The organism is Halococcus agarilyticus, assembly GCF_000334895.1.
Lineage (GTDB): Archaea > Halobacteriota > Halobacteria > Halobacteriales > Halococcaceae > Halococcus > Halococcus agarilyticus.
In genome coordinates this window covers 54492-100585 of sequence record NZ_BAFM01000015.1, presented here as the reverse complement: position 1 = coordinate 100585, position 46094 = coordinate 54492, and the positions used below count along the sequence as shown (strand labels likewise).

Here is a 46094-nt window from a genome sequence, read left to right as displayed (position 1 = left end):
GAGGTAAGGAAAGTTGATCTCGAGAGATCGAGATCGGAGACACCCCATGTTTGGAGTTTCGATCTTCAGGGCTTTGACTGGGACCTAGTCGAAGACCTCAAAGTCCCACTGGCATTCTTTCGAAAAGGAATGATATTTCTGGACGAATTTGATTATGTAAATGCATACACCAACTTCTATTTCATACTTGAAGGATTCTATTCGGAGGGGGAACATACGAACGTTGAATCAATATATTTGGAAAATGACGAATTAATGCGAGCTGCGGAGACTGGTTTCAATACTTCGATAGAATCGATTGGCGACGGACTTGAACCGTTCTTTGATTTTTATGGCAAGGAGAAAAATCCGGAGGGCTATATTAAGCTATTTGTGGTAATAAGACATCAACTCAATCACTTTTTCCATACGCGTAGCGGCCCACATACCCCTAGTCCTTTTGACCAAGATGACTATGAACCTGTTTGTCTGTCCCTTATGCATCTTACATACTATATATTATTAACCAAAGTCAACGAAATCGAAATTGAATAATTGCTCAGAACCAGACGAAAGGTCGGAAGCCACAAAAGCGTCGGACCCCTCTGTTGAGGCATGTCGAACGAACCAGCGACCACGACGGACGATATCCCCGAAACCGACGAAGAGTGGCGTGAAGTCCTGACCGACGAGGAGTACGAGATCCTGCGCGAGCAGGGCACCGAACCCAAGTTCAGCGGCGACCTACTCGACCAGAGCGAGGACGGGACCTATCTCTGTGCGGGCTGTGGAACCGAACTGTTCAGTTCGGACACCAAGTTCGATTCGGAGACCGGGTGGCCGAGCTTCACCGACGCGATCGACGAGCACATCGAACTCCGCCGCGACACCAGCCACGGGATGGATCGGACGGAAGTGGTCTGTGCGGAGTGTGGCGGACACCTCGGCCACGTCTTCGACGACGGGCCGGAGCCGACCGGCAAGCGCTACTGCATCAACTCCGCGGCGCTCGGGTTCGACGACGAAGAAGCGTAATCGACCTGCGTTCCCCACGACAGCCTGGCAAACGTCGCTACACGGATGTCCCCTCGGCGCTCGCTGCGTGGGGCGAACCAGGGCCGACCGTTGACGGTGTCACGAACGGACCCCGGCGAAGCCACCTCCCGAACGCTGAACCCGACCGGTCGAGGGGGTCTTTTCAGTTTCTGAAGTCACGGAGCGGCCTTACAACCCCGGAACGGGTACGTCCTCGTAGGGAAAGCGTCCGCAGACTGATGTCGAACGGAGGAACACGAATGGCCCTTCAAGCACCACGATCACGCCGCGGCGACCACCCGAACGTCGAGTGACAATGCCCAACTGTGAACACTGCCATGGACACGTTTCCGAACGGTTCGCCCAGGTCTTCGCCGACGAACACGACCGCGTCCTCGCCTGTCCGAACTGTGCCGCGAACGCCGGCATCGCCGAGGTGGCGCGGGAACGAGCGCGGGCGCGCGGTCCATAGGTAGATACTTTGCACCACCGCCGGTGGCATCCGATCGTGAGCGAAGAGCGGGACCCGGACGCGATGTTCGCGGCCCTCTGTAGCGACGACGCCCGCGAGATCCTCGTCGCTGCCCACTCCGAACCCCGCTCGGCCCAAGAGTTCGCCGATCGCTGTGACATCTCGCTCCCGACGGTGTATCGGCGCGTGAACACGCTCGTCGATCAGGGCTTGCTCAAGGAGAACCTGCAGGTCGATCCCGACGGCAACCACTACACGGTGTACGTCTCGAACCTCGACTCCCTGGAGTTCGCCCTCGAAACGGCCGGCTTCGTCGCCAGCGTTCGTCTCAGACGCGACATCGTCGACCGGTTCGGCGAGTTCTGGCGCGATCTCGGGGGACACTCCGCTGAACGGACTGACCACCAATGACGACACAGCACCCGCCAACACGTCGACCCACGACAGCCAAATGAGCCAGCCAATGGAGTTCTGGACGACGCTCTCGACGAACTTTCTGGTCCTCGTGATCGGCAGCGTTCTCGCGACGATCAGCTATCTCGCCTACCGGCGCGAACAGGAACGATCGTTCCGGATCGCAGCGCTGGGGTTCGTCCTCGTCACGCTCGGCAATCTGACGGTCGTCGTGTATCAGACCATGGTCAAGGGATCGTACGTCCTCGACGGGTTGGAGCTGCTCAGGCTACAGACGATCCAGGGTGCCCTCATCCTCCTCGGGTTCTCGACGCTGTTCTACTCGCTCCATCGGTACTGAAACGGTCCCGTCGGGACCGAGAATCCCGTTTCGACCCCGTCCGCGCCAGACGTCGACCCGAGTACGCGACCGGTGTTTTCACGCGCTGAAACCACGCTGGAGTGCCTATTTTGGCGTGGCTCGCACCTCAAGTCGTGACGGAACGAAACCGACGACACGGCTCGAAACCGACCGACCAGGCGGCCGGTCCTGTAAGTACCACCAGCGCCGACGCGATCGCCGGGAGCGTGATCGGCGCGTCATGAGCGGGAAACGACTGACGCGACGGCGGTGTCTCGGCGGGCTCGGCGCGGTACTCGCCGGTGGACTCGCGGGATGTTCGGAGGCAGTGGGTGACACCGGCACGAGCGGTATCGGCGGTTCTCCCGGGTCGGAGAACGGGACCGCGACCGGGAACGCGACGAACGCCACCGACACCGCGGACGAAACCGAGAGCCCCTACACGCAGGTCTATCGGGCGACCATCCAGTCGGTCGTGCTGCTCGACGTGACCACTCCCGAGGGGGCCGGCCAGGGCTCGGGGTTCGTCTACCGGGACGGATATATAGTAACGAACGAGCACGTCGTCGCCGACGCGACGGGGATCGAGGTCCGGTTCTCGCGGGGCGAGTGGCGGTCGGCGTCGGTCGTCGGCACGGACGTCTCCAGCGACCTCGCGGTCGTCGCGGTCGACGACCGGCCTGACTACGCGACGGCCCTCCCGCTGGTCGACACCCAACCACCCATCGGCACCGAGGTCGTCGCGATCGGCAACCCGTTCGGGCGCTTCGACGGGTCGGCCTCCGCGGGGATCGTCAGCGGCGTCAACCGCTCGATCCTCGCCCAGAACGGGTTCACCATCCCGGACGCGATCCAGACCGACGCCGCGGTCAACCCCGGCAACTCGGGGGGACCGCTCGTGAACCTCGACGGACGGGTCGTCGGCGTCATCAACTCCGGCGGTGGCGAGAACATCGCCTTTGCCATCTCGGCGGCTCTGGTCGAACGGGTCGTGCCGGCACTCATCGAGGACGGCGAGTACGATCACGCCTACCTCGGCGTCTCGCTGGCGACGGTCACGCCGACCATCGCCGCGGCGAACGGGCTCGACCGGCCGCGCGGCGTGTACGTCGACGAGGTACTCCCCGACGGTCCCGCAGACGGTGTCCTCCAGGGGAGCGAGCGCCGCCAGCGGGTGGACGGCGAGGTGGTGCCGGCCGGCGGCGACATCGTCGTCGGGATCGGTGGTGAGAACATCGACACCCGACAGCAGCTCTCGTCGTATCTCGCGCTCCAGGCATCGCCAGGCGAGACCGTCGACCTCACCGTGCTCCGCGGCGGCGAGCGGCGCACCGTCAAGGTGACGCTCGGCCAGCGCCCCGAGCGACCCGACGCGGGCATCGGAGCGGGTGAAACGCCGACGATCCGCTGAAAGGGCCGCTGCGGACACCGATCCGGTGTTGCGGTTCGCTTTTCGTGTGCTCGATCGCACCGACGATGGCCCGCCGGATTTCCGTGAGAACGTTTGTCTATATAGCGTTCATAGTAGGGTACTTACCGTCCCTATCGCTACGTAGTTCCAATGCAGGAGAGTCCTGTGAGTCGACGCGCAGTCCTGGCGACCGGAACCGGGCTCTGTGCGGGGTTCGCGGGTTGTATCAGCACGAGTGCGACGCCACCGGGAAGCGTCGGCGGCGACGAGTCCGGCGGGGGCGACGTCGACGCGCCGACCCTCCGCGCGGGCGGTTCCTCGACGGTGTACCCGATCGTCGACACGGCCGCCTCCTACTGGGGGACGAACGCTACACCCCCCGACGAGGAGTACTGGACGCCCGAGGAGTACGGGATCAGTACGGAGAAACGCCTCGCGGATTACTGGGCCGGGCTGTACGGCTTCGAGGCAACCGAGAGCGAAGCCCCGCCGATCGCGGTGCGGGTGAACCTGAGCCACTCGGGAACGGGCCTCGAAAACCTCCGGAAGGGGCGCATCGACATCGGGAACTCGAGCGCGCCGGTGAAGGCGGAGTTCCCCGACCTCGCCGCGGAGGAGCTCTCGAAATACACCGACCACGTCGTCGGCGTCGACGCCCAGCCGATCGTCGTGAGCGAGGCGATCGTCGAGGCGGGCGTCGAGACGATCTCGGCCGAGACGCTGAAGGCGATCTACGCCGGCGAGATCACGGACTGGCGCGACGTGCCTGGCTACGACGGGCCGACAAAGGCGATCCAGGCGGTCGGGCGCTCGGAGGGGTCGGGCACCGACACCGCCTTCCGGAACAACCTCTTCGGCGACCCGAACGCGCCGATCCCCGGCGTCGACGTCAGGAAGGGGCAGAACCAGCAGGTCAAGGGGATCGTCACGAACTCCGACAACGCGATCGCGTACATGGCGCTCGCGTTCGTCGACGACTCCGTCTCCTCGATCGCGCTCTCGTTCGAAGGGACCGAGTACGTGCCGGGCGAGAACCTCGCCGAGGGCGGTTATCCGCTCGCGCGCGACCTCCACTGTTACACCTGGGACGGCACCTCGGAGCGGGAGGCGGCGTTCCTCCGGATGATCCTCCACGACTACGGGCAGACAAACTTCGTGACGGCCGCGAACTACTCGGCGCTGACCGACGACCGCCAGCGAACCCAGCTCGAAAAACTCCCCGCCCCGCAGCGATGAGCACCGAAACCGGACTCCGGGGACGGCTCGGTGGCGTTGGCGGGACGGGCCACGTGGCCTGGCTCGTCGGCCTCGCGCTGATCGTCGCGGCCGGAACCTTCTTCCTCGCGCCCGGCCTCGCGGCCTACCCGCTCGCCGCGGTCGCGATCGTCGTGGCCTACGGGTTGCTCACGGACGAGGCGACGACCGCCCGCACGCTCGCGCTCTGTGCGACCGTCGCCACGGTGGTGGGCCTCGGCCTCATCACGATCTACCTCGTGGCGAAGTCGCTCCCCGCGTTCCGGATCATGGGGCTGGACGCCCTGACGAAGGCGAACGGGACGCTGTGGGCCCCGAGCGAGGAGGTCTTCTCGCTCGTGCCGATGATCTGGGGCACGGTGATCACGACGCTGATCGCGGCCGCGGTCGCGGCCCCGCTCGGGATCGCGGGCGCGGTGTTCATCAGCGAGATGGCCCCCGACTGGGCGCGGAGCCTCCTCAAACCCGCGATCGAGATGCTCGCGGGGATCCCGTCGATCGTCTACGGGTTCATCGGGTTCACCGTTCTCAACCCGTTCATGATGGACGAGTTCGCGCTCCCGACCCTCGGCAGCCTGTTCGTGGTCGGAGTCGTCATCGGTGCGATGGCGCTGCCCACCGTGGTTTCGGTGGCGGAGGACGCGATCACGAGCGTACCGGACCCGATGAAGGACGGCTCGCTCGCGCTCGGCGCGACCGGCTGGCAGACCACGACCGACGTCACGGTGCCCGCCGCGTTCTCGGGCGTCTCCGCCGCGGTCCTCCTCGGCGTGGGGCGCGCGGTCGGCGAGACGATGGCGGCGGTGGTGATCCTCGGGAACATCACCGAGCTTCCCGAACCACTGTACGACGTGTTCGGCAACACCATCACGCTCACCAGCCTGATCGCGAGCCAGTACGGCAACGCCTCCGGCACCCACATGAACGCGCTGTTCGCCGCGGGCGTCGTGCTGTTCGTCACCGTCTTGGGCCTCAGTCTCGGCTCGCAGTACGTCGAGCGCCGGATGCAGCGCAAACTGGGAGGGGGCGAGTAACGTGGCCACGGGAACCACCACCCTCACCCGCGGCACGTCGACCCCGCTCCAGTACGCCGCGAACGCGATCGCCGGACTCGCCCTCTGTGTGCTGGTCGTGAGCGTGCTCGCGTTCGCGGGGGTTCTCCCGATCGGATCGATCGGGGGCGTCGGCCTCCTCGATCTGCTCGCGGGGGTTCTCGGCTGCGCGGCGCTCGGAATGGTCGGTATCGGCATCGCCTCCGCGGCGGGCGCGCTCGACACCGAGCCGGACCACACCGCCGGCGCGCTGGTCGCCGCGGTCTTCGGGAGCGTCGGCTTCGTGACGGGCGGCCTCGTGGCCGCACAGACGCTCGGCCTCGCGACGCTCTGGCCGCTCGGCGGGCTCGTCGGCGCGGCGCTCGGCGTCGGCCTCGCGCTCGTTCCCCGCGAAGACCTCGGGCTTGCCGCGACCGGCGGCGGGTTCGCGCTGTTCGCGAGCCTCGTGGTCCTCACCGGCGTCATCGACTCGGGGTGGTCGTGGCAGCCGGCGGGACTCTCGGTCGTCTTCGCTGCCGAGACGACTGTTCCTGTCATCTTCGGCGTCGCCGGCCTGGTGCTCGCGTGGGTCGCGGCCCAGGCGAGCGCGGGCTTCGGCACCCAGGGCAAGGCGCGCGGCGCGTCGCTGCTCGTGAGCGCGAACGCCGCAGGGATGATCGCGCTGCTCGTCGTTCTCGTTTCCTTCATCGCTATCCGGGGTTGGGGACCGATGACGGAGGGGATCCGGTACGGACTGTTCTGGGGCCCGATCACATGGTTCCAGGTCCCGGTCTGGGATCGGTGGGTGATATTTCACGGACCCATCCTCTGGTTCTACTGGCCGTTCGCGATGGAGGGCTTTGCGATCACGAACGCGATCAACGGGGTCGCGCCCGCGATCGTCGGCACCGTCTGGCTGGTGATCGGTGCAGTGACGTTCGCGGTGCCCCTCGGCGTCGGGACCGCCGTGTTCCTGACCGAATATGCAAAAGGCAGCCGGGCCACCGCGGTGGTCGAGGTAGCGACCAACGGGCTCTGGAGCACGCCGAGCATCGTGTACGGCCTGTTCGGGCTCGCCTTCCTCGTCCCACGGATCGGCAACCGGAACACGCTGCTGTCGGGGATGATCGTGCTCGGGTTCATGCTATTGCCGCTCGTGGTCATCACCAGCCGCGAGGCGCTGCTCAACGTCCCCGACGAGTACCGCGATGCGAGCGCCGCGCTCGGGGTGAGCCGATGGGAGACCATCAAGAGCGTCGTGCTGCCGGCGGCGATGCCCGGCGTCGTCACCGGCTCGATCCTCGGCGTCGGCCGGATCGCGGGCGAGACCGCGCCCATCCTGCTGGTGCTCGCCGGCGAACCGTTCCCCACCGACGGGCCCGACGTGCTCGACCTCTCGGCCGGGTTCACGTCGTCGTTCCCGTTCGTCCAGCTCGGCGTGGTGAACGCCGACGCGCTGGCCCAGCCCGCGACCGCGCTGCCGCTCCAGCTGTTCGCCACCATCACGGCGGGTGCCCAGGACGTCTCCGAGGGCTTCGCGTGGGCGACGGCCCTCGTCCTCCTGTTGGTGGTGATGGCCTTCTACGCCGTCGGCATCGTCTCACGAACGTACTTCCGGAGGAAACTCGACGCATGAGCACGACACAGACCGAACCCGACGACCGCGACGACCGCAACGACCGCACCACCACCGCCGAAACCGACGAACGGATCGACCCCGCGTGGACCGAGTACGGCCACGGGGGCCGGACGAAACTCGCCGTCGAGAACCTGAACGTCCACTACGGCGACGACCACGCGATCGACGACGTCAGCCTCGACATCCCGGAGGAGAGCGTGACCGCGCTGATCGGGCCCTCGGGCTGTGGAAAGTCGACGTTCCTCCGGTGTCTCAACCGGATGAACGACCGGATCAAGGGTGCGAGCGTCGACGGCTCGGTCGAGCTCGACGACGAGGAGATCTACGGCGACGACACCGACCTCGTGGAGCTCAGAAAGCGCGTCGGGATGGTGTTCCAGCAGCCCAACCCGTTCCCGAAGTCGATCCGGGACAACGTCGCCTACGGCCCCCGGAAACACGGTGACGTCGAGACCGGACTCCTCGCACGGCTGTTCGGTCGGAACGACGGCGAGAGCGAGGACGAACTCGTCGAGCGGTCGCTCCGCCAGGCGGCGATCTGGGACGAGGTGAAAGACCGGCTCGACGACAACGCGCTCGGACTCTCGGGTGGCCAACAGCAGCGCCTCTGCATCGCTCGCTGCCTCGCTGTCGGTCCCGAGGTCATCCTGATGGACGAGCCCGCGAGCGCGCTCGACCCGATCGCCACCGCGAAGATCGAGGACCTCATCCAGGACCTCGCCGAGGAGTACACGGTGGTCGTCGTCACCCACAACATGCAGCAGGCCGCCCGCATCTCCGACCAGACCGCCGTGTTCCTCACCGGCGGCGAACTCGTCGAGTACGGCGACACCGACCAGATCTTCGAGAACCCCGCAAGCCAGCGCGTCGAGGACTACATCACCGGGAAGTTCGGGTAGCACCGAACCGGACAGTCGAGCGAATCGGATGAGCGACGCCAGCGCGGCGAAAGGGTCGTGCTGTCGTCAGGACCCGTCTACGGTGTCGAAACAGGGACACGGTGGCGCGCGCTCGCGCTCGTGTGCGAACGACAGAGAGCACCGAGCGCGGATCGGCGTGCGAGGGATGACTGAGTGGAGTGAGTGTATGCGAACGAAGCGAAGGAATCGGCTGGGGAGGCGTGTGGCGCGATGCGGTGGCGGTTTCTCATGTGTACCGACAGTTCCGGTTCGCCGTTCGCTTCGAATTCCATCGAAGAGACGGTTCGAGGTTTCGAGTCGAGTGAAAAGGGTGTGGCGTCGTTCCTATCGAGAGGTGGTTCGTTCGAGCGCTGCTACTCCCGACGACGCCGTGATTTCTCCATCTGGACCAGGGTACGCCCCCCGCCGACGAGCGGATCGACGACGCTCGCGTGGGCGAACACGGTCCCCTCGCGCACGTCGTCGGTGACGTCCGCGACCAGGCGCACCGTCCCGCGCTCGCTCTCGACCGCGACGCGCGCCCCGTCCGCGACGGCGAGCCGCGCGGCGTCCGCCGGGTTGACCTGGATCGTCGCATCGTCGGCCGTCGGCCGGCCCTCGTCGACCCGGCTCTCGGTCAGGAGGACGAGCTTCTCGCCCACGGACTCGTCCTCTCCAGCAGCCGCCCCGCTGGCGATCGCCGTCATCGATCCGAACGATGCGCGCCGCCGCCCGGTTCGGAACCGCTCGCGGTGGAGCACCTGCGTTCCCTCGCTCGCGCCCGCGGGAAGCGGCCACCGCTCGCCGCCGTCGACGACCCCGGCGAACGTCATTCCCGCGTAGAGCGGGTTCACCCTCGTCATCTCGGCGAACACTCCTGACGGTCCGTCGTACTCGAAATCGGCGTCGGTCAGCCGAGCGCCGAGATCACACAGCACGTCGAGATCGTGTCGCGCCGTGCCCGGCGGCGACGCCGCGGGCCGCAGCGCCTGGACCTGGCGATCGAGGTTCGTGACGGTGCCAGACTTTTCGGCCCACGCGCTCGCCGGGAGCACGACGTCGGCGTACGCGGTCGTCTCGTTCGGGGCGACGTCCTGCACTGCGAGGAAGTCGAGATCGGCGAACCGCCGCTCGCTGGTCGTGTCGTCGAGCCGGTTCACCGCGGGGTTCTCCCCGAGCACGAACGCACCTCGGACTTCCTCCCCGAACGATCTGACGAGCGCGGGTTCCGCCGTGCCCGGCTCGGCGGGTGGCTCGACGCCCCACTCGGCGGCGACGCGCATGCGGGCGTCGGCGTCCGAGACGTGAGCTTCGCCTGGCAGGCAGTCGGGGCGTGCACCCATGTCGCTCGCGCCCTGCTCGTTGACGAGCCCGCGGAAGGGGTTCATCCCGGTACCGCGCTTGCCGAGGTTCCCAGTAATCAAGAGAAGGTCGAGCAGCGCGTTCGGGGTCGCGCCCTCGTCGTCCTCGATCCCGGTCCCGGTGACGACGGCGGCGCGCTCGGCCCCGCCGAACGTCTCGGCTGCCGCCCGCACCGCCGCGGGATCGAGTCCCGCCCGCTCGGCATCCGCCGCGACGTCGAAGCGCTCCATCGATCGGGCGAACGCCTCGAACCCCGTCGTGCGCTCGGCGACGAACGCCCCGTCTTCGAGCCCCGCATCGAGGATCGCGCGGACGAGCAGCGCCACCGCGAGCGCGTCGCGGCCCGGATGCGGGGCGAGGTGGTGGGTCGCGAGCCGCGTCGTCCGGTTCGCCCGCGGATCGAGGTGGAGCAGGGCTGCGCCGTCGTTGACTGCCGAGCGCATACTCCTGTCGAACGCGATCGGCTGGCGTTCGGCGGGGTTCGCGCCCGCGACGAGGAACGCATCCGCCTCCCGGAGATCGTCGAGGCTGTTGGTCGTTCCGCCCGATCCGAGTCGCGCTTCCATCGCGTGCGCGGTGGCGTCGTGACAGCTCCGCGCGCGGTTGTCGACGTTGTTGGTGCCGAGCGAGCGCGCTATTCGTTGGAGGAGGTAGTTCTCCTCGTTGGTGCACCGGGGCGCGCCGAGGAAGGCGAGCGCCTCCGGGCCGTGGCGCTCGCGGACGCCTTCGATTCCGTCGACGACCCGATCGAGCGCCACTTCCCACGAGACGGGTTCGAGATCGCCGTCGCGCCGCACGAGGGGAGTGGTCAACCGATCCTCGTCGCGCCCCTCGAACGCCGCGATCCCCTTCGGACAGAGCCGACCGTCGCGGTTGACGCGCGCGCCCTCGATGCCGGTCGCGCGGCCGGTCATCTCGTCGTACCGCAGACTGCACCCGACCGCACACTGCGGGCAGGTGGTCGTCGTGGGATCGTACTCCGGAGCGTCGCTCATTGCGAAATCACGTTCGGACGGGTTCCACGTCCTCGGAAGTCGTTCGTGGAACGATTCACGGGACCAGGGTTCGGGCCCTCGATCACTCCTTCGGGTACTCCCCGGTCAGGACGTTGTAGGCGATCGCGAACCCGGTCACGACGATCACGAACGCGAGGTTGAACTTCGCCCGCAGAGTGGTCGTCCGTTCGCGGAACAGCTGACTGTCACAGTCCGGACAGGTCGTCGCCGCGGTGTCGAACTCCGCCCCACAGAACGTACACTCGTGGACGGTTCGCTGGCGACTGCCGATCCCCGTCGGGGTGGGATCGAGCCCGACGAGCCGCTTGAGCGCGACCGTTCGTTCCATGCCCGACGTTTCCCGCGTGTGCACTTATACTGTCGGGCGAAGCCACCGACGGTTGGGGATCTGCGGCCGACGACCGCGTCGATCCGCCGGCGGACGACGCTCGATGGCCCCTCAGGACTCGTCGGTCTCGACGTTGCTGTCCTCGCGAGGGATCTCCTCGTAGTCGACCGACTCGTGGGCGGCCTCGCTGGCGTAGGACGGCCAGAAGTGGATCTCGTCGTCGGTGACGTCCGCGACCGACGCCCGGACGGCCCCGGCGAGAACGCCGCCGTCGTCGTCGGTGATGCCGGTCGTCTCGGAGATCTTCATGTCGCTCAGGAGCTCGTCGTCGATGTCCTCGGCGAGGCTGATGTGCAGCGTGGGACCGTTCAGCCCCTGAAGCGTGCCGATCCGTCGCTCCTCGGCGGTGAAGACGGGCTTGCCGATGTCGTCCTCGGTGACGTCTCCCATGATGGACCTCCGTTCGCGGCGAAACGACATAACCGTTGTCGCCCGTGTGGCAGTCCGTCTCCCACCCCACACTCAGTCGTCCGACTTCGCGGCCCGGTCCTCGCGCTCCACGCTCGACGCGCTCGCGGCGGACGCCGACGCACCCGCGCCGGCCACCCCGATCCGCACGTCGGTCACCTTGTACTCGGGCGTCCTCGCCGGCCCGTCGAGCGGCTCCTCCTTCGTGAGGTTGTTCGCCCCGCCGTCGAGGTAGTGCATCGGCATGAAGACCTCGCCGGGGCTCGGCCGGTTCGTGATCTGAGCCATCGCCCGGGTCTCACCGTGACGCGAGGTGATCTCGAGGGTGTCCTCGTTCGAGATTCCGTACTCCTCGGCGGTCTCGGGGTGGATCTCCACGAAGCTCTTATCGGAGTACGACATGATCCCCTCGTCCCGGAACGTCATCGTCCCGGTGTGATACTGATAGAGGACGCGGCCCGAGGTCATCACCAGCGGGTACTCCTCGTCGGGCGTCTCCGAGGGATCGACCGTGTCCGCCGGATGCATGTGCGCGAGGCCGTCCGGGGTCTGGAACTGCTCCTCGTAGGTGTACGGCGTCCCGGGATGGTCCATATCCCAGACGGGCCACTGGAGCCCCTCGCCGTCGTCGAGGGTTTCGAGGCGTTCGTGAGTGACACCCCCGTAGATCGGTACGACGCTACTGATCTCGTCCATGATGTCGCTCGGATGGGAGTACCCCCAGTCGTAGCCGAAGCGTGCGGCGAGCTCCTGGGTGATCTTCCAGTCGGGTTTCGCGTTGCCGATCGGATCGACGGCGCGCTTCACCAGCTGCACGTGGCGGGTCGAAGACGTGTACGTGCCGTTCGACTCCAGCGAGGCGGTCGCCGGCAACACCACGTCGGCGTGCTCGGCGGTGTCGGTCAGGAAGATGTCCTGCACGGCCAGGAAGTCGAGTTCCTCGACGGCCTCCTTCGCGTGGGCGATGTTCGGCTCGGAGATCAGACTGTTCTCGCCCTGGATGAACAGTCCCCGAATATCGCCCTTCGTGGCGGCGAGAAACATGTCCGTGATCCGGTACCCTTCCTGATCGGGCAGTTCCTCGGGGTCCATGTCGTAGGCGTCGGCGAACTTCTCCCGGTTGTCGTCGTCGGTCACCGGCTGGTAGCCGGGGAAGTTGTTGGGCAGCGGCCCCATGTCGCCGCCACCCCCTTGAACGTTGTTCTGCCCGCGGAACGGCGATACACCCGACTTGGGGCCGCCGATGTGGCCCGTCACCAGCGCGAGGTTCGCCATCGCGTAGATGTTCTCGGTGCCGTGGGCGTGCTCGGTCAGGCCGAGCGTCCAGCCGAACACGCACGAGTCGGCGCTGGTGATCGTCTCGGCCGCGCTCTTCAGTTCTTCGGGGGGCAGGCCCGCCTTCTCCTCGACGAACTCGGGCGTGAACTTCTCGACGGATTCTCGCACCTCGTCGAACCCGGTCGTGCGCTCCGCGATGAACGCCTCGTCGTGGAGATCGTTTTCGATGATGTACCGCGTGAGGCCGTTGAGCCAGGTGTTGTCGTAGCCGGCGTTGATCCGCGAGTACTGGTCCGCGTGTTCGGCGATCTGGGTCTTGCGCGGGTCGAAGACGAGGAGGTCAGCATCTTGGTCCTTGACGTTCTGTTTGATCCGTGTGGCGAGCACCGGGTGTGCCTCGGTCGTGTTCGAGCCGGTGAGGAGATAGCAGTCGGTCTCTTCGAGCGCCTCCATCCCGACCGAGGCCGCCCCGAATCCAAAGGTGCTGGAGAGGCCCGAAACCGTCGAGGAGTGACACAGGCGATTGCAGTTGTCGATGTTGTTCGTCCCGATCACCTCCCGGGCGAACCGCTGCATTACATAATTGTCTTCGTTGGTGGCCTTCGACGAGGCCACCAGGCCGAGCGCATCTGGACTGTGCTCTTCGACGATCGCGCCCATCTCCTCGGCGACCCGGGAGAGCGCCTCGTCCCACGACGCCTCGCGGAACTCGCCGCCCTCCTTCACGAGCGGCTGGGTGAGTCGGTCGTCGCTGTTGGTGTAGCCGTGGGCGAACTTCCCCTTCACGCAGGTCGAGATCCCGTTGATCGGCGCGTTCTCGGGGTTCGGCTGCGTGCCGAGGAACTCGCCGTCCTTCGTGAGCACGTCGAACCGACAGCCGACCGCACAGTACTCACACGTCGTATCCGTCACGTCGATATCGTTCTTCTGATAGTCGCCGACCGCGTCCGCGATCGTGAACAGCCGGCCCTCCGACATCGCGTTGCCGGCGAAATCCGAGAAGCCGTGCTCGAACGGTCGCACGATGCGTTCGTTCACGGTCTCTCTCGTCCGGTCGCCGGCTTGCTCCTTCGCGCGGGCCATGAATCCCGCGACGCCCTCCTTCTCGGCGTCGGGTGTGTCGCTCATCTCAGTCGTCCCCCTCGACCGTGGACTCCGCGTTCGCCCGCGGCTCGTTCTCGGTGCTGTGTTCGCGTTTCATCGGCGTCATCTGACCCGGCTGGCCCTCGTAGTCCTCGCCGACGATCTCCTCGGCGGAATTCTTGTGGGTGAACCCCGGTACCGGGAGCGTCGTCGCGTCCACGAGCCCCTGCTCGACGAGCGACCCCGTCGGACAGACCGTCGCACAGTGGCCACACGAGACACAGGTCGATTCCATCATCGTGTCCGCACCGTTCTGGAACCCGATGCGGGTGTCCTCGCCCGAGCCCTCCATCCGGAGCACGCCCTCGACCTGAACGTCGTTGCAGGCCTCGACACACCGATTGCACAGGATGCACTTGTTGCGGTCGATCTGGATGAACGGCGAGGAATCGTCGATCGGTTCGAGCTCGCTGCGGTCGTGCATCACGCCGTAGCGCGGCTCCACCACGTCGTTCTGGATCGCGACATCTTGGAGGTCACATCGCCCGTTCGCACCACAGGTGGTACACAGCAGGTTGTGGTTCGAGAGCAGGAGGTCGAGGTTGACGTCGCGCGCCTCGCTCGCCGCCGCGGCACCCGTCTCGACCGTCATACCCTCCTCGGCGGGGAAACTACACGACGGCACGACGCCGTGCTCCTCGGTTTCGACCATGCAGGTCCGACACTCGCTGCGCGGGCCGATCAGCTCCTCGTCGTCGTACGAGCAGAGCGCGAGCACCTCGCCGTCGGTCTCGACGGTCTCGCACGCATCGAGCAGCGTCGCGCCCGCCTCGGTCTCGACCGCCTGGCCGTCGATCGTCACCGTCGCCCCCGCGGTCGACCCCGCGGGCGGATCGTTCGCCGTGCCAGGGGCGATGTCCTCGGTCAGCGGTACGTCGGCGTCGGTCGCGCGGGAGTTCTCCCAGATCGGATCAGTGCTCATCGTGGTCCTCGTTCGCCGTGGTGGTGTCGTTCCCGTTCGGGCCGCGTCGGTCGGATCGCCGTGGGTCAGTGGTCATGTCGAGAGTCCATCGCAGGTGCCGCTGGGACAGCGCCCGTCGGCGTGGGCGCGGAACTCGGGCTCGAACGCCTCCATCGCGGTCGTCACCGGGCGCGAGGCCTCCTCGCCGAACTCGCAGGTGCTGGTCTCGCGCATCGTACGGGCGAGCTCGCGGAGCATTCCCGCCTGATACTCGCCGTCGTACACGTCGCGCAGGAGGTCGACGAGCTGTTTCGACCCCTCGCGGCAGGGGACGCATCGCCCGCAGTTCTCTTCACGCGCGAGCTTCGCGCGCCGGCCGGCGAGCGCCACCGAACAGGTCGACTCGCCGAACAGCTCGATCACGCCGTTGGTCCCGAGGCGCGCGCCCCGAAGCCCCGGCGCGCTCGCCGGCACGTCGAGGTCGCGGGCCAGGCCGCCGAACCGCCCGCCGACGCAGGCGGTCTTGAACCCGCCGTCGAGTGCGACCGCGCCGCGGGCGTCGTCGAGCGTCGCGTCGGTCGGGAGTTCGATCGTCGCGGGCGCGTCGACATCGCCGGCCACGGTGAACAGCCGAGTACCAGGGTCGCGCGGCACGCCGCCGAGGTTCTCGTCGCCGAGAACCTGCTCGATCTGGGCGAAGGTGCGGGGGGTGTGGATCACGGTCGGCCGGCCGTGGAGGCCGTACTGCGCGGGGCCTGGCGGCCGGCGTCGCGCTTCGAGCCGGTCGTTGCCCTCCAGGGCTTCGAGCGCCATCGTCATCTCGCCCGCGGTGTATGCATCCGGCCCGGCGACGACCCCGATCGAAACGTCGAGATCACGGTCGTCGGCGAGCGCGTCCGCCGCCTCCTGGGCCCGTCGCCTCGCGAGCGTCTCGGCGTCGTTGACATAGACCACGACGTCGGTCGCGTCGATCGCGTGGGCGGTCGCGAGCGCCGAATCGAGCACCGCGAGCGGTGCGCTTTCGAGCAGGAGTCGATCGGCGCGCGCGTGGTCGTCGGCCTCGTTTCCGTTCACGACCACGACCGGTTCGCCGTCGGTCTCGCTCGCGGTCGTCCATGCCGCCGAGATCGGAGCGTCCGTACTCCCATCACCCCGGCCCCGACCGCGGAGCGCGGCGTCCCCGATTCGCTCGCGCGTCGCGTCGGGGTCGGGAGCGGCGCTCTCGACGACGAGGTCGCCGTCCCGCGCGGCACGGTAGTCCGCGACGCTCGTCGGCGCTCGCCAGCCGCAGCCAGCGAGCACGCGGCGCGATCCCACCCCGAGCGCCGCCGATCCGTTCGTTTTTGGTGGTGTCGGCAGGTCCGTGGTCCCCGGATCGTGCTCCACGGTCGCCGCCGCGTCCGGGAGCGAGCCGCCTTCGAGCGCTTCGAGCGCTGCTCGCGTTCGCTCGGCGGTACAGTTGAAGAGGAACGCCGTCGCTCCGTCGTGGGTCGCGAGAACGAGCGGCGCGAGCGCGTCCACGCCGGTCGATCCGACCGCGACGACGTCGACCGTTTCGGCCGCGTCCTCGGCCGCCGCCAGGCAGTCAGTGCCGTCGTGCTCGCCACCGACCGGGACCCGTATGATCGAGTCGTCGCCGATCGCACCCTTGCGCGTTGCCATCACCGGACACAATCGGCGGGAGTATTTGTGTGTGGCGCTGCCCCACGTTGAACTCCGGTGCCTGCAGCCGGACCGGCCGTTCGAGGGACCGCGATCCGACTACCGGTCGCTACGGATCGTACACCAGCGGTACACCGATTGCTTCCCGTCTCGCGGCGTTACAGGTCGCGTGCCTGGACGGTCTTGCGATCGTTGTCCGCCGCGCGTCGGGCGGCGTCGTCGAGGAGTTCCGCGACGTCCTCGTCGAGGGCGTCGTAGAAGTCCGCCGCAACGTTTTGATCGTCGAGTCGGTCCTTGACTGCCGATTTCACGATGTATTCCGTCATGCGTGTGCCACTCCTCGCGATTCGCACTTATATCCTCCCGAAGCGGAGTGGAAGTAGAGCCGGGACCGTTCGGTCGCCGCTACGATATCCCGAGACACGTTCATTGGTGTTCGTGTCGAACTGCCGCCGATGAGCACCGGAGTCATCGTCGCGGGCGGGCGCTCGACCAGGTTCGGGAGCGCGGACAAGGTCACAGCCGATCTCGCGGGCGTCCCGATGATCCGTCGGGTCGCCGATCGACTCGCGAGCGTCGTCGATAGACTCGTCGTCAACTGCCGCGCCGATCGAACGAATGCCATCGCAGCGACGCTCGCGGGAATGGACGTCCAGTACGCTCCCGACCCCGAGCCCGATCGCGGCCCGGCAGCCGGCATCCATGCTGGCCTCGATTCCGTCAGGGGCGAACACCCCGAAACCGAGTACGTCGCCGTCGTCGCCGCCGACATGCCGCTCGTCGATCCAGCGTTCGTCTCGCATCTGTTCGATCGAGCCGCCGGCCACGATGCGGCGCTGCCCCGATTCGGCGACGACCGACTCCAGCCGCTCCAGGCGGTCTATCACGTCGACGCGATGGCCGACGCCTGCGCGGCGACGCTGTCGCGCGGCGAGCGATCGGTCACTGCGGCGCTTGCCGACCTCGATCCCGTCGTCATCGAGGGGCGGGAGCTGCGCGAACGCGCCCATCCAGAGACACTCACGAACGTCAACACGCGCGAGGAGTTCGTGGCTGTCGCCGATCGGTTCGGCGATCCCACCGAGTGACACCCGATCGCCCACGAGCTGCTGTCGACGTGCAAAACCCTCCCCGTCGACGTCGCCGCTACGCACCGACGTACTCGTCGTTGACTTCCCAGCCGCCGTCGCCGTCACGGATCATGTACTCGCCGTAGTACGGCACCCGGTTGTGGACGACCTCGCGGAACGCGTCGCGGATTTCATCCCTGGTCATCTCGCCCATCGATCGGAGGTCGTCGTTCCGGTTGAGACAGCCCTTGAGATACCCCTCGTGGGTGACGCGGACCCGGTGGCAGTTCGCGCAGAACGTCTCGTTGCCGACGGGATCGACGATCTCGACCATCCCTCCATCGACCCAGTAGCGCCGACGATCGTGCATCTCGCGGTGTTCGATCCGGTCGGCGCGATCTTCGAGCCAGGCGTGGACGCGCTCGATGTCGATCGCCCACTCGGGGTGGCCCGCGATCTCGGGCATGTACTCGATGAGCTGGAGCTGGAGTCCCCCGTTCGCGGCGACGTGTTCGACCATTTCGGGAATGAACTCGACTGTTCCCTCGAACACCACCATGTTGAGCTTCACCGGGTCGAGCCCGGCGTCGAGCGCCGCCTCGACACCCTCCAGTACGCGCTCGTACGCGCCCGATTCGGTGATCTCCGCGAACGCCTCGCGGTCGATCGCGTCCTGGGAGACGTTCACGCGGTCGAGGCCGGCCTCGCGCAGCTCTTCGGCGCGGCCAGGCAGAAAGGTTCCGTTGGTCGTCAACGATGTCTCCATCTCGTCGGGCGTTCGGCGAACGATCTCCTCCAGGTCGTCGCGGAGCATCGGCTCGCCACCCGTGAACTTGACCTTCCCGACGTCGAACTCGCGGGCGACTTCGAGGAATCGAACCACGTCGTCGGTCGCCATCTCGTTTTCGGCGGGGTCCATCGGGCCGCGCGTGTCGCCGAGTCCCTCGTTGTGGCAGTAGACGCAGTCGAAGTTGCAGCGATCGGTCAGGGAGACGCGCACCCCCGAGACCTCCCGACCGAACCCGTCGACGAGCATGGTTGTCTTACTCGGCGCAAACGGTTAAGCCTGTGCGAACGTCGAACGATCGACACACCGAATCGGGATCAGTCCGTCGAACGCACCGTCCTCACGAGCAGGATCGTCGATCGGTGTCGCTCGCGTAAGAGCCAAACCCCGGGAGCGGCACTGGTTCGACAGTGGCCTCCAACACGTCCCGTCGTGGATTTCTCGCCGCAACAGCCGCGGCCAGTTTTGCTGGCGTGGGCGGACGCGCCGGTGCGCAGTCGGGCAGCGCGGCGGGCACGATCCGTCTCGGGGGCGAGATCCCCGGCTGGGAAGGGCGCGAACCGGCGGCGGTCAGCGGCGAGACGAACCCCACGCTCGTCCTCGAACCGGGCCGAGTCTACCGGATCACCTGGGAGAACGTCGACGGCACGCCCCACAACGTCGCGCTGCTCGACGCCGACGGCAACACGATCGAGCGCACCCCGTTCGTGACCGAGCGCGGCGCGACCCAGACGCTCGCGTTCGTCGCCAGCGCGGCGATGGCGGAGTACGTCTGCGAGGCTCATCCGGGATCGATGCGCGGCGACATCCGGATCGCCGGCGAGGAGCCCGCGGCCGCGAACGACGGCGGTGCTGCCGACGCCACGGACGAGGACGACCGATTCATGCCGTCCGGCCCGACCGTGCGGACCGAGACGGTCGCCGACGGGCCGCTGAGCGCGCCACTCGGGCTCGAAGTCGCTCCCGACGACCGCGACCGGCGATACGTGGTCGATCAGGTGGGGACGATCTACGTCCACGGCTCCGACGGACTCGCCAACGAACCGTTCCTCGACATCACCGACCGGCTCGTCGACTTCTCCTCCGCGCGGACGGACTCGATCGAGGAGCGCGGGCTGCTCGGCCTCGCCTTCCACCCCGATTTCGGGGCGAACCGGCGGTACTACGTCCGGTACAGCGCGCCGAGGGTTCGCGGAACGCCCGAGGGGTACACCCACATCGAGCGACTTTCCGAGTTCACCGCGAGCGAGAACGGGCGACGGGGCCAGCCCGACTCCGAGCGGGTGCTCCTCGACGTTCCGTCGCCCCACTACACTCACAACGCCGGCTCGGTCGCGTTCGGACCCGACGGGTACCTCTACATGGGAATGGGCGACGGCGGGGGCAGCAAGCTCGACCCAGGCCACGCCGAGGACTGGTACGCGAACAACGGCGGCAACGGTCAGGACGTCACCGAGAACCTGCTCGGGAGCGTCCTCCGAATCGACGTCGACGCCACGGGTGGCCCGGGCGACGCGCCCTACGGGATCCCGGACGACAACCCGCTGGTGGGCGAATCGGGTCGCGACGAGCACTACGCGTGGGGGTTTCGCAACCCGTGGCGGATGAGCTTCAGCGATGGAACCCTGTTCGTTGCCGACGTCGGCGAGAGCAACTACGAGGAGGTGAACGTCGTCGAGAAGGGGAAGAATTACGGCTGGAGCGTCCGGGAGGGGAGTCACTGTTACAGCACCGGGAGCCCCGCGGACCCGCCGACGGCGTGCCCCGAGCGGACCCCACCCGACGTCCGCGGCGGCGAACCGCTCGTGGACCCGATCGTGGAGTACCCCCACGTCTACGAGGGCGACGGCGTGGGCCTCGCGGTCATCGGCGGTCACGTCTACGACGGCGACGCGATCCCCGCACTCCAGGGAACGTACGTCTTCGGCGACTACAGCGAGAACGGCGAGCCACGCGGGTCGTTGTTCGCCGCGACGCCGCCCGCCACGGGGGACGACGGCGGGGCATGGTCGCTCGAAGAACTCCGGGTGAAGGGCGGTCCCGAGGGATCACTCGATGCCTACCTCCTCGGGATCGGCCAGGACGCGGCGGGCGAGTGCTACGCGCTCACGACCGACGTGCTCGGCGTCGATCCCTCGACGACGACCGGCCAGGTGCGGAAGCTGGTTCCGGAGACGCCCACGACGGGATCGACATTGGAAGGATCGTCCACGACGGGATCGGCGGCAAGGGGATCGCCCGCAACGAAGTCGACAGCGGGAGGCGCGGAGACAGCAAACGGTTCGGGGACGAAAAACGGAAGCGACGCCGCGAGCAACGCCGGCGGACCGGGCTTCGGCGCGCTCGCAGCGCTGGGCGGGATCGGGAGCGTCGCGGCCGCCGCGATCGCCCGGGCGCTCGCCGGCGACAGAGACAGCGACTGACCTACAAGCCGAGCTCGCGCCCGATGACGAGGTGCTGGATTTCGGAGGTTCCCTCGCCGATCTCCATCAGTTTGGCGTCGCGGTAGAAGCGCTGGGGCGCGAAGTCGGTGGTGTAGCCGTACCCCCCGAGCACCTGGACCGCGTCCTCGGCGATCTCGCGGGCGGCCTCGCTCGCGTCGAGTTTCGCGAGCGCGCTCTCGCGGTTGACGTCCTGTCCGGCGTCGTACTTCGTCGCGGCTTTGTGAGTCAGGAGGCGCGCGCGCTCGATCTTCCGATCCATCGCCACGATCTTGTTCCGAACCGCGTCGAACTCCGAAATGGGCTGGCCGAACTGCTCGCGCTCGGTGGCGTAGGATTTGGCGGCCTCGTAGGCCCCCTGACCAAGTCCCACGGAGAGGGCAGCGATCGAGATCCGGCCGCCGTCGAGGGTTTTTTTGGTCTGATCCCAGCCGTCGCCCTCGTTGCCCAGCAGTCGATCCTCGGGAAGGCGGACGTCGTCGAGCTGGATCTCGCAGGTCGGTGAGGCGTTGAGCCCCATCTTGTCCCAGATCGTCGTGACTTCGAACCCGTCGTCGGCGGGATCGACGATGAACGTCGAGATGCCGTCGTAGCCTGCCTCGGGATCGGTGACGGCCTTCACGAGGACGGAGCCGGCCTCGCTGGCGTTCGTGATGAACTGTTTGGTCCCGTTCAGCACGTACTCGTCGCCCTCCTTCTCGGCGTGGGTGTCCATGTCGCTCGCGTCGCTGCCGCTGCTGGGTTCGGTCAGCGCCCAGCCGCCGATGTGTTCGCCCTCCGCGAGCGGCCGGAGCCACCGCTCTTTCTGCTCGTGAGTCCCGAAGAGTTCGAGGGGTTTCGAGGCGAGGCTGACGTGGGCGGCGTAGGAGAGCCCGATCGAGCCCGAGACCCGGCCGAGTTCCTCACAGACCAGCGCGTACATCAGCTGATCGCCGCCGAGGCCGCCGTACTCCTCGCTGATCGGGACGCCCATCACGTCGAGGTCGCCGAGCTGGTCGAAAATCTCGGCAGGATAGCGGTGTTCGTCCTCGATCTCCTGGGCGATCGGCTCGATCTCGTCCTCGCAGAAGTCCCGCACCGTGTCGCGCATCATCCGGTGTTCGTCGGGCAGCTCGAAATCCATGCGCTCCCTACGGCGGCACGAGGATAAAAACTCCCGGCAACGATTGCGAGCGCGGTGTGGCAGCGGCTGCGGTGCGGTGGCGGCGGTGCGGCTGCGGTGCGGTCCTGGTGGATGAAGGGCGAGGCGCGAGCGTAGCGAGCGCCGAGGGCTTCGGCGGTGCTGTGCGGCTGCGGGTACGGGTACGGAATGCATCAGCAATCGCACCGCGAGCGAGGTCCGCAGGACCGAGCGAGCGGGAGTTTTTGATCCACCTTTTTGCGAGGAGTGGTGGGCGAGCGAGTGAAACGAGCGAGCGCACCCGACGAAGTAAAAAGGTGGGCGATAGTGAAAAGACGGAGGAGGCTCTCGATTCGCGTGTGGCGTTTCGACGATTCATCCGGGGCGATGTCGCCTCCGAGCGACTCGAAGCCGTCTGTGAGGCGGTCGCGGCGCGCTACGGCGCATCGGTCGAGCGGATCGACCGCCTCGACGCCGACAACTGGCTCTCGACGCCCTGTGTCCTGAACGAGCGGTGGTTCGTGAAGGTCATCACGCCACAGAACGCGCTGGTCCACGGGCTGCTCACCACGGGCCGAAATCTCGGCGCGTTTTCGAGCGGTACTGAAGGATTCTTCGAACGTTTCGCGGACCCGGTCGAGATGGCGGAGCACGAACGCGACGCGACCCACCGGCTGCGCGAGATCGGTGTCAACGCGCCCGAGCCGCTCGAAGCGTTCGCCCACGAGGAGTTCGGCGTGCTCGTATTCGAGTACCTTCCCGCGTTCCGCACGCTCGACGCGCTCTCGGGCGCGGAGGCACGCACGCTCGCTCCCGACGTCTTCGGCGTGCTCGCGCGGATGCACGCGGCGGAACTCGGCCACGGCGACCTCCGGGCGGAGAACGTCCTCGTCGCCGACGGCGAACTGTACGTCATCGACGCGACGAGCGTGCGAAGGGACGCCGCCGCCGACGTGCGGTCGTACGACCTCGCCTGTGGGCTCGCGGCGCTCGAACCCCTGGTCGGGGCGCGCACGGCGGTCGACGCAGCCACCGAACACTACGACGTCGACGATCTGCTCGCCGCCCGCGAGTTCGTCGACTTCATCAACATGCGCCCGGACCACGACTTCGACGCCGCACTCCTCCGCGGCGAGATCGAGAAACGCGCGACGTAGCCCGCTCGTCGTCATCGGTCGGCGATAGCTATACCCCGTTCGCACCCGTTCGACGAACGTGACCGAATCGATGCGAACGCGGCCGACGGGAGCAGGCGAGTTCGCCGAACTGCTCGAAGGCCTGCCGAGCGACACGATCGAGCCCGAGGCGATCACCGTCGAAGCGCCCTACACCGGCGAGACGCTCGGCTCGGTCCCGGCCCACACCGAGTCCGACGTGATCGAGGTGACCGAGCGCGCCACCGACGCCCAGAAGTCGTGGGCCGACCGCTCGTTCGAGGAGCGTGCGGCAGTACTGAAGCGATATCACGATCTCGTGCTCGACCGTCAGGACGAACTCCTCGATCTCGTCCAGCGCGAGAGTGGCAAGAGTCGACGCGCAGCCTACGAGGAGGCCCTCGACGTCGCCATCACGAGCCGGTACTACGCCTACCACGGCGAGGACCACCTCGCATCCCGCCGGCGGACGGGCGCGTTGCCGCTGCTGACGAAGACCACGGAACACCACCACCCGGTCGGCGTCGTCGGGATCATTGCGCCGTGGAACTACCCCCTGACGCTCGCGGTCTCGGACGCGATCCCCGCGCTGCTCGCGGGCAACTCAGTCGTTTTGAAACCAGCCGAGGAAACGCCGTTCACTGCGCTGCTCGCGGTCAAACTCCTCCGCGAGGCTGGTCTGCCCGACGACGTGCTTCAGGTGGTCACCGGGTACGGCTCGACGATCGGCCCGCCGCTGATCGAGAACGCGGATTTCCTGATGTTCACCGGCAGCACCGAGACGGGCAAGACGGTCGCCCAGCAGGCCGGCGCGAACCTCACCAAGTGCTCGATGGAGCTCGGCGGGAAGAACCCCCTCATCGTGTTCGACGACGCCGACCTCGGGAGAACTACCGAGGGCGCGATCCGCGGCGCGTTCACCAACGCCGGACAGCTCTGCATCTCGCTCGAACGGTTCTACCTTCACACGAGTGTCCGCGACGAGTTCGAGCAGCGGTTCGTCGCGGCCGTCGGGGACCTCGATCTCGGCACGAGCCTCGACTACGGCTCCGACGTCGGTTCGCTGGCGTCGGCCGACCAGCTGGCAAAGGTGAAATCCCACGTCGCGGACGCGCGCGAAAAGGGCGCGACCGTGCTCACCGGCGGCGAGGCGCGCCCGGACGTCGGGCCGTACTTCTACGAGCCGACGGTGCTCGCCGACGTGACGCCCGAGATGACCGTGGCCGACGAGGAAACGTTCGGCCCGGTCGTGTCGCTGTACGAGTTCGAGAGCACGGAGGAAGCGATCGAGCGGGCGAACGACTCCGATCGGGGGCTGAACGCGAGCGTCTGGACCGAGGACAGCGAACGCGGCCACGCCGTCGCCGAGCGGATCGAGTGTGGCACGGTCAACATCAACGAGGCGTACGTCGCGGCGTGGGGATCGATCGACGCGCCGATGGGCGGGATGAAGGAGTCGGGGCTCGGCCGTCGACACGGCCGCGAGGGGATCCTGAAGTACACCGAATCACAGACGGTGGCCGAACAGCGCGTGGCCCCGCTCGCCGCGCCACCTGGTGTTCCCGAGCATCTCTACGTGAAGGGGATGACGGCCGCGCTGCGCGCGATGAAGCGGATTCCCGGCCTTCGGTGAGGCTGCAAGTCTCCGTCTCCCGTCGGTTCCGATGTGAACAGCGCGACGCTTTTGTACCCGGCCCGCGCAATTCTTGCCGAGATGAGCCAGCAACTCAGCGAGCCGTCGAAACACTACGTCGACGGCGAATGGACCGACGGCGAGGGGACGGAGACGTTCGAGAGCATCAATCCCGCGACGGGCGAGACGCTCGGCGAGTTCCAGCGCGGCACCGACGCGGATGTCGATCGTGCGCTCGCGGCCGCCGACGAAGCCTTCGAGGAGTGGAGCGCGCTGTCGTACATCGACCGCGCGGAGTATCTCTGGGAGATCTACCACGAGCTCCGGGATCGCCACGAGGAGCTGGGCGAGGTCGTCACGAAGGAGTGCGGGAAGGAGATCTCGGAGGGGAAGGCCGACGTGACCGAGGCGTGGCACATGGTCGAGTGGGCCGCCGGCAACGCCCGCCATCCCCACGGCGACGTCGTGCCGTCCGAAATCCCCGGCAAGGACGCCTACATGCGACGGAGCCCCCGTGGCGTCGTGGGCTGTATCTCGCCGTGGAACTTCCCGGTCGCGATCCCGTTCTGGCACATGGCGGTCACGCTGGTCGAAGGGAACACCGTCGTCTGGAAGCCCGCCGAGCAGACCCCGTGGTGCGGCCAGGTCATCGCCGAGATGTTCGAGGACGCCGGGATTCCGGAGGGCGTGTTCAACATGGTCCAGGGCTACGGCGACGCCGGCGAGGCCATCGTCGACGACGACCGCACCGACACCGTTCTGTTTACGGGGTCGGCGGAGGTCGGCCAGGAGATCGCCGGCGAGGTCGGCGGCCAGCCCGGCAAGCTCGCGGCGTGTGAGATGGGCGGCAAGAACGGCGTCGTGATCACGAGCGAGGCCGACATGGACACTGCCGTGCATTCGGCCGTCATGTCGAGCTTCAAGACCACCGGCCAGCGGTGTGTCTCCTCGGAGCGACTCCTCGTCCACGAGGACCGCTACGACGAGTTCAAGGAGCGCTTCGTCGACGTCGCCGAGGACGTCGCGGTCGGCGACCCCCTCGAAGAAGACACGTTCATGGGGCCGCTGATCGAGCCCGAGCACGCCGAGAAGGTCACGGGCTACAACGACCTCGCGCGTGACGAGGACGTGAACGTGCTCGTGGATCGTGCGGATCTCGACGACGACGAGATTCCCGACGGCCACGAGGACGGTCACTGGGTCGGACCGTTCGTCTACGAGGCCGATCCCGAGGACGACCTCCGCGTGACCCACGAGGAGGTCTTCGGCCCGCACGTCGCGCTCCTGAAGTACTCCGGAGATATCGAGGACGCCGTCGAACTCCACAACGACACGGAGTACGGGCTCGCCGGTGCGATCATCTCCGAGGACTACCGCGAGATCAACTACTTCCGCGACAACGCCGAGATCGGGCTCGCCTACGGCAACCTCCCCTGCATCGGCGCGGAGGTCCACCTCCCGTTCGGCGGCGTGAAGAAGTCGGGCAACGGCTACCCAAGCGCACGCGAGGTCATCGAAGCCGTCACCGAGCGCACCGCCTGGACGCTCAACAATTCGGAGGGTATCCAGATGGCGCAGGGCCTTTCGGCCGACATCACGACCGACGAGGACTGAGCGGCGGACCAACGGCTACACTCGATTTTTGGCACACCGATCGGAGCGACACCACCGGAGCTACGCGAGTGTCGAGCGGTCGAACGAAACGGGGTGGGGGTGCGGTGGGCGCGGCGGTGGCGGGCGCGTTGGTGCCGGCTGCGACGAGAAAAGCGTCACGTACCGGCGCTTGAGACGAGGTGCGTGCGCCGCATAAACCTCTCGTTTCCCGCCTATCGTCGCCGGTCGCGCCACGCCGGGAACTCCTCGCGGATCGTCTCGACCTGGCCAGGGTCGATGTCGGCGGTGACGATGGCTGGCGCGTCACCGGTCTCGGCCAGTACGTCGCCCCACGGATCGTACACCGTCGAGCGGCCGCAGAGTGCTGTATCGTCGAAAACTCCGGAGCCGTTGCAAGTCCCCACGAACACCTGGTTCTCGATCGCCCGCGCTCGCGGGAGGAGCTGCCAGTGTTCGACTCTGGGGTACGGCCACGCGCTCGGGACCAGGATCAGATCCGCGCCCGCTGCGGCGAGATCGCGGTAGAGTTCGGGAAAGCGGAGGTCGTAACACGTCGTCATCCCGACGGTGAATCCCTCGATCTCGGCCACGCCGAGCGATTCGCCAGGCACGAGCAGGTCGGCCTCGGCCGAGTCGTACCCGAACAGATGGTGTTTCCGGTAGATCGCCCGACGCTCGCCCGATCGATCGAACAGGACGGAGGCGTTCGCGAGGCCGCTTTCGGCAGGCGTCGCGATTCCGTCGGCCGCACTCGCCGCGAGGTCCTCGACGATGCTCCCCGCGAGCACGGCCACGTCGTGATCGTTCGCGGCGTCGGCCACCGTGTCGAGCGTCGGCCCGGCGAGCGATTCTGCACACTGCTCGTACTCGTCGAACGCGAAGTACCCGACGGTGAAGATCTCGGGCAGACAGACGAGCTCCGCACCCGCCGCGGCCGCGTCCTCGATCGCGGCCAGCGCCCGCTCCGTGTTGCCGGTGACGTCGCCGGCCACAACCTGGAGCTGGGCGAGCGCGAGTTCCATCAGGCCTCGAGTTCGACCTCGTTCCGGATAGCCGTTTCGAGGTTGTCGAGTTCGCCGTCGAGATTGCGTTTGAAGAAGCGCTCGACGCCAGGCATCTTGCCCTCGACGGTGAAGCGATTCCTGAGTCGCGTGCCGCCGCCGTCGAGCGGTTCGAGGTCGTGTTCGCCGACGACACGCATCACGCGCGAGCGGCCGACGAACTCGACGTGCTCGGGGGGTTCGCGAACGGTGTCCTCGGTCTCGACCGCGATCGTCCGGCTGACGAGCGGGATCGGGAGCGAGATGTGCCACGTCGCGTGGGTGTCGTCGTGGACGTCGAAGGACTCGACGACGCTGATCGGGCGCGCGCGCTTCGCCGGGTCGGCGATGAACTCCCAGACGCGCTCGGGCGAGGCTTCGAGTTCGAAGGTGCGTTCGACCCGGACAGTCATATCGGGAGAAGGAGGTGGTCGGATAAAAGTCCGCCGACCGGCGAAACGCCAGCCGCGAGCGAACGCCGGCGGTCAGTCCGTCGATTCGATCGGTCGCAGCTCCACCGCGGCGGCCTCGAAGTCCTCGACGAACGCGCCCAGGCCGCCGACGTCGTACGTGCCGTCGTCGGTTTCGACGACGAGCGTGTTCTCGACGGGAAAGGAGCTGCTCGCCGGGTCGAGCAGCGACTGGCGGATGTCCACGACGACGCCGTCGAGCTCGGTCGGGCCGTCGTCGTCGTGGAGCGACCGGCCCGTGACGTGCGCGCGGACCGCCGAGCCGGTGCGGCTGTGAAGCGTCGCCTGGAGGACGGCGTGGCGGAAGTCCTCGTACGTCGCCGGCAGCGTCGCGGGGTCGGTGGCGTGGATCTCGGTCGCCATCGGGAAGTAGTTCCCGAGGAACGAGCCGACGATCACCGGCCCGAGCTGCTCCTGGGCGAAGACGATCGCTCGGGCGGAGCTGTTGGCTCGCGAGAGCATCTCGGGCGGGACGACCAGCCCCAGCTCCCGGTCGACGGCGAGGATCGTCGGCGTCGGCTGATCCCACGCGCGAACGACCGAGGCGAGGCCGTCGACCGCGAGGTCGTCGTTCGGGTCCACGCCGGAGACGAGCAGGACGACGAGCACGCCGCGCTCGACGGCGTCGCGGAGTTCGGCGGCGACGTCGTCGAGCAGTCGATGGGGGATCGCGAGCGTCACCTCCACGTCGGCCCGATCCAGCAGTTCGGCGACCCGCTTGATCACGGTGACGCGCGATTTGACGACCTCGAAGCTCTCCGAGCGCGGGGCCGCCTCGGAGAACCGGGATTCGAGCGCGGGTTCCATCCGGTCGAGGTCGTCGGCGAGCGTGTCGACGACGCTTTCCGGCGGGTTCGCTCTGATCGTCGTCGGCACGACGTGGTCGTTGACCTCGACGAACCCCCTCTCGGCGAGCGTCTCCGCGACGCTGTAGACGTGGCGCTTGGAGACGTTCGCCTCGTCGGCGACGACGCTCGCCTTCGCCTCACCCTGTTCCAAGATCGCGAGGTACGTATCGATCTCCTTGCCCGAGAACCCGAACCGCCCCAACAGCTCCTCCAGCGACGACCCGCTCATGCGAGTTCGGTTATCGGGGGTGATATTTACAACGTCCGGTAACGTCCCGCGTTCGTCCGGCGTCGGTGGTTTGGACGTTGCGGATCACCGTGTCGGGCACACGACGACGTCACGAACCCGGAGCCCGTCGTCGGCGCTCACGTCGCATCCGCCGAGCTGATCGGTCGGATCGACGGCCCGTTCGGGCGTGACGGTCGCTGGCTCGCTGCCGAAGTTCAGGACGACCACCAGCCGGTCGTCCCCGCCGCCGCGCTCGTAGGCGACGACGCGCTCGGGATCGCCGGTGTGGACGTCACACGCAACGGGTTCGACGCCGGGCGCACGGAGCGCCGGCCGTTCGCTTCGGAGCGCGACGAGTCGGCGGTGGAACTCGGTCAGGGCGGCGTCGCCGTCGTGCCACCGCATCGTCCCGCGCTGCTCGGGAACGCCACGCTCCTGGCCGTAGTAGATCATCGGCACGCCAGGCAGCGTGAACGTCGCGGCCGCGGCGGGCCGCAGGCTGCCGTCGTCGCATTCGGTGGCGTAGCGGTCCTCGTCGTGGTTCTCGACGTAGCGCATGTGGACTGCCTCGTCGGGGTAGCCGTGCCGACGCGAGTCGCAGAGTGCGTCGAGAAGGGTCGACGCCGGTGTGTCGCCGGTGCCGACGTCGCGCAGCGCGCCATAGAGGTCGGTGTCGTAGTGAACGTCGAACTCGTTCTCCCGGAAGGCGGCGTCGCGCGGCACGGTTTCGTCGAGCAACAGGAACTCCTCGTCGCGGGCCTTCAGACGCTTGCGGACCTCCTTCCAGAACCCGTGGGGGACGCCCCACGCCACGTCGCACCGGAACCCGTCGACGAGCGGGGCCCACTCCTCGACGACGTCGAGCATCCACTGCCGGACGGCGAGCGAGTCGTAGTTCACGTTCGGGATCCGGTCCCAGGTAAAGTAGTGGCCCGGCGCGTCGTCGCCGGCCCAGTCGATGCCCGTCGTGTCCCGCTCGGCCGGGATCCGCTCGTAGTGGTCGGCGTACGCGGGGACGCCCGCGCGCTGCAGCTGGAACGCCGGATGGTCCCGCGAAGTGTGGTTGATCACGAGGTCGAAGATCACCCTGATGTCGGCCGCGTGGAGGCGCTCGACCAGCGACGCGAACGCCTCGCGAGTGCCGAGGTCCGCGGCGGTGTCGAACAGGTCGGTGATGTGGTAGCCGTGGCGCGTGGGGCTCTCACAGACCGGCGTGAGCCAGACGGCGTCGATCCCGAGCGATTCGAGGTAGGGGACCCGCCGTTCGATCTCCTCGAAGGTGGTGTCGACGGTCTCGCCCGCGAACTCGCGGACGAAGATCTCGTAGATGGTCGCGTCGCGGACCCATTCTGGAGGATCGGCGGGGCGGTCGACGGAGACATCGTTCACCGTCCCCCCAGTGCGCTCGGCGTGGATTGTCAACGTGTCGGCGATACTGTGTCGCTCGGCGACGGCGACGGCGTGGACGCGTGCGAGTTCGGGGAGGTCATCGAGAGGAATACGCAGCGTTTCGCCGTCGACGGTCACCGCGTCGCGCGTGAGAGCGTCGCGATCGTCGAGGTGGAACTCGACGCTCGGCTCCCCTCCGTTGGGAGCGGCGTCGGCGGTCGCGGTCACGACGACCGCGTCGTCCTCGTACCGGCCGTCCAGACGAACGCGAGGCCGGCCGGCCCCCTCGACCGTGACCTCGCTCGTGGCGTGTGGGTCGAACGCGTCGTCGAAGGCGAAGATCGCTTCGTGGGTGCCTGGCGGCAGCGCCGCGTCGAGAGTCCACGTATCGCCCTCGCGCTCGGCCCGGTGGGTGCCCATCGTGAAGTCGTTGAACTGCCCGATCACGGCGGCGTGGCCGATCCCGTCGAGATCCCCGTCCACCTCGTCGGCAGTCACGCCGAAGCGCGCTTCGCGGCGGGGGTCCGGGAACGCCCGCACGGTCTGCGTGTGAGTGCCGTCGGGGGCGTCGCACTCGACGCGGTAGATGCCGGGAACGTCCGGCGCGAGATGGACGACCGCACCGTCGTCGATCGACGCCGTGCTCGCCGGGGGTCGATCCACGACCTGCCACGCGTACGCCGCCGACGGATCCGGGTCGCGCGGGGCCAGCTCGACCGACTCGCCGACGTGGAGGAATCGCGGTGGGCCGGGGTGGTGCACACTCCCGGGTCGCCACCGATCCGTTTCACCGTTTCGATCCGACGACGAGTGAACTACAATTACAACAAAGTTATTACGTGCTGGGCGAGAGGTCCACCCAATGCAGCTTCGCGACGCGCTCGACGACCACAGACGTCATCACGGTGACGCCACCCGGTTTCCCGGCGAGCGTCGGACGACGACCGGACACTTTTCGGGCTCCGACGGACGCCTCGTCCACGTCGACGGGGACGGCTCGATCCGGGACTTCAGCTACCCGCTCGTGGGGCTGACCGGGATCGTTCGCTCCCGACTCGGCGTCAGGCCAGTTGGCGAGAACGCCGCGACGACGTGGTTCGACGCCGCGCGAAGCATCCAGCGCTACGACGGCGACACGACGCTCGTCGTGACGGTACACGAGACCGACCACGGCCGGGTGACGCAGTACGACCTCACGCTCGATGAGGGTCACGTCACTCGCGTCGACGTAAGCGAGGCCGACGAGTCGCTCGACGTGGTCGCCGCGGTCGGCTTCGCTCCGGACGGCCGCGACACCCGGATCGGCCAGCTCCACCACGGCGACGCGGTCGAACTGTACCACGCCGCGGAGGCCGACTACCTCGCGAGCGCCACCGGGTTCGACGCGATTCGTGGGTCGGGCTTCGGCGACGTCGCGACGCTCCTCGACGGGACGCCGATCGAGTATCCCCAGACAGAGGGGGAACAGACCTCCGGCGAGGACGTGCTGGGTGGCGATGTCCGCTGTGTCCTGCCGACCGAGGGCGGGACGGCGACGCTCGCGAGCCTGGTGACGAGCCGTGCCGACCGATCGCGCGAGACCGCACTCGACGAGGTCCGGGCGACCGCGAACGAGTACGACGCCGCCGCGCTCGAAGACGCGGCGACCCGACGAGCCGGCGCGTCCGTCGCCACCGGACTCCCCCACGCCGACGCGATCGGGACGGATCTGCGGGTGCTCGCCATGCTCACCGGACGGACGGGGCTCCGGATCGCCGGCCCGGAGTTCGACCCGTACTACACCCATTCGGGGGGGTACGGCTACGCGTGGTTCCGCGACGACGCCGCGATCTCGAAATTCCTCCGTAACGCGGACCACCAGTTCGACCTCGGGCTCGACGACTGGCACGCCCGGAGCGCGAGGGCCTACGCCGAGACCCAGCTCGACGACGGGACGTGGCCCCACCGCGTCTGGGCGTTCGACGGCACGCTCGCCCCGGGCTGGGCCAACGGACGACTAGAAACGGACAAGCGCGACGACTACCAGGCCGACCAGACCGCGAGCGTCGTGTCGGCCCTCGCGACGCACGACGCGGCCCACCACGACGTGCTGGAGCGCGCGCTCGACGCACTCGACGCCGACCTCGCTGCCGACGGCCGGCCAATTGCTGGCGAGAACGCGTGGGAGGACATGACCGGGCGATTCACCCACACCACGGCCACTTTCCTCGAAGCGTATTCGACCGTGGCCGCGTCCGACGGCCCGCTCGCCGACCGGGCGGCCGATCGTGCCGCTGCGGTGTACGACGGCGTGGGCGATCTCTGGTGTGCGGAGCGCGGCGTCTACGCCCTGCGCGAGTACGGCGCGGACCACGACGACGCCGGCGACCTCGACCGACGGTGTGATTCCGCGACGTTCGCGCTCGTCGGTGCTCACCGCGCGTACGCCCGGATCGGCGACGTCAAGGAGGCTCGTCTCGATCGGCTCGTCTCGCACGTCACAGGGGTCGTGGACGAGCTCCGTCGCGACCCCGGTTCGGGAGCGATCGCCGGCCTGGTTCGCTACGAGGGCGACGCGTGGCGACGGCGCGATCAGGAGGGCGAGAAGATCTGGACCGTCTCGACGGCGTGGGGGGCGCACGCCGCCGGGACGCTCGCCGCGATGCTCGAAGAGCGCGACGACGACCGCGCCGACCGCCTCGCCGCGCTGGCCCGGGAGCTGCTCGGGCTCGTCCTCCCCGACGGGCCGCTCGCGCTCGACAGCGGCTACCTCCCGGAACAGGTGTTCGACGACGGCACGCCCGACAGCGCGACGCCGCTCGGCTGGTCGCACGCACTGCGCCTCGCGACCGTCGCACTCCTCGATCGGTACTCCATGTTCGAACGGTCGGCCGTCGCGGCGAACGACTGAACTCCTTCCTCAGGCCGTGACGACCGCCGGCTCCTCGTCTCCCGACAGCAGCGAGTCGCCGCTCTCCGCGTCGAACAGGTGGACGTCCTTCTCGTCGAACGTCACCCGGACGGTGTCGCCGGTCTCCGGTTCGACGTCCGAGTCGACGCGAGCGATGAAGTCCTCTCCGAGATCGAGGTAGAGGTAGTTGTCGCTCCCGATCGGTTCGACGACCTCGACGGTCGTCTCGATCCCCTCGCGATCGTCGGTCACGCGGACGTTCTCGGGGCGGATCCCGAGCCGTGCGGTCGTCGCGTCGGTCGCGGCGACGCGCTCGCCGCGGTCGCCGCCCAGCGCGTACGCGAACCGGCCCTCGTTCGCGAGCGTGACGCCGTCGTCGGTACGCTCGACGGTGACGTCGAGGACGTTCATCGACGGCGAGCCGACGAACCCGCCGACGAACTCACTCTCGGGGTTCGCGTACACCTCCTTCGGCGTGCCGGTCTGCTGGAGGACGCCGCCGTTCAGGATGGCGAGCCGGTCGCCCATCGTCATCGCCTCCTCCTGGTCGTGGGTGACGTAGATCGCCGTGGTTCCCAGCTCCTCCTGGAGGCGCTGGATCTCGGTGCGCATGCTCGTGCGGAGCTTCGCGTCGAGATTGCTGAGTGGTTCGTCGAACAGGAACACGTCGGGTTCGCGCACGATCGCCCGCCCGAGCGCGACCCGCTGCTTCTGGCCGCCCGAGAGCTCGCCCGGCTGGTCGTCGAGCAGGTCCTCGATCCCCATCATCGCCGCCGTCTCGTCGACCTTCGCGTCGCGCTCGTCGCTCCCGAGGTCGGTGCTCATCCGGAGCCCGAACGCCATGTTCTGCCGGACGGTCTTGTGGGGGTACAGCGCGTAGTTCTGGAACACCATCGCCACGTCGCGGCGACGCGCGTGAACGTCGGTGACGTCCTCGCCGTCGATCAGCACCCGCCCCGACGTCGGTCCCTCCAGCCCCGCGATCATGCGGAGCGTCGTGGACTTCCCACAGCCCGACGGTCCGACGACCGTGACGAACTCGCCGTCCGCCACATCGAGGGAGACGTCGTCGACCGCGACGATGCGTCCGCTGTCGAACTCCTTTCTGAGGGTGTCGAGCGTGACGGTTGCCATTCGCTGCAGTCTACGGACGAACGCACATAGTTCTTCCCCTCCCAACGAAATATGCGAGGTGAAATTTCGTCCCAAATTGTATTCGGTCGTCCCGGAGGCGTCCCGCCGTCCGCTTTCCCCGTTTCGAGCGCGCGCTGAGCGACCCTCGCCGAACGCCCGCGGAACCGGTCCTTGCCGCTACTGTGCGGGTCGGTCACATCCCCAAAGAGTTAAGACGTGAACGACTCTTTCATCCAACGTTCACCATGACAACGGATCGCAGAACGCTGCTGAAGCGGATCGGTGGGACGAGCGCCCTGGTGGCCGTCGCGGGCTGCATCAGTGCCCAGCAACAGGGATCCGGGGACGGGACACAGAACGGCGGTGGGGGGTCCGGCGGCGGCAATGGCTCGTCCGCCGGCGGCAACGCCTCGTCCGGTGACGCAACCAACGACTCCGCCGGTGGGACCGGGGGCAGCGACACCCAGTCGTCGGGCCCGGCCGGCACCGCGAAGGCGTGGTACTCGCTCCCGAAACCCGAGATCCCCGCCCGGAAGAGCGCGATGCAGGCGTTCAACGAACAGTCCGAACACACGATCGAAGGTGCGGACATCTCGGATCTGGAGAAGAAGACCACGAGCGCGGTCCCCGCCGGCCAGGGGCCACAGACCTTCGAGTGGGCGCACGACTGGGTCGGCGATTACTTCCAGCGCGGGTTCGTCGTGGATGGGAGCGACGCACTCGACGTGAATCTCGATACGTTCACGAGCGCGGCCGCGGGGGCCGTCCAGTTCGAGGACAACGTCGTCGGTCTCCCCCACTCGGCGGAGACGGTGACGCTGATCTACAACACCGACATGGTCGACGAGGCCCCGACGTCGGTGTCGGAGATGGTCTCGGTGATGGAGGAACACCACGACCCGGACAACAGCACGTACGGGTTGAGCTACCCGTTCGACCCGTACTTCACCAGCGCGTGGCTCCAGTCGTTCGGCGGGTACTACTTCGACCCCGACAAGGATCCGATGCTCGGGGTCGACAGCGAAGAGACCGTCCGTGGGCTCGAGTTCGCGCTCGAAAACCTCAAGCCGTACATGCCGAACGACCCGAAGTACGAGCCGCAGGCGGCCGCCTTCGCCGCGGGCAACGCGGCCTTTGCCATCAACGGCCCGTGGTATCTCGCCACACTCAACGAGAAAGGGGTGAACTACGAGGTCACGACGCTCCCGACGCCCGACGGCGGCGAGCCGAACCCCTACACCGGGATCACGATGTGGTATTTCTCGAAGGGGATGGAGCAAGACGACGCCGCGACGAACGCCGCGCGGAGCTTCGTGGAGTGGTACGTCACCAACGAGGACCACCTGCTGAAACTCGCGAAGGACCAGGGATCCATCCCGGTCCTGTCGAGCCTCGTCGGCAGCGACGAGCTGCCGAGCGAGGTCCAGGCGTTCTCCAAGACCGTCGAAGGGGGGACGCCGATGCCGACCCACCCGAAGATGAACAAGGTCTGGCCGGCGATGGAGACCGCGCTCATCAAGGCGTTCAACGGGGATGCCGCCCCGGAGGCCGCCCTCAGTCAGGCCGCAACGACCATCGAGAACAACTGGGAGTGATCCACTCGTGAGCACGGTTTCGCGTGTCGCGCGCCGCATCGAGACGATCCCGTTCCTCGAGAAGCGCGACGTCTCCCTGCTGTTCGTCCTCCCTGGACTGTTCGTCTTCGCGGCGTTCATGCTGTTCCCGGTGGTGTATCTCGTGGGGATCTCGCTGACGAACGCCGAGCCCGCGACGCTGTTCGCCGGCGAGGGGGCCGCCTCGGTCCTCACCTTCGGGGAGGCGACGTTCGTGGGGCTCGAAAACTACGTCAGCGTCCTCACCGACCCCCAGTTCTGGAACTCCTTCGGGATCACGTGGCTGTTCGTCGCGACCAGCGTCGCGCTGAAGATCGGACTCAGCCTCGGGATCGCTCTGGTGGTGACCAGCGACCGCGTGCGCGGCAAGCGACTCATGCGGTCGTTCATCATCCTGCCGATGGGGCTGCCCGCCATCTTCACCGTCACGGTGTGGCGCGGCATCTTCAGCTCCGCCGAGTTCGGGCTCGCGAACCAGTTACTCTCCGCACTCGATCTCGGGACGATCTCGTGGCTCTCCGGTCGCTGGTCGGCCTTCTTCGCGTACAACATCACGGAGGCGTGGCTCGCGTACCCGTTCATGGTCATCATCACGGTGAGCGCGCTCCAAGACGTGCCCGGCGAGCTCCACGAGGCGGCGAAAGTCGACGGTGCGGGGTACGTTTCGCGGTTCGTCCACGTGACGCTGCCGTCGATCAAACGCCCCGTGCTGTTCGCGTCGATCCTCACCGCCGCGGCGTCGTTCCAGCAGTTCCTCATTCCGTTCGTGTTCAACCAGGGCGGCCCCGCCCGCGCGAACGAGCTGATCGTGGTGTACGGCTACCGCGAGGCGCTCTCGTTCGCCGAGTACGGTCGTGGCGCGGCGATCAGCCTCGTCGCCGTGGCGTTCATCGGCGCGTTCATGTGGCTCAACGTCAAGCGTGGGCGACTCGCCGACGGGGTGGCCGAACAGTGAGTCTCGTCACCAGAATCGGTCGCCGGCTGAAAGGGGACGCCCGGAGCCTCGCGCTCCGACCGCTGGCGGCCGCCCGGGATGCGGCCTACACGGTACAGGGGGTCAGACGCGGCAAAATATCACCCCTCGAACCGCTGAAGACGGTCGGGGCGACCCTCGGTGCCCTGCTCGTCGTTCTCCTCCTGCTGTTCCCGATCTACTGGATCCTCACGGCCGCGCTCTCCGGCTCAGGAGGCTCGATCTACTCGTCGGGCGGGCTGGCGCTGCTCCCGAAGAACCCGTCGCTGCAGCCGTTCCTCTGGGTCGTCGGCGATCTCGTCGTTCCGGCGTACACCGTCTCCCTGAACGTCCCCGTTTCCGATCTCGCCATCGTCGTCGACACGCCGGAACTCGTCGTCCTCGACGTCTCACAGTACGGCGTCGAGAACCCCTCGGGGTTCAAGGGGTTCCTCTGGAACAGCCTCACGGTCGCGATCCCGACCGTCGTCATTGCCATGACGCTGGTGGTACCGGCGGCGTACGCGCTCTCGCGCCGGGAGTTCATCCTACGCCGGAAGGTGCTGTTCGTGTACGTGTTGATGACCCAGGTCGGCGGCGGGCTCGGCGTCGCGCTGTTGATCGGGCTGTACACCGTCTACGTCCAGTTCGGCATCAACGACAGCAAGCTCGCGCTCGCGGTATACTACGCGGCGACCGCGGTCCCGTTCAACACGTGGCTGCTGAAGACGTACATGGACGGCATCCCCGTCTCGTACGAGGAGGCCGCCGTCGTCGACGGTGCGCCGCCGTGGCGCGTCCTCACCGAGGTCATCCTGCCGCTTTCGGCCGCGGGACTCGCCACGGTGTTCGTCTTCACCTTTCTCACCGGCTGGACGGAGTTCGTGGTCGCCCAGACCCTGCTCGGCACCGAGAACTACACCCTGCCCGTCGGACTGTACTCCCTCATCAGCGAGTACTCCATCCCGTGGGCGCGCTTCTCCGCGTTCGCGCTCACCTTCGCGACACCGATCATGCTCGTGTACCTGTTCGCCCAGCGCTACATCGAGGGGGGACTCTCGTTCAGCGGCATGGAGGGGTGATCGACTGCCGCGACGTTCGACTCCGATGGGTCGAGAACGAGTGAGCGGTTTTGCAACGAAGGGACGAGACAGATCCGGGTCGATTTGCTTCACTCGAAAGAAAGAACGACGACGAGAACCGTTCGGGATGTCGAGCAGTTGTCCGATCGACTGCGGGGATCAGCCCGGCGAGACGCGCCACGTCGTCGACTTGGCGCGGCCCCACTTCTCGATCTCGATGTCCTCGGTGCGCTCGGCCAGCCGCGGGAGGCGAACGCCGACCTGTTTCGAGCTCAGGCCGAGCTGGTCGGCGATGTTCTTCGACCGGAAGTACCGCTCCCCACGGGCGACGCTGTCGTGGAGGTACGCGAGGATCCGGCGGTCCTCCTCGGTGAAGTCGGTCATTACGTAGACTACGGTCGTGACGCCCTTAATCCTTTGTAGCGATTCGACGCCTGGCCGCGCGGCGTCACCCGGAGAGGTGGATCCCCACGACGAGGATCGCCCCGGCGAGCACCGCGGCCGCAAAGCCCCACGCCGCGACGACCTGACTGTGTGCGAGCGCCGCGGCGAACGCCACGAGCGCGCCAGCGAGGCCGAGCAGTCCGAACAGCACCGCGAATCCCACGCCGCGATCGGTCCCGACGGTTTCGGTGGCCATGCCACCGCTATCGGTCGCGGGGACTTAGGTGGTTCCATGCCGCGGAGGTTATGCTGCCGCCGGCCCGAACTCCTCCAATGAGGCGATCACCCCGCCGATGAGCCTCCGCAGCGTGCTCCGGACGCTCGTGCTCGCCGTCGTCGTTCTCTGCGTGATCGTCGCGGGCGCGGTGGCGTTCGGGGTGGTCGATCGACCGTCGGTCGCCGCCACCGAGAGCCGGTTCGCGAGCGTGAACGCGAGCACGACCGTCGCCGAGACCGACGTGATCGTCGCCAACCCGAACCCGGTCGGCGTCCGCCTCAGCAACGCCACGGTCGGCCACACCATCGCGATGAACGGGATCGAGATGGGGGCCGCCACCACGGAGGGGTTCCGGCTCACCACGGGGAACACGACGATCGGGCTCACGACCCCCATCGACAATCGACGGATTCCAGCGTGGTGGGCGAGTCACGTCCGGAACGGCGAGCGGACGCGTCTCGTCGCGACCGCACGCGTGCGCTCGTCGCTGCTCGGCCGCACCGCCACCGTCAGGGAGACCGAAGTCGTCGAGACCGGAATCACCGACGCGTTCAACTCGACGGAGCCGCGCCCGGTGAACGCGAGCCTCCCGCTGATCGACGATCCCGTCCTCGTCGTCGATCGGACGAGCGCGACGTGGGGCGACGTGACCGAGGGGACGACGACGCTATCGAGCGATATCGTCGTCTCGAACCCGAAATCCATCCCGTATCCGATCTCCCGGATCGAGTACGAGATCGCCATGAACGACGTGACCGTCGGCAACGGCACCACCGCTCGCGGGTACACCATCCCCGCGGAGGGCCGGGAGACGATACGCGCGGACGTGACCATCGACAACGGCGAACTCGACGAGTGGTGGGTCTCACACCTCGAACGGGGACAGCGCACCGATCTCCGGGTCGACCTCACCGCCGTGGTCGAACTCCCCGACGGCGAGACCGCGAGGCTCCCGCTCGACGGGCTCGGATACGACACCACGATCGAGACCGACGTGCTCGACGACGGCTGATCGACGGTCGATCGGCTCCACGAGCGGAGGGACTCGTGCCGACACGCCGAACCGCTCCGGAGCCACGGGGCGGCAAAGGTAATTGTGTCCTCGGTCGTGAGGGGCGACCATGCAACGGCGGCTCGCGATCGTCGTGGTCCTCGTGTGTGGCGTGCTCGCGGGCTGTTCGCAGCTGGCGTCGCCGGTCGGCGAGGCGACACCGCCGACGACGGACTCGCAGGATCGCGCCACCGTCTCACTCGTCGAGACGTCACAGCCGACTGAGCCGACGCCGACGGCGACCGCGACCGAAGCCCCGACCCCAACTGCAACATCGACCACCACGGCGACAGCGACACCGACGCCCACAGCGACCGCAACGCCCACTCCGACGGCAACCGCGACGCCGCTTCCCACACCGACGCCGACGCCCGAACCGGCGACGCTGACGATCGTCCGCCTTGACGCCGAGCGCGAGATCGTCGTCCTCCGCAACGTGGGCGGTCGCCCGCTCGATCTCGACGGGTACGCCGTGGACTTCGACGACGGCCAGCGCTACACGTTCTCCCGGTACGTGCTCGAACCGGGCGACACGCTCACGCTCCACACCGGCCGGGGTGACGACGCCGGAACGGAGCGCTACGCCGGCTTCTTCTCGCCGGTGATCGACAGCAGCGGCGACACGGTGCTCGTCGAGGACCCGAACGGGCGGATCGTCGCCGCTCGTCAGGCGTCGGCGGGGACGACGACAGCGGGCGGCTGACACGCGGGTTCCGGTCGGCGGAGGCGAGCCCGAACGACCGAACTACAGGATCGTGGTGTGTTCCGATTCCTCGTTGAGCGCGAGGTTGGTCGCGATCTCGGCGTTCCGGACGGCGTACTCCGCGGTCTTGGCGAGGCTGACGAGCACTTCGCGCACCCGGAGCAGGCTCTCGTTGTCCATCTCGGGCAGGTCGTCGAGGATCTCGCTCTCGCGGTCGTTGATCTCGGCGAACAGCCGCCGGACCTCGATCGTGCACTCGAAGTCGCGTTCGACTGCCGCCTGGACCGCGAGCGCGGAGATCTCGTCGACCTGATCGGTGAACTCCCGGATGCGCCGCACCGTCGCGTCGTCGACGTCGAGCTTGTGACCCGGGGCCTCCATCGCGATGTCCGCGATGTCCTCGGCGTTGTCCGCGGTGAGTTCGAGGTTCTTCGCGATCGCGCGATAGCCCACGAGCGGGAAGCCATCGTCGAGCCCCACCGCCCGCGCGAGATTGGGGTTCTGGTAGGCGGTGAAGATCAGCCGGAGGAGGAGGACGAAGATCTTGTTGGCCTGGCGCTCGCGATTCAGCGCGCGCTGGGCGAAGTCGGGGTTGCCGAGCGCGAGCGCCTTCACGGCCTCCTCGCGCATCGTCGATCCCGTCGATTCGAGCCGCTCGAGGAGGTTGTCGAGCGTGAAGTCCTCGGGATCGACCGAGCACCGGATCGCGATGCGTTCGGGGGTCTCCTCGATCACGCCGAGGCCCATCAGCTGGGTTTCGGCGTTGTAGACCGCGTTGATGTGTTCGGAGTCGAGCGTGCCCTCCGCGACCTCGACGTGGATCACTCGCCGACCGAGGACGTACTGGGCGACGATCGCGCGTTCGACCGCGGCCGCGTCGAGGTTCTCTGCGTGGATCGTCGCCTTCGACTCCTCGGTCTGTGCCGACTCGGACATCACCGTGAGGGTTCCCTTGCCGCTCGTCCGGAGGGACACCTCGTCGCCCTTCTCGACGTCGTGTGCCGACGCCCACTCCGCGGGCAGCGTCATCGCCAGCGTCGAGGGGCCCAACCGCTGGACCTTCCGCGTCTCAACCATGTCGGGAGTCGACGCGCCCACACACCTTAATCTTCTCCCTATGCCACTAAAGGAAGCCGGCAGCCTACTAGTTCATCCGCCGAACGCTACACCACCTTCAGCAGCCGGCGCTCGACCCGCCCGATCCTGACCTTCCGCCAGCCCCGGAGTTCGTCGTCGAGGTCCCGGTCCCCGGTGTCGACCCGCAGCACGCCGATGTCGTCGAGCTTGCGCCGCGAGGCCACGATCTCGATTTCGGAGCGGCGGAGCACGTCCGGCGAGAGCTGCTGGTTGCCCCGGCCGAAGACGAACCCCTGGCCGCCGATCGGCGAGACGACTATCACTGCGCGCTCGCCGAGCACGTCGAGGATCTCGTCGGCGCTCGCGTCGCGGGCGAGCACCTCGCCGGTCGGCCACTCGCCTGCCTCCGGCCCCGCCGGGTCCGCACGCCAGACGTCGACACCGAGCGGCGTTCCCTCGAACCCGAGTTCGCGCTCGATCGCGCCGACGGTGCTGCCGGGGCCGAGGACGTACGTCGTCCCCGGCTCTACATCGCTCGCGACCCCCGCCGCGAGCGTTTCGACGGTACCGCCGCCGAGCTGTTTGCTCGATTGGACCTCCTCGGCGATCGGAACTTGGGCGATCGCCCGAAGCTCGGTGTGGACCTCGCCCTCGCGGTAGGCGTCCTCGTCGATGTCGTTCACTTCGCGGGACTCGGTGTCGTCGAACGTCGCCGCGATCCGGCCGGCCGCGCGGGGCGAGACCGCAAAGACTGAGGAGTAGATCTTGACGCCGGCCGGCACCCCCAGAATCGGGATGTCACTCTCCCGATCTTCGAGCGTCTCGGCGACGTCGACCGCGGTGCCGTCGCCGCCGACGAACAGGACGAGGTCGACCCCTTCGTCTCGCGGCTCCGCCGCTCGACCGTTCCGTTCCGCCGCCGGCGGAACGTGCTCGACGAACCGGCGGACGGCCTCGCGGGTGTCGGCGGCGCTCGTCTCCGTGGGAGGATCGGTCACGACCTCGCACTCGAAATCGAGGCCGGCGTCGCGGACGATCGACGCGCCCATCTCGCCGCCGGCAGCGAGGAGTTCGATCGTCTCGCCCGCGTCTGCCGCGTGGGTCGCGAGCGATGCGAGCGCGTCGCGGGCGCGGCCTGGCGCGCGCGGTTCCGCACCCCGATCCCGTGCCTCCTCGACCTTGCCGTCGGTTCCCTTCAGTCCGACGCGGCCCCCCATCCCGGCGATGGGGTTCACCACGAAGCCGACTCGTCGCATGCCGTCGCTACCGCCGGCGGCGGCAAAAGGCGTCCGGCCCGGGTAGTATGGGGCTCGAATCGGGCTCCCCGCTCGGATGGAACGCTTAAATCCCGGGCGTGCAAGCGTCCGGCATGAACGCGATCGGCGTCCTCCTTCAGGAGAACGTACAGACGGGTATCATCAACGGAGCCGGCTACGCGGTCACGATCGCGGGAATCGTCCTCGTCGTCGCGTGGTGGGCGTATCTCTATCGCTGAATCGATCGATCACTCTCCGGAGACGTCGTCGGCTCCGCCATCTCTATCCGCTGGCTCCGCCACGTCGACGCGTTCCGTGAGCCACGCGGCCGCCGCCGACGCCTCGTCGGCATCGTCGCTCTGGAGCTTGAGCCGGACGTGCTCGCCCGGATAGCTTCCCACTGTAACGTCGAAGCGCTCCCTGACGGCGGCGATCCGATCGAGCAGCGCGCTCTCGGGTTCGGCGGCGTGGACCCACTCGACGTGGGTGGTTGTGCCCGAGAACTCCCCCGCGACCGTCTCGAACATCGCGTGCATCTCCGCTGGGACGCCGGGAAACACGTACACCGACTCGACCACGCAGCCCGGCGCGACCCCGGCCTCGTTGTGGAGCACTCGTGCGCCAGCCGGGAGGTCTGCGGTGCCCGCGGCGAGATCCGCGCGCTCGTAGCCGCCGTGCTCGGCGAGCCACTCGATCGCCTCGTCGCTTGCTTCGAGATCGCGATCGAACGCGCGCGCGACGGCATCCATCGTGAGGTCGTCGTGGGTCGGCCCGAGCCCGCCCGTGACGAGCACGGCGTCGTGGCGGTCGTGGAGCTCGGTGACGACCTCGGCGATCGTCTCGATCCGATCGGGCACCACGACGCACCGCTCGACGGTCGCGCCGCGCTCGGTGAGTCGGCTGCCGAGCCACGCGGCGTTGGTGTTCACGGTGTCGCCCGCGAGGAGTTCGTCGCCGACCGAGACCAGGCCAACGCGCATGGCCGGCGTTGGATGGCGGGTGATAAAAGTCCGCAGGTACCGGGTCGACTCGGAACGGTACGACTACTCTTCGGAACGAATCCAACAGCCGCTGGGCAGTCGATCTGCAACGGATCGTCCGCATCCGTCACCGGACACGAACCGATCGATTCACCCCTCGACGGCCGCCGTGGGCTGATCGGACGGCTCGTACTTCGTCCGGAACTCCCCGATGAGCTGCCCCATCTTCGCGTACCAGTCGTTCAACATGCGTTGCATCTCGTCAGCGACGACATCGGGATCGGTCGGCCGGAAGACGTGATAGTAGCCACCCTGTTCGTAGTTGACCTGCTCCTTCTGGACGAACCCCGCCTGGAGCAGTCGCTGGAGCGAGCGATACACCGTCGAGCGTTCCCGGTCGACTTCCTCGGCGATCTCATCGACAGTCAGGGCGTTGTCATGACTGACGACGACTTCGAAGCAGTCCCGGTCGAGATCGGTCAGACCGTGGAAACATTCGAGGAGCCCCTCACACTCCATGTCCGCACGAAGATACTCCGCCATCGAGTCGGGCATTGGTTACGCCCCGTAGGGCTGGCGCGAATAAAGACGTTGTGCATGCTCCGCACGACTGTACACGACCATCACGGTCGAGCTCCTGTCGTCGAGGGAGCGGCTCACTGTTCGGTGTCGCCCCAGACATCGACGTCGGTCAGTCGGAGCTCCCCGTTCGCCTTCCACGTCCGCGGTCGGCAGGCGACTACGGTTGCAGCGACGAAGAACGCGGCGACGAGTCCGGTTACGACGACCCCGGGAATGGCACCGATCGCGGCACTCGCCGGCCACCCGGTTGCCTGCATGAAGGCAGTGATCCGGATAAACCAGGCGACGAGGAGCACGGCCATGAGTGGCAGATATACGCGGCGCAGGCGATGGGCGAGCGCCTCCTCGAAGCTGATCTTGATCTTCGGCTGGCGGTAGTCCTCGCTCAGCTCGCGTCGCCAGTGGGGGTCACTGATATCTTTGGACGCATCGAGCGCGTTCGCGAAGACGTTCTCCTGCATCAGTCGCACGCGCGACCGCCAGAGGTCGTAGCCACGGTATCGACGGGCCTCGATCACGAGGAAGACCGTGATCATCGCCAGCCCGATCAGCACGATGTAGTGGGGATTGTTGCCCGTGAACGCCCACGTCAGGATCGCTGCCATGATCGTGATGGCCCAGTTGGTCGTTCGATCGAGGCGCTCGCGCCAGAACTTCATCCGGTGGACCTCGCCGCGGTAGAGATGGGCCATCGACGAGCCGGGACCCATCCCCTCCTCGAACATCCCGCGACCGATGTGGCGCTCGACCTCTCCGGTTGGATCGAAGGGTGTGTCGTCGCTCACGAGTCCTCCTCTATCCACGATAGCTGTTCGCGGTCGGTGTCGTGCTCGTATTCGATATCGTGCTCGTGTTCGGTGTTTCGCATCATCTGGGAGTCGAATCGGGTACGATCAGTCGCTCGGTGTGACCGTTCTATCGGTTTCCTGTCGATACGCGCGCCAGTAGCCCTGAGCGTACGCACCGAGGAACATCCCGGCAATCCCGAGTAGGATCGGGTAGTTCCCGATGCCGAGACTGGCGTACGCCGAGCCGGGACAGAGCCCCGAGATCCCCCAGCCGACGCCGAAGACCGCTCCGCCGAGGAGCACGCTGCGGTCGAAGGATCGCTCGCGTTTGCCGTAGGGATCGCCGGTGAGCGGTGCACGGTCGAGGTGGCGCATCGCAAGCGTGATGACGGTTCCAGTGACGGCCGCCGCTCCGCCCATCACGAAGAGGAGTCCGAGATCCTCCAACTGGAGGAAATCGAGGACGATCTCGGGTCTCGCCATCCCGCTGTAGGCGAGGCCGAACCCGAACAGCGATCCGCCGACGGCGATCAGCGGCACGAACAGCGGGTGACGGGTATCGCTCGCGCTCATGGCGTCACCCCGATCGCCTGCATCGAGAGCGCGGCCCCAATCGCGACTGCCATGAACGTCGCGACGTTCGCGAACGAGGTCCGCGACAGCGACGCCAGCCCGTTGATCCCGTGGCCGGAGGTACAGCCCTTCCCGATCCGCGTCCCGACACCGACGAGGACGCCACCGCCGAGCAGTCGCCACGGCTGGACGTCGGTCGTCCAGCCACCCTGTCCGAAGAGGAGGGCGTAGACGGCCGCGCCGGCGACCATGCTCAGCGTGAAAACGAGCCGCCAGTCACGTGTGGCGAGATATTTCGCCCGGTTGAATCGCGGGATCGTCGAGA

45 protein-coding genes (1 of these 45 only partly in view) are annotated in these 46094 nt (G+C 67.5%); 22 read left to right on the top strand and 23 right to left on the bottom strand.

From position 1 onward, the window contains the following. From TX76_RS18135 to pstB, 10 genes are all read left to right on the top strand, one after another. The coding region (locus tag TX76_RS18135) for a hypothetical protein (protein WP_195156057.1) at positions 1–534 on the top strand (534 nt) is incomplete at its 5' end. 60 nt (positions 535–594) lie between these two features. Further along, positions 595–1014, top strand: a complete 420-nt coding sequence (gene msrB, locus TX76_RS12875) for a peptide-methionine (R)-S-oxide reductase MsrB (protein WP_049902905.1) — start codon at positions 595–597, stop codon at positions 1012–1014. 316 nt (positions 1015–1330) lie between these two features. After that, on the top strand, positions 1331–1486 hold the full coding sequence (locus tag TX76_RS18130; protein ID WP_195156056.1) for a DUF7563 family protein: 156 nt from the start codon (positions 1331–1333) through the stop codon (positions 1484–1486). A 36-nt stretch (positions 1487–1522) separates the two neighbouring features. Beyond that, positions 1523–1897, top strand: a complete 375-nt coding sequence (locus TX76_RS12870; RefSeq protein ID WP_049902904.1) for a winged helix-turn-helix domain-containing protein — start codon at positions 1523–1525, stop codon at positions 1895–1897. Positions 1898–1937: 40 nt separating this feature from the next. Continuing rightward, positions 1938–2240, top strand: a complete 303-nt coding sequence (locus tag TX76_RS12865) for a DUF7521 family protein (protein ID WP_049902903.1) — start codon at positions 1938–1940, stop codon at positions 2238–2240. Between the two features lie 241 nt (positions 2241–2481). After that, a complete protein-coding gene (locus TX76_RS12860; RefSeq protein WP_049902902.1) occupies positions 2482–3651 on the top strand; it encodes a S1C family serine protease in 1170 nt (389 codons plus the stop codon). 150 nt (positions 3652–3801) lie between these two features. Further along, the gene (locus tag TX76_RS12855; RefSeq protein WP_195156055.1) at positions 3802–4887 is read left to right on the top strand and encodes a PstS family phosphate ABC transporter substrate-binding protein; all 1086 of its coding nucleotides are present in this window, start codon (positions 3802–3804) and stop codon (positions 4885–4887) included. Then, the gene (gene pstC / locus TX76_RS12850; protein WP_049902901.1) at positions 4884–5939 is read left to right on the top strand and encodes a phosphate ABC transporter permease subunit PstC; all 1056 of its coding nucleotides are present in this window, start codon (positions 4884–4886) and stop codon (positions 5937–5939) included. The genes TX76_RS12855 and pstC overlap by 4 nt, the downstream gene beginning before the upstream one ends. A 1-nt stretch (position 5940) precedes the next feature. Then, entirely contained in the window at positions 5941–7572 is a 1632-nt protein-coding gene (gene pstA / locus TX76_RS12845) for a phosphate ABC transporter permease PstA (RefSeq protein WP_049902900.1), read from the top strand. Then, a complete protein-coding gene (gene pstB, locus TX76_RS12840) occupies positions 7569–8474 on the top strand; it encodes a phosphate ABC transporter ATP-binding protein PstB (protein ID WP_049902899.1) in 906 nt (301 codons plus the stop codon). Before pstA ends, pstB begins: the two co-directional genes overlap by 4 nt. Positions 8475–8848: 374 nt before the next feature. On the opposite strand, the gene TX76_RS12835 is transcribed toward pstB, so the two are convergent. The 7 genes from TX76_RS12835 to TX76_RS12805 all read right to left on the bottom strand — a co-directional run bounded on the left by TX76_RS12835 (position 8849) and on the right by TX76_RS12805 (position 16958). Next, positions 8849–10831 (bottom strand): molybdopterin oxidoreductase family protein, encoded by a 1983-nt coding sequence (locus TX76_RS12835; RefSeq protein ID WP_049902898.1) that lies wholly within the window; start codon positions 10829–10831, stop codon positions 8849–8851. Between the two features lie 82 nt (positions 10832–10913). Further along, positions 10914–11180 (bottom strand): hypothetical protein, encoded by a 267-nt coding sequence (locus TX76_RS12830; RefSeq protein WP_049902897.1) that lies wholly within the window; start codon positions 11178–11180, stop codon positions 10914–10916. Between the two features lie 111 nt (positions 11181–11291). After that, positions 11292–11630: a hypothetical protein gene (locus TX76_RS12825; RefSeq protein ID WP_049902896.1), complete on the bottom strand. Its 339-nt coding sequence runs from the start codon at positions 11628–11630 to the stop codon at positions 11292–11294. A 72-nt stretch (positions 11631–11702) separates the two neighbouring features. Further along, positions 11703–14054 carry a formate dehydrogenase subunit alpha gene (gene fdhF / locus TX76_RS12820; protein WP_049902895.1) on the bottom strand — a complete coding sequence of 784 codons (2352 nt, stop codon included), beginning with the start codon at positions 14052–14054 and terminating at the stop codon, positions 11703–11705. Between the two features lies 1 nt (position 14055). Further along, the gene (locus tag TX76_RS12815) at positions 14056–14991 is read right to left on the bottom strand and encodes a 2Fe-2S iron-sulfur cluster-binding protein (protein ID WP_049902894.1); all 936 of its coding nucleotides are present in this window, start codon (positions 14989–14991) and stop codon (positions 14056–14058) included. A 72-nt stretch (positions 14992–15063) separates the two neighbouring features. Then, entirely contained in the window at positions 15064–16632 is a 1569-nt protein-coding gene (locus TX76_RS12810; RefSeq protein WP_049902893.1) for an NADH-ubiquinone oxidoreductase-F iron-sulfur binding region domain-containing protein, read from the bottom strand. Between the two features lie 158 nt (positions 16633–16790). After that, positions 16791–16958 carry a DNA-binding protein gene (locus TX76_RS12805; RefSeq protein WP_049902892.1) on the bottom strand — a complete coding sequence of 56 codons (168 nt, stop codon included), beginning with the start codon at positions 16956–16958 and terminating at the stop codon, positions 16791–16793. Between the two features lie 129 nt (positions 16959–17087). On the opposite strand from TX76_RS12805, the gene mobA reads away from it, so the two are divergent. Next, positions 17088–17720 carry a molybdenum cofactor guanylyltransferase gene (mobA, locus tag TX76_RS12800; protein ID WP_049902891.1) on the top strand — a complete coding sequence of 211 codons (633 nt, stop codon included), beginning with the start codon at positions 17088–17090 and terminating at the stop codon, positions 17718–17720. 58 nt (positions 17721–17778) lie between these two features. Here mobA and moaA read toward each other — a convergent pair whose 3' ends face one another. Continuing rightward, positions 17779–18738 (bottom strand): GTP 3',8-cyclase MoaA, encoded by a 960-nt coding sequence (gene moaA, locus TX76_RS12795; protein ID WP_049902890.1) that lies wholly within the window; start codon positions 18736–18738, stop codon positions 17779–17781. Between the two features lie 224 nt (positions 18739–18962). Between moaA and TX76_RS12790 the strand changes: the two genes are divergently transcribed. Further along, complete coding sequence (locus TX76_RS12790) at positions 18963–20912, top strand: PQQ-dependent sugar dehydrogenase (protein ID WP_079890832.1); 1950 nt, start codon at positions 18963–18965, stop codon at positions 20910–20912. A gap of 1 nt (position 20913) precedes the next feature. Here TX76_RS12790 and TX76_RS12785 read toward each other — a convergent pair whose 3' ends face one another. Beyond that, entirely contained in the window at positions 20914–22053 is a 1140-nt protein-coding gene (locus tag TX76_RS12785; protein WP_049902888.1) for an acyl-CoA dehydrogenase family protein, read from the bottom strand. Positions 22054–22409: 356 nt separating this feature from the next. On the opposite strand from TX76_RS12785, the gene TX76_RS12780 reads away from it, so the two are divergent. The 3 genes from TX76_RS12780 to TX76_RS12770 all read left to right on the top strand — a co-directional run bounded on the left by TX76_RS12780 (position 22410) and on the right by TX76_RS12770 (position 26451). Then, positions 22410–23207, top strand: coding sequence for an RIO1 family regulatory kinase/ATPase domain-containing protein (locus tag TX76_RS12780; RefSeq protein WP_049902887.1), 798 nt, complete (start codon positions 22410–22412; stop codon positions 23205–23207). A gap of 70 nt (positions 23208–23277) precedes the next feature. Next, a complete protein-coding gene (locus TX76_RS12775; RefSeq protein WP_049902910.1) occupies positions 23278–24837 on the top strand; it encodes a succinic semialdehyde dehydrogenase in 1560 nt (519 codons plus the stop codon). Positions 24838–24918: 81 nt separating this feature from the next. After that, positions 24919–26451, top strand: coding sequence for an aldehyde dehydrogenase family protein (locus TX76_RS12770; RefSeq protein ID WP_049902886.1), 1533 nt, complete (start codon positions 24919–24921; stop codon positions 26449–26451). 212 nt (positions 26452–26663) lie between these two features. Here the strand turns inward: TX76_RS12770 and TX76_RS12765 are convergent, their stop codons facing one another. The 4 genes from TX76_RS12765 to TX76_RS12750 all read right to left on the bottom strand — a co-directional run bounded on the left by TX76_RS12765 (position 26664) and on the right by TX76_RS12750 (position 31189). Further along, entirely contained in the window at positions 26664–27473 is an 810-nt protein-coding gene (locus TX76_RS12765) for a carbon-nitrogen family hydrolase (protein ID WP_049902885.1), read from the bottom strand. Next, complete coding sequence (locus TX76_RS12760) at positions 27473–27904, bottom strand: SRPBCC family protein (RefSeq protein WP_049902884.1); 432 nt, start codon at positions 27902–27904, stop codon at positions 27473–27475. Before TX76_RS12760 ends, TX76_RS12765 begins: the two co-directional genes overlap by 1 nt. A 72-nt stretch (positions 27905–27976) precedes the next feature. Next, positions 27977–29038 carry a TrmB family transcriptional regulator sugar-binding domain-containing protein gene (locus tag TX76_RS12755; protein ID WP_049902883.1) on the bottom strand — a complete coding sequence of 354 codons (1062 nt, stop codon included), beginning with the start codon at positions 29036–29038 and terminating at the stop codon, positions 27977–27979. Between the two features lie 84 nt (positions 29039–29122). Beyond that, entirely contained in the window at positions 29123–31189 is a 2067-nt protein-coding gene (locus TX76_RS12750; protein ID WP_049902882.1) for an alpha-amylase family glycosyl hydrolase, read from the bottom strand. 100 nt (positions 31190–31289) lie between these two features. On the opposite strand from TX76_RS12750, the gene TX76_RS12745 reads away from it, so the two are divergent. Further along, positions 31290–33317 (top strand): glycoside hydrolase family 15 protein, encoded by a 2028-nt coding sequence (locus tag TX76_RS12745; RefSeq protein WP_049902881.1) that lies wholly within the window; start codon positions 31290–31292, stop codon positions 33315–33317. A gap of 9 nt (positions 33318–33326) precedes the next feature. Here TX76_RS12745 and TX76_RS12740 read toward each other — a convergent pair whose 3' ends face one another. Next, positions 33327–34451 carry an ABC transporter ATP-binding protein gene (locus TX76_RS12740; protein ID WP_049902880.1) on the bottom strand — a complete coding sequence of 375 codons (1125 nt, stop codon included), beginning with the start codon at positions 34449–34451 and terminating at the stop codon, positions 33327–33329. Between the two features lie 245 nt (positions 34452–34696). Here TX76_RS12740 and TX76_RS12735 point away from each other — a divergent pair, with 245 nt between their 5' ends. The 3 genes from TX76_RS12735 to TX76_RS12725 are packed head-to-tail and all read left to right on the top strand — an operon-like array spanning position 34697 to position 38098. Next, on the top strand, positions 34697–36046 hold the full coding sequence (locus tag TX76_RS12735; protein WP_049902879.1) for an extracellular solute-binding protein: 1350 nt from the start codon (positions 34697–34699) through the stop codon (positions 36044–36046). Between the two features lie 7 nt (positions 36047–36053). Beyond that, complete coding sequence (locus TX76_RS12730) at positions 36054–37019, top strand: carbohydrate ABC transporter permease (RefSeq protein ID WP_049902876.1); 966 nt, start codon at positions 36054–36056, stop codon at positions 37017–37019. Then, positions 37016–38098 carry a sugar ABC transporter permease gene (locus tag TX76_RS12725; protein ID WP_049902873.1) on the top strand — a complete coding sequence of 361 codons (1083 nt, stop codon included), beginning with the start codon at positions 37016–37018 and terminating at the stop codon, positions 38096–38098. Before TX76_RS12730 ends, TX76_RS12725 begins: the two co-directional genes overlap by 4 nt. 159 nt (positions 38099–38257) lie before the next feature. Here TX76_RS12725 and TX76_RS12720 read toward each other — a convergent pair whose 3' ends face one another. Next, positions 38258–38482: a DUF7123 family protein gene (locus TX76_RS12720; RefSeq protein ID WP_049902872.1), complete on the bottom strand. Its 225-nt coding sequence runs from the start codon at positions 38480–38482 to the stop codon at positions 38258–38260. Positions 38483–38546: 64 nt separating this feature from the next. After that, a complete protein-coding gene (locus TX76_RS12715) occupies positions 38547–38738 on the bottom strand; it encodes a DUF7525 family protein (RefSeq protein ID WP_049902871.1) in 192 nt (63 codons plus the stop codon). Between the two features lie 97 nt (positions 38739–38835). Here TX76_RS12715 and TX76_RS12710 point away from each other — a divergent pair, with 97 nt between their 5' ends. Together TX76_RS12710 and TX76_RS12705 are read left to right on the top strand one after the other, a co-directional pair. Further along, positions 38836–39771, top strand: coding sequence for an LEA type 2 family protein (locus TX76_RS12710; protein ID WP_049902870.1), 936 nt, complete (start codon positions 38836–38838; stop codon positions 39769–39771). A gap of 109 nt (positions 39772–39880) precedes the next feature. Further along, on the top strand, positions 39881–40513 hold the full coding sequence (locus TX76_RS12705) for a lamin tail domain-containing protein (RefSeq protein WP_049902867.1): 633 nt from the start codon (positions 39881–39883) through the stop codon (positions 40511–40513). Between the two features lie 42 nt (positions 40514–40555). Here TX76_RS12705 and TX76_RS12700 read toward each other — a convergent pair whose 3' ends face one another. Then, the gene (locus TX76_RS12700; protein ID WP_049902909.1) at positions 40556–41590 is read right to left on the bottom strand and encodes a phosphate signaling complex PhoU family protein; all 1035 of its coding nucleotides are present in this window, start codon (positions 41588–41590) and stop codon (positions 40556–40558) included. 86 nt (positions 41591–41676) lie between these two features. Beyond that, entirely contained in the window at positions 41677–42846 is a 1170-nt protein-coding gene (locus TX76_RS12695) for an ATP-NAD kinase family protein (RefSeq protein WP_049902866.1), read from the bottom strand. A 113-nt stretch (positions 42847–42959) separates the two neighbouring features. Between TX76_RS12695 and TX76_RS18520 the strand changes: the two genes are divergently transcribed. After that, positions 42960–43085 carry a hypothetical protein gene (locus TX76_RS18520; protein WP_267462367.1) on the top strand — a complete coding sequence of 42 codons (126 nt, stop codon included), beginning with the start codon at positions 42960–42962 and terminating at the stop codon, positions 43083–43085. A gap of 9 nt (positions 43086–43094) precedes the next feature. Here TX76_RS18520 and TX76_RS12690 read toward each other — a convergent pair whose 3' ends face one another. From TX76_RS12690 to TX76_RS12670, 5 genes are all read right to left on the bottom strand, one after another. Further along, positions 43095–43826: a competence/damage-inducible protein A gene (locus TX76_RS12690; protein ID WP_049902865.1), complete on the bottom strand. Its 732-nt coding sequence runs from the start codon at positions 43824–43826 to the stop codon at positions 43095–43097. A gap of 150 nt (positions 43827–43976) precedes the next feature. Further along, positions 43977–44381 carry a helix-turn-helix domain-containing protein gene (locus tag TX76_RS12685; RefSeq protein WP_049902864.1) on the bottom strand — a complete coding sequence of 135 codons (405 nt, stop codon included), beginning with the start codon at positions 44379–44381 and terminating at the stop codon, positions 43977–43979. Positions 44382–44482: 101 nt separating this feature from the next. Continuing rightward, positions 44483–45193 (bottom strand): DUF2270 domain-containing protein, encoded by a 711-nt coding sequence (locus tag TX76_RS12680; RefSeq protein WP_049902863.1) that lies wholly within the window; start codon positions 45191–45193, stop codon positions 44483–44485. A gap of 108 nt (positions 45194–45301) precedes the next feature. After that, entirely contained in the window at positions 45302–45769 is a 468-nt protein-coding gene (locus tag TX76_RS12675; RefSeq protein ID WP_049902862.1) for a YeeE/YedE family protein, read from the bottom strand. Continuing rightward, on the bottom strand, positions 45766–46094 hold the 3' portion of the coding sequence (locus TX76_RS12670) for a YeeE/YedE family protein (RefSeq protein ID WP_049902860.1). 184 nt of this gene lie beyond the right edge of the window; 329 of the gene's 513 nt are visible here — the last part of the coding sequence; the start codon falls outside the window, past its right edge; its stop codon occupies positions 45766–45768. Before TX76_RS12670 ends, TX76_RS12675 begins: the two co-directional genes overlap by 4 nt.

Coding starts and splice junctions, on each gene's coding strand:
- msrB (WP_049902905.1), top strand. CDS start 595: ATGTCGAACGAACCAGCGACCACGACGGACGATATCCCCGAAACCGAC.
- TX76_RS18130 (WP_195156056.1), top strand. CDS start 1,331: ATGCCCAACTGTGAACACTGCCATGGACACGTTTCCGAACGGTTCGCC.
- TX76_RS12865 (WP_049902903.1), top strand. CDS start 1,938: ATGAGCCAGCCAATGGAGTTCTGGACGACGCTCTCGACGAACTTTCTG.
- TX76_RS12860 (WP_049902902.1), top strand. CDS start 2,482: ATGAGCGGGAAACGACTGACGCGACGGCGGTGTCTCGGCGGGCTCGGC.
- TX76_RS12855 (WP_195156055.1), top strand. CDS start 3,802: ATGCAGGAGAGTCCTGTGAGTCGACGCGCAGTCCTGGCGACCGGAACC.
- pstC (WP_049902901.1), top strand. CDS start 4,884: ATGAGCACCGAAACCGGACTCCGGGGACGGCTCGGTGGCGTTGGCGGG.
- pstB (WP_049902899.1), top strand. CDS start 7,569: ATGAGCACGACACAGACCGAACCCGACGACCGCGACGACCGCAACGAC.
- TX76_RS12835 (WP_049902898.1), bottom strand. CDS start 10,831: ATGAGCGACGCTCCGGAGTACGATCCCACGACGACCACCTGCCCGCAG.
- TX76_RS12830 (WP_049902897.1), bottom strand. CDS start 11,180: ATGGAACGAACGGTCGCGCTCAAGCGGCTCGTCGGGCTCGATCCCACC.
- TX76_RS12825 (WP_049902896.1), bottom strand. CDS start 11,630: ATGGGAGACGTCACCGAGGACGACATCGGCAAGCCCGTCTTCACCGCC.
- fdhF (WP_049902895.1), bottom strand. CDS start 14,054: ATGAGCGACACACCCGACGCCGAGAAGGAGGGCGTCGCGGGATTCATG.
- TX76_RS12815 (WP_049902894.1), bottom strand. CDS start 14,991: ATGAGCACTGATCCGATCTGGGAGAACTCCCGCGCGACCGACGCCGAC.
- TX76_RS12810 (WP_049902893.1), bottom strand. CDS start 16,632: ATGGCAACGCGCAAGGGTGCGATCGGCGACGACTCGATCATACGGGTC.
- TX76_RS12805 (WP_049902892.1), bottom strand. CDS start 16,958: ATGACGGAATACATCGTGAAATCGGCAGTCAAGGACCGACTCGACGAT.
- mobA (WP_049902891.1), top strand. CDS start 17,088: ATGAGCACCGGAGTCATCGTCGCGGGCGGGCGCTCGACCAGGTTCGGG.
- moaA (WP_049902890.1), bottom strand. CDS start 18,738: ATGCTCGTCGACGGGTTCGGTCGGGAGGTCTCGGGGGTGCGCGTCTCC.
- TX76_RS12785 (WP_049902888.1), bottom strand. CDS start 22,053: ATGGATTTCGAGCTGCCCGACGAACACCGGATGATGCGCGACACGGTG.
- TX76_RS12775 (WP_049902910.1), top strand. CDS start 23,278: ATGCGAACGCGGCCGACGGGAGCAGGCGAGTTCGCCGAACTGCTCGAA.
- TX76_RS12770 (WP_049902886.1), top strand. CDS start 24,919: ATGAGCCAGCAACTCAGCGAGCCGTCGAAACACTACGTCGACGGCGAA.
- TX76_RS12765 (WP_049902885.1), bottom strand. CDS start 27,473: ATGGAACTCGCGCTCGCCCAGCTCCAGGTTGTGGCCGGCGACGTCACC.
- TX76_RS12760 (WP_049902884.1), bottom strand. CDS start 27,904: ATGACTGTCCGGGTCGAACGCACCTTCGAACTCGAAGCCTCGCCCGAG.
- TX76_RS12755 (WP_049902883.1), bottom strand. CDS start 29,038: ATGAGCGGGTCGTCGCTGGAGGAGCTGTTGGGGCGGTTCGGGTTCTCG.
- TX76_RS12745 (WP_049902881.1), top strand. CDS start 31,290: ATGCAGCTTCGCGACGCGCTCGACGACCACAGACGTCATCACGGTGAC.
- TX76_RS12740 (WP_049902880.1), bottom strand. CDS start 34,451: ATGGCAACCGTCACGCTCGACACCCTCAGAAAGGAGTTCGACAGCGGA.
- TX76_RS12735 (WP_049902879.1), top strand. CDS start 34,697: ATGACAACGGATCGCAGAACGCTGCTGAAGCGGATCGGTGGGACGAGC.
- TX76_RS12720 (WP_049902872.1), bottom strand. CDS start 38,482: ATGACCGACTTCACCGAGGAGGACCGCCGGATCCTCGCGTACCTCCAC.
- TX76_RS12715 (WP_049902871.1), bottom strand. CDS start 38,738: ATGGCCACCGAAACCGTCGGGACCGATCGCGGCGTGGGATTCGCGGTG.
- TX76_RS12710 (WP_049902870.1), top strand. CDS start 38,836: ATGAGCCTCCGCAGCGTGCTCCGGACGCTCGTGCTCGCCGTCGTCGTT.
- TX76_RS12705 (WP_049902867.1), top strand. CDS start 39,881: ATGCAACGGCGGCTCGCGATCGTCGTGGTCCTCGTGTGTGGCGTGCTC.
- TX76_RS12700 (WP_049902909.1), bottom strand. CDS start 41,590: ATGGTTGAGACGCGGAAGGTCCAGCGGTTGGGCCCCTCGACGCTGGCG.
- TX76_RS12695 (WP_049902866.1), bottom strand. CDS start 42,846: ATGCGACGAGTCGGCTTCGTGGTGAACCCCATCGCCGGGATGGGGGGC.
- TX76_RS18520 (WP_267462367.1), top strand. CDS start 42,960: ATGAACGCGATCGGCGTCCTCCTTCAGGAGAACGTACAGACGGGTATC.
- TX76_RS12690 (WP_049902865.1), bottom strand. CDS start 43,826: ATGCGCGTTGGCCTGGTCTCGGTCGGCGACGAACTCCTCGCGGGCGAC.
- TX76_RS12685 (WP_049902864.1), bottom strand. CDS start 44,381: ATGCCCGACTCGATGGCGGAGTATCTTCGTGCGGACATGGAGTGTGAG.
- TX76_RS12675 (WP_049902862.1), bottom strand. CDS start 45,769: ATGAGCGCGAGCGATACCCGTCACCCGCTGTTCGTGCCGCTGATCGCC.